The sequence below is a fragment of the Kribbella sp. NBC_00382 genome (assembly GCF_036067295.1).
In the GTDB taxonomy this organism is placed as follows: Bacteria; Actinomycetota; Actinomycetes; order Propionibacteriales; family Kribbellaceae; genus Kribbella.
On record NZ_CP107954.1, the window covers coordinates 4,682,841 to 4,738,646 of the forward strand.

53 protein-coding genes and 1 riboswitch (2 of these 54 running past the window's edge) are annotated in these 55,806 nt (G+C 67.2%); of the genes, 28 read left to right on the forward strand and 25 right to left on the reverse strand.

The window, feature by feature from the left end; translation table 11 throughout:
• Positions 1 to 659: the 5' portion of a carbohydrate ABC transporter permease gene (locus tag OHA70_RS22635; RefSeq protein WP_328320774.1), read on the reverse strand. Its footprint begins 211 nt before the window's first position; the window shows 659 of its 870 coding nt (coding positions 1-659); it begins with the start codon at positions 657 to 659; the stop codon falls past the left edge of the window.
• Positions 656 to 1,864, reverse strand: a complete 1,209-nt coding sequence (locus OHA70_RS22640; protein ID WP_328320776.1) for an ROK family transcriptional regulator — start codon at positions 1,862 to 1,864, stop codon at positions 656 to 658. Before OHA70_RS22640 ends, OHA70_RS22635 begins: the two co-directional genes overlap by 4 nt.
• 252 nt (positions 1,865 to 2,116) lie before the next feature.
• Here OHA70_RS22640 and OHA70_RS22645 point away from each other — a divergent pair, with 252 nt between their 5' ends.
• From OHA70_RS22645 to OHA70_RS22670, 6 genes are all read left to right on the forward strand, one after another.
• Positions 2,117 to 3,328, forward strand: a complete 1,212-nt coding sequence (locus OHA70_RS22645; protein WP_328320778.1) for an ROK family transcriptional regulator — start codon at positions 2,117 to 2,119, stop codon at positions 3,326 to 3,328.
• Between the two features lie 28 nt (positions 3,329 to 3,356).
• Complete coding sequence (locus tag OHA70_RS22650; RefSeq protein WP_328320780.1) at positions 3,357 to 6,668, forward strand: TIM-barrel domain-containing protein; 3,312 nt, start codon at positions 3,357 to 3,359, stop codon at positions 6,666 to 6,668.
• Positions 6,665 to 9,532: a TIM-barrel domain-containing protein gene (locus OHA70_RS22655; RefSeq protein ID WP_328320782.1), complete on the forward strand. Its 2,868-nt coding sequence runs from the start codon at positions 6,665 to 6,667 to the stop codon at positions 9,530 to 9,532. The genes OHA70_RS22650 and OHA70_RS22655 overlap by 4 nt, the downstream gene beginning before the upstream one ends.
• 279 nt (positions 9,533 to 9,811) lie before the next feature.
• On the forward strand, positions 9,812 to 10,108 hold the full coding sequence (locus OHA70_RS22660) for a hypothetical protein (RefSeq protein ID WP_328320784.1): 297 nt from the start codon (positions 9,812 to 9,814) through the stop codon (positions 10,106 to 10,108).
• Between the two features lie 157 nt (positions 10,109 to 10,265).
• Positions 10,266 to 10,481, forward strand: coding sequence for a hypothetical protein (locus tag OHA70_RS22665; RefSeq protein ID WP_328320786.1), 216 nt, complete (start codon positions 10,266 to 10,268; stop codon positions 10,479 to 10,481).
• A gap of 91 nt (positions 10,482 to 10,572) precedes the next feature.
• Positions 10,573 to 11,715: an epoxide hydrolase family protein gene (locus OHA70_RS22670; protein ID WP_328320788.1), complete on the forward strand. Its 1,143-nt coding sequence runs from the start codon at positions 10,573 to 10,575 to the stop codon at positions 11,713 to 11,715.
• Positions 11,716 to 11,777: 62 nt separating this feature from the next.
• Here the strand turns inward: OHA70_RS22670 and OHA70_RS22675 are convergent, their stop codons facing one another.
• Positions 11,778 to 12,728, reverse strand: a complete 951-nt coding sequence (locus OHA70_RS22675; protein ID WP_328320790.1) for a quinone oxidoreductase family protein — start codon at positions 12,726 to 12,728, stop codon at positions 11,778 to 11,780.
• Between the two features lie 134 nt (positions 12,729 to 12,862).
• Between OHA70_RS22675 and OHA70_RS22680 the strand changes: the two genes are divergently transcribed.
• On the forward strand, positions 12,863 to 13,735 hold the full coding sequence (locus tag OHA70_RS22680; RefSeq protein ID WP_328320792.1) for a LysR family transcriptional regulator: 873 nt from the start codon (positions 12,863 to 12,865) through the stop codon (positions 13,733 to 13,735).
• A gap of 147 nt (positions 13,736 to 13,882) precedes the next feature.
• Here the strand turns inward: OHA70_RS22680 and OHA70_RS22685 are convergent, their stop codons facing one another.
• A complete protein-coding gene (locus OHA70_RS22685; protein ID WP_328320794.1) occupies positions 13,883 to 14,869 on the reverse strand; it encodes an NAD-dependent epimerase/dehydratase family protein in 987 nt (328 codons plus the stop codon).
• 52 nt (positions 14,870 to 14,921) lie between these two features.
• Between OHA70_RS22685 and OHA70_RS22690 the strand changes: the two genes are divergently transcribed.
• Positions 14,922 to 15,548 carry a DUF2461 domain-containing protein gene (locus OHA70_RS22690; protein WP_328320796.1) on the forward strand — a complete coding sequence of 209 codons (627 nt, stop codon included), beginning with the start codon at positions 14,922 to 14,924 and terminating at the stop codon, positions 15,546 to 15,548.
• A gap of 404 nt (positions 15,549 to 15,952) precedes the next feature.
• Here the strand turns inward: OHA70_RS22690 and OHA70_RS22695 are convergent, their stop codons facing one another.
• Complete coding sequence (locus tag OHA70_RS22695) at positions 15,953 to 16,822, reverse strand: helix-turn-helix domain-containing protein (RefSeq protein WP_328335188.1); 870 nt, start codon at positions 16,820 to 16,822, stop codon at positions 15,953 to 15,955.
• Between the two features lie 576 nt (positions 16,823 to 17,398).
• On the opposite strand from OHA70_RS22695, the gene OHA70_RS22700 reads away from it, so the two are divergent.
• On the forward strand, positions 17,399 to 17,590 hold the full coding sequence (locus OHA70_RS22700; protein WP_328320798.1) for a hypothetical protein: 192 nt from the start codon (positions 17,399 to 17,401) through the stop codon (positions 17,588 to 17,590).
• A gap of 26 nt (positions 17,591 to 17,616) precedes the next feature.
• Entirely contained in the window at positions 17,617 to 17,802 is a 186-nt protein-coding gene (locus OHA70_RS22705) for a hypothetical protein (protein WP_112249279.1), read from the forward strand.
• A 254-nt stretch (positions 17,803 to 18,056) separates the two neighbouring features.
• Here the strand turns inward: OHA70_RS22705 and OHA70_RS22710 are convergent, their stop codons facing one another.
• The gene (locus OHA70_RS22710) at positions 18,057 to 18,290 is read right to left on the reverse strand and encodes a DUF397 domain-containing protein (protein ID WP_328320804.1); all 234 of its coding nucleotides are present in this window, start codon (positions 18,288 to 18,290) and stop codon (positions 18,057 to 18,059) included.
• A gap of 332 nt (positions 18,291 to 18,622) precedes the next feature.
• Here OHA70_RS22710 and OHA70_RS22715 point away from each other — a divergent pair, with 332 nt between their 5' ends.
• The 3 genes from OHA70_RS22715 to OHA70_RS22725 all read left to right on the forward strand — a co-directional run bounded on the left by OHA70_RS22715 (position 18,623) and on the right by OHA70_RS22725 (position 21,773).
• Entirely contained in the window at positions 18,623 to 19,486 is an 864-nt protein-coding gene (locus OHA70_RS22715; RefSeq protein ID WP_328320806.1) for an SAM-dependent methyltransferase, read from the forward strand.
• Positions 19,487 to 19,675: 189 nt separating this feature from the next.
• Complete coding sequence (locus OHA70_RS22720; RefSeq protein WP_328320808.1) at positions 19,676 to 20,497, forward strand: hypothetical protein; 822 nt, start codon at positions 19,676 to 19,678, stop codon at positions 20,495 to 20,497.
• A 151-nt stretch (positions 20,498 to 20,648) separates the two neighbouring features.
• The gene (locus tag OHA70_RS22725; protein ID WP_328320810.1) at positions 20,649 to 21,773 is read left to right on the forward strand and encodes an NAD(P)/FAD-dependent oxidoreductase; all 1,125 of its coding nucleotides are present in this window, start codon (positions 20,649 to 20,651) and stop codon (positions 21,771 to 21,773) included.
• Between the two features lie 37 nt (positions 21,774 to 21,810).
• On the opposite strand, the gene OHA70_RS22730 is transcribed toward OHA70_RS22725, so the two are convergent.
• Entirely contained in the window at positions 21,811 to 22,752 is a 942-nt protein-coding gene (locus tag OHA70_RS22730) for a GbsR/MarR family transcriptional regulator (protein ID WP_328320812.1), read from the reverse strand.
• A gap of 129 nt (positions 22,753 to 22,881) precedes the next feature.
• Between OHA70_RS22730 and OHA70_RS22735 the strand changes: the two genes are divergently transcribed.
• The gene (locus OHA70_RS22735) at positions 22,882 to 23,760 is read left to right on the forward strand and encodes an ABC transporter ATP-binding protein (protein WP_328320814.1); all 879 of its coding nucleotides are present in this window, start codon (positions 22,882 to 22,884) and stop codon (positions 23,758 to 23,760) included.
• Positions 23,760 to 24,599 (forward strand): ABC transporter permease, encoded by an 840-nt coding sequence (locus OHA70_RS22740; protein ID WP_328320816.1) that lies wholly within the window; start codon positions 23,760 to 23,762, stop codon positions 24,597 to 24,599. The genes OHA70_RS22735 and OHA70_RS22740 overlap by 1 nt, the downstream gene beginning before the upstream one ends.
• 36 nt (positions 24,600 to 24,635) lie before the next feature.
• Here the strand turns inward: OHA70_RS22740 and OHA70_RS22745 are convergent, their stop codons facing one another.
• From OHA70_RS22745 to OHA70_RS22790, 10 genes are all read right to left on the reverse strand, one after another.
• Complete coding sequence (locus tag OHA70_RS22745) at positions 24,636 to 25,637, reverse strand: sigma-70 family RNA polymerase sigma factor (protein ID WP_328320818.1); 1,002 nt, start codon at positions 25,635 to 25,637, stop codon at positions 24,636 to 24,638.
• Complete coding sequence (locus OHA70_RS22750) at positions 25,634 to 26,416, reverse strand: alpha/beta fold hydrolase (RefSeq protein ID WP_328320820.1); 783 nt, start codon at positions 26,414 to 26,416, stop codon at positions 25,634 to 25,636. The genes OHA70_RS22745 and OHA70_RS22750 overlap by 4 nt, the downstream gene beginning before the upstream one ends.
• Entirely contained in the window at positions 26,416 to 27,426 is a 1,011-nt protein-coding gene (locus tag OHA70_RS22755) for a 1-aminocyclopropane-1-carboxylate deaminase (RefSeq protein WP_328320822.1), read from the reverse strand. The genes OHA70_RS22750 and OHA70_RS22755 overlap by 1 nt, the downstream gene beginning before the upstream one ends.
• 19 nt (positions 27,427 to 27,445) lie before the next feature.
• On the reverse strand, positions 27,446 to 28,108 hold the full coding sequence (locus OHA70_RS22760; RefSeq protein ID WP_328320824.1) for a GntR family transcriptional regulator: 663 nt from the start codon (positions 28,106 to 28,108) through the stop codon (positions 27,446 to 27,448).
• Positions 28,109 to 28,130: 22 nt separating this feature from the next.
• Positions 28,131 to 29,039 (reverse strand): DMT family transporter, encoded by a 909-nt coding sequence (locus OHA70_RS22765; RefSeq protein ID WP_328320826.1) that lies wholly within the window; start codon positions 29,037 to 29,039, stop codon positions 28,131 to 28,133.
• Positions 29,040 to 29,124: 85 nt separating this feature from the next.
• The gene (atzF, locus tag OHA70_RS22770; RefSeq protein WP_328320828.1) at positions 29,125 to 30,705 is read right to left on the reverse strand and encodes an allophanate hydrolase; all 1,581 of its coding nucleotides are present in this window, start codon (positions 30,703 to 30,705) and stop codon (positions 29,125 to 29,127) included.
• Complete coding sequence (locus tag OHA70_RS22775; RefSeq protein ID WP_328320829.1) at positions 30,702 to 32,666, reverse strand: 5-oxoprolinase/urea amidolyase family protein; 1,965 nt, start codon at positions 32,664 to 32,666, stop codon at positions 30,702 to 30,704. The genes atzF and OHA70_RS22775 overlap by 4 nt, the downstream gene beginning before the upstream one ends.
• On the reverse strand, positions 32,666 to 33,283 hold the full coding sequence (locus OHA70_RS22780) for an urea amidolyase associated protein UAAP2 (protein WP_328320831.1): 618 nt from the start codon (positions 33,281 to 33,283) through the stop codon (positions 32,666 to 32,668). The genes OHA70_RS22775 and OHA70_RS22780 overlap by 1 nt, the downstream gene beginning before the upstream one ends.
• Positions 33,280 to 33,891, reverse strand: a complete 612-nt coding sequence (locus OHA70_RS22785; protein ID WP_328320833.1) for a DUF1989 domain-containing protein — start codon at positions 33,889 to 33,891, stop codon at positions 33,280 to 33,282. Before OHA70_RS22785 ends, OHA70_RS22780 begins: the two co-directional genes overlap by 4 nt.
• Positions 33,888 to 35,429: an amino acid permease gene (locus OHA70_RS22790; protein ID WP_328320835.1), complete on the reverse strand. Its 1,542-nt coding sequence runs from the start codon at positions 35,427 to 35,429 to the stop codon at positions 33,888 to 33,890. The genes OHA70_RS22785 and OHA70_RS22790 overlap by 4 nt, the downstream gene beginning before the upstream one ends.
• Before the next feature lie 54 nt (positions 35,430 to 35,483).
• A riboswitch (guanidine-I (ykkC/yxkD leader) is annotated at positions 35,484 to 35,593 on the reverse strand.
• Positions 35,594 to 35,783: 190 nt separating this feature from the next.
• On the opposite strand from OHA70_RS22790, the gene OHA70_RS22795 reads away from it, so the two are divergent.
• Together OHA70_RS22795 and OHA70_RS22800 are read left to right on the forward strand one after the other, a co-directional pair.
• A complete protein-coding gene (locus OHA70_RS22795) occupies positions 35,784 to 36,227 on the forward strand; it encodes a VOC family protein (protein WP_328320837.1) in 444 nt (147 codons plus the stop codon).
• 36 nt (positions 36,228 to 36,263) lie between these two features.
• Positions 36,264 to 37,667, forward strand: a complete 1,404-nt coding sequence (locus tag OHA70_RS22800; RefSeq protein WP_328320839.1) for a dihydrolipoyl dehydrogenase family protein — start codon at positions 36,264 to 36,266, stop codon at positions 37,665 to 37,667.
• Here the strand turns inward: OHA70_RS22800 and OHA70_RS22805 are convergent.
• Genes OHA70_RS22805 through OHA70_RS22815 form a run of 3 tightly spaced genes read right to left on the reverse strand, consistent with a single transcriptional unit; the run spans position 37,621 to position 39,676 of the window.
• Positions 37,621 to 38,406, reverse strand: a complete 786-nt coding sequence (locus tag OHA70_RS22805; RefSeq protein ID WP_328320841.1) for a phosphatase PAP2 family protein — start codon at positions 38,404 to 38,406, stop codon at positions 37,621 to 37,623. The genes OHA70_RS22800 and OHA70_RS22805 overlap by 47 nt on opposite strands.
• Complete coding sequence (locus OHA70_RS22810; protein ID WP_328320843.1) at positions 38,403 to 39,344, reverse strand: hypothetical protein; 942 nt, start codon at positions 39,342 to 39,344, stop codon at positions 38,403 to 38,405. The genes OHA70_RS22805 and OHA70_RS22810 overlap by 4 nt, the downstream gene beginning before the upstream one ends.
• Positions 39,341 to 39,676, reverse strand: coding sequence for a PadR family transcriptional regulator (locus OHA70_RS22815; protein WP_328320845.1), 336 nt, complete (start codon positions 39,674 to 39,676; stop codon positions 39,341 to 39,343). The genes OHA70_RS22810 and OHA70_RS22815 overlap by 4 nt, the downstream gene beginning before the upstream one ends.
• Positions 39,677 to 39,841: 165 nt before the next feature.
• Here OHA70_RS22815 and OHA70_RS22820 point away from each other — a divergent pair, with 165 nt between their 5' ends.
• From OHA70_RS22820 to OHA70_RS22855, 8 genes are all read left to right on the forward strand, one after another.
• Entirely contained in the window at positions 39,842 to 41,398 is a 1,557-nt protein-coding gene (locus OHA70_RS22820; RefSeq protein WP_328320847.1) for a discoidin domain-containing protein, read from the forward strand.
• A 63-nt stretch (positions 41,399 to 41,461) separates the two neighbouring features.
• A complete protein-coding gene (locus OHA70_RS22825; RefSeq protein ID WP_328320849.1) occupies positions 41,462 to 42,649 on the forward strand; it encodes an MFS transporter in 1,188 nt (395 codons plus the stop codon).
• The gene (locus OHA70_RS22830) at positions 42,646 to 43,623 is read left to right on the forward strand and encodes a TolB family protein (RefSeq protein WP_328320851.1); all 978 of its coding nucleotides are present in this window, start codon (positions 42,646 to 42,648) and stop codon (positions 43,621 to 43,623) included. Before OHA70_RS22825 ends, OHA70_RS22830 begins: the two co-directional genes overlap by 4 nt.
• A 1,075-nt stretch (positions 43,624 to 44,698) precedes the next feature.
• Positions 44,699 to 45,241 (forward strand): GNAT family N-acetyltransferase, encoded by a 543-nt coding sequence (locus tag OHA70_RS22835; protein ID WP_328320853.1) that lies wholly within the window; start codon positions 44,699 to 44,701, stop codon positions 45,239 to 45,241.
• A gap of 6 nt (positions 45,242 to 45,247) precedes the next feature.
• Positions 45,248 to 45,481, forward strand: coding sequence for a hypothetical protein (locus OHA70_RS22840; protein ID WP_328320856.1), 234 nt, complete (start codon positions 45,248 to 45,250; stop codon positions 45,479 to 45,481).
• A gap of 15 nt (positions 45,482 to 45,496) precedes the next feature.
• Positions 45,497 to 45,994: a SigE family RNA polymerase sigma factor gene (locus OHA70_RS22845; protein WP_328320858.1), complete on the forward strand. Its 498-nt coding sequence runs from the start codon at positions 45,497 to 45,499 to the stop codon at positions 45,992 to 45,994.
• Positions 45,994 to 46,908, forward strand: a complete 915-nt coding sequence (locus tag OHA70_RS22850) for a PASTA domain-containing protein (RefSeq protein WP_328320860.1) — start codon at positions 45,994 to 45,996, stop codon at positions 46,906 to 46,908. Before OHA70_RS22845 ends, OHA70_RS22850 begins: the two co-directional genes overlap by 1 nt.
• 20 nt (positions 46,909 to 46,928) lie before the next feature.
• Positions 46,929 to 47,957: a DUF4037 domain-containing protein gene (locus OHA70_RS22855; RefSeq protein ID WP_328320862.1), complete on the forward strand. Its 1,029-nt coding sequence runs from the start codon at positions 46,929 to 46,931 to the stop codon at positions 47,955 to 47,957.
• Between the two features lie 59 nt (positions 47,958 to 48,016).
• On the opposite strand, the gene OHA70_RS22860 is transcribed toward OHA70_RS22855, so the two are convergent.
• The gene (locus OHA70_RS22860; RefSeq protein ID WP_328320863.1) at positions 48,017 to 48,976 is read right to left on the reverse strand and encodes a hypothetical protein; all 960 of its coding nucleotides are present in this window, start codon (positions 48,974 to 48,976) and stop codon (positions 48,017 to 48,019) included.
• A 16-nt stretch (positions 48,977 to 48,992) separates the two neighbouring features.
• On the reverse strand, positions 48,993 to 49,958 hold the full coding sequence (locus OHA70_RS22865; RefSeq protein WP_328320865.1) for a hypothetical protein: 966 nt from the start codon (positions 49,956 to 49,958) through the stop codon (positions 48,993 to 48,995).
• Positions 49,959 to 50,204: 246 nt separating this feature from the next.
• On the opposite strand from OHA70_RS22865, the gene OHA70_RS22870 reads away from it, so the two are divergent.
• Positions 50,205 to 51,197: a WxL protein peptidoglycan domain-containing protein gene (locus tag OHA70_RS22870; RefSeq protein ID WP_328320867.1), complete on the forward strand. Its 993-nt coding sequence runs from the start codon at positions 50,205 to 50,207 to the stop codon at positions 51,195 to 51,197.
• Positions 51,198 to 51,199: 2 nt separating this feature from the next.
• Here the strand turns inward: OHA70_RS22870 and OHA70_RS22875 are convergent, their stop codons facing one another.
• Positions 51,200 to 51,595: an SRPBCC family protein gene (locus OHA70_RS22875; protein ID WP_328320869.1), complete on the reverse strand. Its 396-nt coding sequence runs from the start codon at positions 51,593 to 51,595 to the stop codon at positions 51,200 to 51,202.
• Positions 51,596 to 51,647: 52 nt separating this feature from the next.
• On the opposite strand from OHA70_RS22875, the gene OHA70_RS22880 reads away from it, so the two are divergent.
• Positions 51,648 to 52,055, forward strand: coding sequence for a MarR family winged helix-turn-helix transcriptional regulator (locus tag OHA70_RS22880; RefSeq protein ID WP_328320870.1), 408 nt, complete (start codon positions 51,648 to 51,650; stop codon positions 52,053 to 52,055).
• Here the strand turns inward: OHA70_RS22880 and OHA70_RS22885 are convergent.
• Positions 52,052 to 52,675, reverse strand: coding sequence for a SecDF P1 head subdomain-containing protein (locus tag OHA70_RS22885; RefSeq protein ID WP_328320872.1), 624 nt, complete (start codon positions 52,673 to 52,675; stop codon positions 52,052 to 52,054). The genes OHA70_RS22880 and OHA70_RS22885 overlap by 4 nt on opposite strands.
• Positions 52,676 to 52,717: 42 nt before the next feature.
• On the reverse strand, positions 52,718 to 53,593 hold the full coding sequence (locus OHA70_RS22890; RefSeq protein ID WP_328320874.1) for an endo alpha-1,4 polygalactosaminidase: 876 nt from the start codon (positions 53,591 to 53,593) through the stop codon (positions 52,718 to 52,720).
• A gap of 146 nt (positions 53,594 to 53,739) precedes the next feature.
• Between OHA70_RS22890 and OHA70_RS22895 the strand changes: the two genes are divergently transcribed.
• Positions 53,740 to 55,806, forward strand: the 5' portion of a protein-coding gene (locus tag OHA70_RS22895) for a carbohydrate-binding protein (RefSeq protein WP_328320876.1). Its footprint extends 162 nt past the window's final position; only the first 2,067 of its 2,229 coding nucleotides appear in the window; it begins with the start codon at positions 53,740 to 53,742; its stop codon lies off the right edge, out of view.

The window sequence follows — 55,806 nt, forward strand, 5'->3', positions numbered from 1 at the left end:
TTGATCAGGGAGATCACCACCACGAAGAAGGTCGATGGGGAGAGCAGTGGGAGGGTGACCCGCCAGAAGCGCTGCCAGGCGCTCGAGCCGTCCACCTTCGCGGCCTCGTAGATGTCCGACGGGATCGACTGCAGGCCGGCGAGCAGGATGACCATCACGAAACCGAGGTCCTTCCAGGCCGAGCTCAGGATGACGGCCGGCAGGGCCCAGTGCGGGTCGGTCCACCAGCCGGGTTGGGGGAGACCGATCCCGCCGAGTACCTGGTTGACCAGGCCGTTGGTCGGATTGAGCAGCCATTTCCAGACCAGCGCGACGACGACCCAGCTGGTGACGACGGGGAGGAAGTACGTGGCCCTCAGGAACGAACGGCCCTTGAGTTTCTGGTTGAGCGCGAGTGCGAGGCCGAGCCCGCCGGCGTACACGATCGGCAGGTAGCCGGCGACGTAGATGAGCGTGTGCAGGAAGACCCGGCGGGTGTTCTCGTCGGTCAGCAGGTTCGTGTAGTTGCCGAGACCGACCCACTCCATCGGCGAGATCAGGTTCCACTTGTGCAGGCTCACCCACAGGGACGAGACCATCGGCACCAGCGTGAAGACGAAGAGCGGGATCGCGCTCGGGAGCAGGAAGAACAGGACCCAGCCGAGGTTCTTCCGCTTCATCGCGTTTCCAGCCGGGCGCGAACGAGGCGGCTTTGCTCGCCGCCGTTGCCGGCTGAGTCGAACGGGGAGCTCAGGACCAGCGACGCCGCGCCGCGGGCCCACTGGTCCTCCGTCCACGGCTCCACCGCGATCGGTACCGCGCGCCGGGCCGGTAGCAACGATCGCCGGAACGACGGCTCGAACCCGGTCTGCCAGAACTCCCATCCGTCCACTCCCTCACCCATCAGCACGACGACCTCGGGGTCGACCGTGTGGATCACGCCGGCGAGCGCTCGACCGAGCATGCCGCCGGCTTCCTCGAAGATCTGTTGTGCCGCGGTGTCACCAGTACTTGCCGCCCGCAACAAAGTGGCGAGCGAGCCACGCGGGCCGATCACCTTGCGCGCGCGGGCTGTGCGAGCGATCCCGGCCGCGCCGATGTACGCCTCGAGGCAGCCGGTCGAACCGCAGGTGCAGGGCGGCTGCTCGGTGCCGGGCGACCAGACCGGGATGTGCCCGATCTCGCCGGCGCCACCGTTGGCCCCGCGGTAGATGCCGCCGTCGACGACGATGCCGCAGCCGATGCCACGCCCGATGGTGACGACGAGGTACGACGAATGCGCGCGCCCGATTCCGTACAGTCGCTCGGCCGCTGCGAGGGTGTTGACGTCGTTGTCGACGAGGACGGGGGTGCCGATGGCCGAGCGTAGTACCGGGCCGACGGGAGCGGACTGCCAGCCGAGGGTCGGGGCGTCGACGATGCCGGAGGCCTGCGAATCGACAGCCCCCGGCACGCCGACGCCGACGCCGAGCAGCCGGTCGTCGAGTTCAGCGACCTGCTTGGCGAGGATCTGGCCGAGGCGCTCGATCGCGTCGGCGGCCGTGGGGTCGTACTCGAGCTCGGTCGACGAGCGGACGGTTCCGTCCAGCTCGACGGTCACCACTGCGACGTGGTCAGCCGTTACCTTGGCGCCGAGAGCGACCCCTGCGTCGGTGACCAGCCCGAGGAGTCGCGCCGGACGGCCGCCCTTGGACGGTACCGACTCCAGCTCCTCGATCAGCCCGCGGGCGATCAGGTCCTTGGTCACCTGGGTGACCGTCGCCGGGCTCAACCCGAGCCCCTTGGCGATCTCGGTCCGCGACGTCGGCCCCTGGGTCCCCAGCAACCCGACGATCCCCGACGGCACCAGATCGCCCCGAGGGATCGGACCCTGTCCACTCGCCACAGCTTCTCCCGACTTACTTCGCCACTAAATTTAGTCAAAAACTAAGGCGACGGTGAGGGGCTGTCAAGAGGTGGCGTCCCGCTCGACAGGAGGTACTCGACTGTTCGCCGTGGGTAGTCGGCCGGCTGAGCGTGGCGACCGCCGCCGACGGCGGGTACCTCCTGTCGAGCGGGACGAGCCGTTGACAGCGGTCGGCGACCGGCCTAGCTTTTGGGGACTTCCTTCGGTGACCTTAGTAAGGTGGTGGGGCGGGTGCAGCCGGTTCGGGTGGGGAGCAAGGAGCTGATCCGGGAGATCAACTCGTCGCTGGTGCTGGGGGAGCTGCGCGGCGGGCTGGTGTCGCGGACGGAGCTGGCCAAGCGGACCGGGTTGAGCCTGCCGACCGTCTCCGAGATCGTGGCGGAGCTGATCGGCTCCGGGGTGATCGAGGAGCGCGAGACGGCGTCGTCCGGGGGTGGGCGGCGGCCCGTGCTGCTCGGGCTGAAGCCTGACGCTGGGTATGTGATCGGCATCAAGGTCACCGAGACCCGCGTGATCGCCGTACTCACCGACCTCAACGCCGGGATCGTGGAGCGGGCGACCGCGAGCCTGGGTGACGACGACGTCGCGACTGTCGTGCGGGCGATCGCGGGGGTGGTCAAGAAGCTCCGCGCGGCGGCGTCTCGCCATTCGGGTGGTGGGGCGCGGCCGAGCCCCGTGTACGGCGTTGGTGTCGGGCTCGCTGGTGTGATTGACCGGGCCAGCGGGGTGGTTCGGCATGCGACGTACGCCGATTGGCGCGATGTCGACCTGGCTGGGTTGCTGACCAAGCGCACCGGGTTGCCCGTGGTGGTGGACAACGATGTGAACACGTTGGTCGCCAATGAGCAGTGGTTCGGGGCCGGGCGGGGTGTCTCCGACGTGGCTGTGGTCAGCATCGGGCGTGGTGTCGGGCTCGGTATGGTGCTCGACGGCCGGCTGTACCGCGGTGCCGGGGGCGGCGCGGGCGAGTTCGGACATACGAAGGTCGTTGCCGACGGCCCGCTTTGTGACTGTGGCGGCCGCGGCTGCCTGGAAGCTCTGATCGGTGAGCCCGCCATCCTCACCGCGACCGGCAGCACCACCATTGAGCAGGCTGTCGCCGCCGCCCGAGGTGGCGATCAAACCGCTGTCGATGTCTTCGATCAAGTCGGCCGCACCCTGGGAACGGCCGTCGGCAATCTCGTCAACCTGCTGAATCCCAAGCTGATCGTGCTCGCCGGCGAGGGTACGCGGGCGAGCAATCTGTTCCTTCCCGGCTTCGAGGAAGCCTTGCAACTAGCTGTGTTCGACGGACTCCAGCGCGAGCTGGACGTGGTCGTCGACGACTGGGACGACGAAGCCTGGGCGCAAGGCGCCGCGGGCCTTTTCCTGGGCGAACTCTTCCAGCCCAACCTCCGCCCCGACGAGGCCGACCGCCCGTCCCTCACCAAACGTTCCGCCTGAAATCTTCTCTCTGAAGTGAGGCCTGTCCATGACCCATGCCCTGACGAAGCCGCGAAGGCGGTGGGTCGCTGCGCTCCTGGTGCTCGCAGCGGTCATCTTCCAGCTGTCCCCGACGCCCGCCTTCGCCGGCACGCTGACCGGCGTCTTCCACGCCCCGTACGGCGCCGACGAGCTCTACAACACCGCCCTGACCGAGCGCGCCCCGCGCGACCCGATGGCCGGCGAGGCTGTCCAGATCAAGGCAACCACCTGGCCGATCTCCTCGGGTCAGACCGTCTGGATCACCTGGACCAAGAACGGCGTCAACCAGACGCCCATCGGCGGCGCTTTCGACTACAACAGCGGCAACAACACGTACTGGAAGGTCGCGCTCGGCACCTTCGCGCGCGGTGACCAGATCACCTACACAGTCAATGCCGACGTCGACGGCGCGAACCAGAAGACCACCGGCCCGTTCTCCTTCGCCGTGACCTCGTACTCCGGTACGGGCAACGTCTCCGGCTTCGTCAACAACGGCACCAGCGTCGACGTCACGACCGGCGACACCGCTGGCAGCTTCACCCCGAAGGTCCGCTTCGCCTTCCCCGCGATCGATCGCTTCCACGTCCAGGTCGCCCCGACGGGCAGCGGACTCAACATCACCGGCTCCTCGGCGTACACGGTGACCGACAGCGCGGGCACTCTCCAGATCGCCACCACCAAGGTCGTCCTCAAGATCCAGAAGTCGCCGTACCGGGTGGCCGTCTACAAGGGCGACGGCACGACGCTCATCGCGAGGCAGTACGACCCGGCGACCTTCCGCAACACGGGCTGGGCAAGCGACGGCAGTACGACGGTGACGAAGGTCGAGGACCACTGGCTCTCACCGGCCGGCGAACGCTTCGAAGGACTCGGGGAGCGGTACGACGCACTCGACCAGCGCGGCAAGGACGTCCACAACTACGTCTACAACCAGTACCAGGACCAGGGCCCGACCGCCCGTACGTACCTCAGCGTCCCGTTCGTCACGAACACCGCCGGCTACGGCATCTACGTGCCCAGCACCCGGTACTCCGTGTTCAACCTCGGCACCCACCTCAGCGACATGGCCGGGTTCACCGTCGACACCGGCGGCGCCCTCAACTCGACGGTCGACTACTACTTCTTCACCGGTACGCGGGCAGAGATGCTCGACCAGTACACGGCGACCACCGCACGACCCAAGCTGCCGCCGAAATGGTCGTTCGGGCTCTGGGGCTCCGCGAACGAGTGGAACACCCAGGCCGAGGTCAACGCCGAGCTCGCCAACATGACGTCGAACCAGATCCCGCACAGCGCGATGGTGCTCGAGCAGTGGAGCGACGAGGCGACCTTCTACCTGTGGCACGGCGCGACGTACACGCCGAAGCCGGGCAACCAGGCGCTCACCTATGCCGACCTGACCTTCCCGGCCGGCGGTGAGTGGACCGATCCGAAGGCGATGGTGACGGCCGCCCACAACCAGGGCGTCAAGATGGTGCTCTGGCAGATCCCGGTGCTGAAGCAGGACTTCGACACCAATCCTCCGACGGCTCCGCAGCAACACGTCAACGACCGTGACTATGCCGTTGCCCAGGGCTACGTTCTCGGCGATGGTGCCGGCGGCCCCTACCGGATCCCGGCCGGGCAGTGGTTCGGCAACAGCACGGTGCCCGACTTCACCAAGACGGCCGCGACCAACTGGTGGATGAGCAAGCGCTCCTACCTGTTCGACGACGTCGGCATCGACGGCCTCAAGACCGATGGCAGCGAGGCGGTCTTCGGTCGCAACGTGACGAGTGGTTCCGGTCGCAAGGGCGACGAGCTGCACAACGCCTATCCGAACGAGTACACCCGGGCGTACAACGACTTCGTCACCACTAAGAAAGGTGCCCAGGGCACCTTGTTCAGCCGCGGCGGTACTTCGGGAGCCCAGGCGAACTCGATCTTCTGGGCCGGTGACCAGGCGTCCACCTTCGATGCGTTCCAGCAGGCAGTACGGGCCGGCCAGAGCGCGGGCGCGTCGGGCATCCCGTTCTGGTCGTGGGACATGGCCGGATTCACCGGGACATTCCCGAGCAGCGAGCTCTATCTCCGGGCCGCGGCGCAGTCGACCTTCTCGCCGATCATGCAGTACCACTCGGAGAAGTCGAACCCGGGCGTCTCCGAGGCCCGTACGCCGTGGAACGTCCAGGCACGGTCCGGCGACACGACCGTCATCCCGAAGTTCCGCAAGTTCGCCAACACCCGGATGAACCTGATCCCGTACCTCTACACCGAGGCCAAGAACGCCTCCACCACAGGCCTGCCGATGATGCAGTCGATGAGCATGGCCTTCCCTGGCGACACGACGGCGGCGGCGCAGGACCAGCAGTACATGTTCGGCCGGCAGTTGCTGGTGGCACCGATCACGACCCAGGGCGCAACCAGCAAGAACGTCTACCTGCCTGCCGGTGAGTGGTACGACTTCTGGAACGGCGGTCGTGCGCAAGGCGCCGGTACGAAGGTCTACAACGCCGACACCGGCACGATCCCCGTCTACGCCAAGGCCGGCGCGATCGTCCCGCTCAACCTGAACGCGAACTACGAGCTCGGCGGCAACATCGGCAACAGCGTCGACACCTACACGAACCTTGCCTTCCGCATCTATCCGTCGGGCACGACGAGCTACGGGTACTTCGAGGACTCGGCGAACCAGACCCGAACGGTCACCTCGACGGAGAACTTCGCCGGTCATCAGGTGACGGTGAGCGTTCCGCCGCTCGCCACCAAGAGCACGCTGCAGGTGGCGTCGAGCAAGCCGTCGTCGGTGACGAAGGATGGCGTGGCGATGACTGCGCACGCGACGCTCGCCGCGTTGCAAGGCGCGACGGAGGGTTGGTACTGGGATCCGGTCCAGCAGCTCACGCTGGTGAAGACGGCGTCGAGTGCGGCGGCGCGGAGCGTAGTACTGAACGGTGTCGACAAGGCTGCTTATGAAGCTGAGTTCGGCAGCAACACCGGTACTACGGTGAACACCGATCACGCCGGATTCACCGGCACCGGATTCGTCGACGGGTTCGAAACCGCGGGCGATGCCGTACAGGTCGACACCAATGCGGCGGTCACCGGCAGCCACGTGATCAAGCTGCGCTACTCCAACGGCGCGGCGACCACGGCGACCCGCACGATCCAGGTGGATGGCGTGAGTGTCGGCTCGATCAACCTGCCGAGCACCGGCAACTGGGACACCTGGGGGACAGCCACGCTGACCACCAGCCTCACCGCAGGCAAACGCGTGGTGAAGGTGGTCTACGGCTCTGGTGGAGTCAACCTCGACAACATTTCGGTGGCGCGGCCATGAGGGGCCGGACGAGCATGCTCGCGCGGCTGCTGGGCTTGGTGCTGCTGGTGCCGATGCTGGTTGTCCTGCCGGTGCAGGCGGCTCAGGCCGCGGTGCAGCGGGTTCAGTTCACTGCCGGGGGCAACTACTTGGTGGTGGAGTTTCTCGATGACGATCTGGTGCACTTCGAGATGGGAGCGGGGGCCGGACCTGGTACCGGGTCGCCGATCTTCACCACCGATCAGATCGCCAAGACCAACTATCCCGGGCCGACCAGCCTCAACCAGGTCGGCGGAGTACTGACGACACCGGGCATCAAGGTCGACGTCAACACGACGACCCTGTGCGCGACCGTCTACGACACCGCCCGTACGCCGCAACTCCTGCTCAACACGACCTGCCCGCGCAATCTCAGTCAGGCGTGGAAGGGGTTGAGCTTCACCAAGTCGTCGATGCAGAACGCGTACGGGCTCGGCGAGCAGTTCTTCATGGGTGGCAGCGCCGACGGCGACTGGGTCGGGCGGCAACGTACGAGCGGTACCTACGGCAACGCGATGCTCTACGACACGGACAACGGGCCGGTCGCCAACGCGCAGATCCCGGTGCTGTTCGCGGTCGGCGCCAACACCACCAACTACGGGATGTTCGTCGACCAGGTCTACAAGCAGGACTGGAACCTGACCGGCGACCCGTGGACGATGGACACCTTCGGCGATCAGCTCCGGTGGTACGTGATGAGCGGACCCGATCTGCCCGACCTCCGCAAGGACTATCTCGAACTGACCGGCCGTCCGCCGGTACCGCCGAAGAAGGCGTTCGGCCTCTGGATGTCGGAGTACGGCTACGACAACTGGAACGAGATCGACACCACGCTGTCCGGATTGCGCGCGAACAAGTTCCCGACCGACGGCGTGATGCTCGACGTCAACTGGTTCGGCGGCGTGACGGCCGGCTCGGACAGCACCCGGATGGGCACGCTCGAGTGGGACCCGGTCAACTTCCCCAATGCGGCGACCAAGCTGGCGGCGTACAAGAACACCAACGGCGTCGGCGTGATGACGATCGAGGAGTCGTACGTCGGCAAGAACTTGCCCGAGCACACGTCGATGGCGTCGTCGGGCTACCTGATCCGGGCGGGCTGCTCGAGTTGCAGCCCGGCGTACCTGACCGGGAACGACTGGTGGGGGCGCGGCGGCATGATCGACTGGACCCAGCCGGCCGCGAGCGCGCAGTGGCACAACACCCAGCGGCAGCCGCTGATCAACGACGGCGTGATGGGTCATTGGCTCGATCTGGGTGAGCCCGAGATGTACGACGCCGGCGACTGGACGTCCGGGTTGCTCGCGGGCAAGCATGCGCACTCCGACTACCACAACCTCTACAACCTCGAATGGGCGAAGGGGATCGCGAAGGGCTACACAGACAACGCCGTACAGCAGAGGCCGTTCATGCTGGCCCGATCCGCGGCCGGCGGTATCCAGCGGACCGGTACGGCGATGTGGTCCGGCGACATCGGCTCCAAGCTCACGGCGCTCGCGTCGCAGCAGAACGTGCAGATGCAGATGTCCATGTCGGGCATCGACTACTTCGGCTCCGACATCGGCGGCTTCCGGCGCGAGATGCTGGACAGCGATCTGAACGAGCTCTACACCCAGTGGTTCGCGAACTCGTCCTGGTTCGACGTCCCGATCCGGCCGCACACCGAGAACCTCTGCAACTGCGCCGAGACCTCGCCCGACTCGATCGGCGACGTACCGAGCAACCTGGCCAACCTGCGTCAGCGGTACGAGCTCACGCCGTACTACTACTCGCTCGCGCATCGCGCCAACACGACCGGCGAACCGCTCATTCCGCCGCTGGTCTACCAGTACCAGAACGACCCGAACGTGCGGGAGGTCGGCCACGAGAAGCTGATCGGCAAGGACCTGCTCGTCGGCGTCGCGGCCGGGGCGAACCAGCGCAAGCGGGACGTCTACCTGCCGGCCGGTACCTGGTTCGACTACTACACCAACACCAAGACGGTCAGTACCGGGCAGAACCTGACCGACGTACCGCTGTGGCGCAACGGCAAGTTCCAACTGCCCGCGTACGCCCGGGCCGGCGCGATCATCCCGAAGATGTACGTCGACGACCAGACGATGAACGTGGTCGGCAAGCGGGCCGACGGGACGACTCGCAACGAGCTGGTCGCCCGGGTCTACTCGGACTCGACCGCCTCGTCGTTCACGCTGGCCGAGGACGACGGCTCGACGATCGGGTACCAGACCGGGGCGAAGCGGACGACCGATCTGACCCAGTCGCGGGCCGGCAACACGGCGACGGTGGGCGTCGCGGCGTCCTCCGGTACGTACACCGGGGCGCCGTCGTCTCGTCAGAACGTGGTCGAGTTGGTGGCTGACACGCAGGCCTCGGGAGTCACGCTCAACGGGAGCGCGCTGACGCAATACGCGAACAAAGCGGCGTTCGATGCGGCTGGTAGCGGCTGGTACAACGCCGGCGGCAACCTGGTCGTCGCCAAGTCGGCGTCGCTGGCGGTCAGTACGGCGAAGTCGTTCGTCTTCACGCTCGGTCAAACGGTCGTTTCGAAGACCTTCAGCTGCTCCAACGGGACGACGACGGCCGGGCAGTCGGTCTATGTCGTCGGCAGTGCGCCGCAGCTCGGGGCCTGGTCGGTGGCGAGCGCGGTGAAGCTGGCGCCGTCCGCCTACCCGACCTGGACGGGGACCATCAGTAACCTGCCGCCCAGCACGACCGTTGAATGGAAGTGCATCAAACGCCAGGAAGCGAACTATCCGGCGACGGCCGACCAGTGGGGCCCGGACCCGAACCTCTCGTTCACGACCCCCGCGACGGGCAGCGGCGGGACCGCCTCGGGCGGGTTCTGAACCCCTCCCGGCAACGCGCTCTCCGGTATCCGGAGAGCGCGTTCCGGGTTCTGGACAGTCGTCCAGTTACTGGCACAGTGATGCCAGTGTCACCGGCTGTCAGACCCTCTGAGACCATCGTCACGTGCACGTATGTCCTGAGTAAGGACTGTGTGAAGAATCGCTGCTGACGGCTTTCCAGGCGTGGTTCGCACGCCGCGGGACCGTAAGTTCAGAGAGGTGTCGGTCGAAGTCAGGAGTGAACGAAGTGCAACGGGGCAGTCGGGTCGTGCCGTCGGCATGCCCGTCAGAACTGGCGTCGGCAGCGGTGCCGGGATGACGCTGATCAACAAGATCCTGATCGCCGCCGGCATGATCCTGCTACTGGCCGGCGTAGCCCTGGGCTTCCGCGCGGTCTCCGCCACCGGAACCAACTGCGGCTCCGTCTTCCAGCCGGCCGCCGGCATCACTCCCATGGCCTGCGACGGCCGCCTGAACAACGCAGCCACCCTGGTAACCCTGATCCTGGTAGCCGGCGGCCTCTGCCTAGCCGCCGCCCTAACCGTCAAGGTAGTCCGAGACCGCGTCACCGCCTGAGATACCCATCGGGGTAGGTGTAGCCGGCCGATCTTCCTGTGCCATTCGCTTGAGGAATCTCCGGGCCCGGGTCTGCCACAGCCGACGTTAGTACCGTGTAAGCCTGCTCAGGCTGGATCGCGCGTAGCGTCGTGGGCAACCTGAAGGAGCTGAGTTCATGTTCGATCAGATGAGCATGCCGGTCCTGTTCGCGGTCCTGATCTCGACCCTCGCGGTCGTCAGCATCGGAGTCTTCATCGCCGTCCGGGTGATGGGCGAGCGCGTCGCCACACCCCGGCCGAAAGCCGCCGTTCCAGCCTCGTCCCACCCGCAGGAACTGCCTGCGGCCAGCCCGGCGATCACTGACTCAACGCCACCGTCCGAGCTCACCTAGGCCGTCGCCGAGTCGCGCGTGGGAAGGAAACCCGCATGTGTGGGTAGGAAATCCGCGTGCGTGGGGGTGGGTGGTGGGGGAGGGTGTTGCTATGAGCATCGAATCGTTTCGGGTGGAGATTCCGCAGGGTGAGGTTGATGAGCTGCGGGCGCGGCTTGGGGTGACTCGGTGGCCGGAGGAGTTGCCGGGGGTGGGGTGGGATTACGGGGTACCGGTCGGGTACTTGCGGGAGCTTGCGGAGTACTGGCGGGATGAGTACGACTGGCGGGCGGCTGAGGCTCGGATCAATGAGTGGGAGCAGTTCACGACCACGATCGATGGGGCTCGGGTGCATTTTGCTCATCTGCGGTCGCCGGAGCCGGATGCGGTGCCATTGCTGATTACGCATGGGTGGCCTGGGTCGATCGTTGAGTTCCAGGAGATCGCGGGGCCGTTGACTGATCCTCGGCGGTACGGCGGGGAGGCGCGGCCGGCGTTTCATTTGGTGATGCCGAGTATTCCTGGGTTCACGTTGTCGGGGCCTACTCGGGAGACGGGGTGGGAGCAGGTTCGGGTGGCGCGGGCGTTTGCGGAGTTGATGGCGCGGCTGGGGTATGAGCGGTACGGAGTACAGGGTGGGGATTGGGGTGCGGCGATCTCGCGGGAGATCGGACGGCTCTATCCGGAGCGCGTGATCGGCGTACATCTGAACCTGATTCCGGGGGCGGGGGCGACCTCTGAGCCGACGGACGATGAGTTGGCTCCGTTGTCGCCTGAGGAGCGGGAGCGGACGGTGGCGTCGTGGCGACGGTTCGAGGGGTGGTTGGAGGAGTCGCAGGGGTATGCGGATCTGCAGACGACCCGGCCGCAGACACTTGCTTATGCGTTGACCGACTCGCCGGTCGGGCAGTTGGCGTGGATCGCGGAGAAGTTCGAGGAGTGGTCGGGGGACGGCGGGATCGACCGGGATCACTTGCTCACCAACGTGTCGCTCTACTGGTTCACCCGGACAGCAGGGTCGGCTGGGCGGATCTACTACGAACGCAAGCACTGGGGGCAGCCGCTTGAGCCGTCCACCGCGCCGACCGCGCTCGCGGACTTCCCGCAGGACAACTTCATCCCGCTGCGGCATATCGCCGAGCGGACCAACAACATCGTCCGCTGGACCGAATACCCGCGTGGCGGTCATTTCCCCGCGCTGGAAGAACCTGATCTGCTGGTCACCGACATCCGCGCGTTCTTCGCCAGCCTCTGAGGATCATCGGCGGCGGGCTGCTGCTCACGATGTCGCAGGAGCCGACCGACTGGGGGTCGAAGCTACGGCCGTAGCACGAGCTTGCCTGTGGTGCGGCGGGAGAGGAGGTCCTCGTGGGCTCTGCGGGCCTCCAGCAACGGGTACTCCGTGACGACCGGCTGGAGCTTGCCGGTGGCAACTAGGTTGAAGAGTTCGGTGAGGGGCTCGCGGTACGTGCCGGGGAGTTCGAGGGCGGGGCGGAGCCAGAAGCCGGCGACGGTGAGGTTGTGGTTGGCGAGCAACCCCGGGTCGAGCAGGGGGCGGCGACCTTCGCGGGCGGCGTTGCCGTAGGTGACGAGCCGCCCGAATCCGGCGAGCGCGCCGAGGGCGGCGTTGAAGGTCGCGCCACCGGTTGCCTCCAGCACCACGTCCACCGGCCGATTGTTGTTCGCAGCAACGACCCTGGCGGCGTACCCGTCCGGTTCGCTGCCGATCGCGACGTCCGCGCCGAGGGAGAGCGCGAGCTTGCGTTTGTCCTCCGTCGACGCCACCGCGACTACCCGGCCGGCGCCGAACAGCCTGGCGAGCTGGATGGCCAACGTACCGACTCCGCCAGCGGCAGCGTTTACCACAACAGATTCACCGCGTGCGAGGCGAGCGCTGTTGCGCAGCAGATGCCAGGCGGTGAGTCCTTGGACGAGCAGCGCGAGTGCCTCGGCGTCGCCGACCGGGCCGGGGACGTCCACTGCGTCGGCCGCCGGTACCACCGCGAGTTCGGCGTACCCGCCGCCGTCGAAGGTCGGGGCGAGGACCCGGCGACCGTCGTCGGTGCGGCCGACGACCTCGGAGCCGGGGATGAAAGGGAGTGGGGTGACGGTGGTGTACGAGCCGTCGGTGCGGTGGGTGTCGGCGTAGTTCACTCCGGCGGCGTCGACCTCGACCAGAAGCCCGCCCTCGCCCGGGACCGGTGCGGGGACGTCGACGGGTTCGAGGACCTCGGGCCCGCCGTACCGGCTGACCTGGATGGCGCGCATGGAATGGTATCCGTTCTCTCGGCTCGATGGAGGTTCCACCGTAGGGCCGGAATCCGGGCGCCTTGCAGAGTTGCACGTTGTTGCAATGACCCGCTTCCATGAGAGCTGCTCATGGAAGCGGCTACGCTGGTTTCGTGGACCTCACCGCCGCCGAACTGCGCATTCTCGACGCTGTCGAACGGGGTGGCAGCTTCTCGGCCGCGGCGTCGACATTGGGGCTGACTCAGTCGGCTGTCTCGCATTCGGTGCGGATGACCGAACGCAAGATCGGTACCGTCCTCTTCGACCGCGGCCGGCACGGCGCTCGCCCGACACCGGCCGGCGAACGCGCGATCCTGCATGGCCGTGGCGTGCTCCGCTTGATGGACGTACTCCGCGCTGACGCGCTCGCGGCCTCTGGTGGTTCGCTCGACACCCGCTTGCGGATCGCCGCCTTCCGCAGCGCGGCCGCGCAACTGCTCCCACCGGCGCTGACCCGGTTGACGGCTCGGCATCCGCAACTCTCGTACGACGTATCGATCGTGCGGGATGTCGGCGGTGGTACGGCGACCGAGGTGGTCGAGGGCCGCGCCGACCTAGCGATCGTGAACCTCCCGCACCGGCTCCCCGCATCGGCCGGCCTGGTCGGCGGCGAACTACTCGACGAGCCGTATGTACTGATCCACCCGGCTCGTTGCTCGGACCCCCGATCTCTCCCACTGATCGACTGGACCGAGAACTGCTCGACCGAGACGCGGCAGTGGTTCCGCACCCAGGATTGGTTGCCTCCAGCCACCATCAACGTTGCCGACGATACCGTCCTGCTCTCGATGGTCGCCCACGGCCTCGGCATGGCCGTCGTCCCTCGGACCACTGCCGCCGACCGTGCCGCCGACGTCGCACTCGAGGACCTAGGCCCAACCACCCCTCGCCGGACGATCGGCTACCTCACCACCCCAGCCCTATCCCGCAGCACAGCCCTCCGCGAACTGGTCGCCGAGCTTCGAGCCACCCGCCCAACCAACTGACTGACTGACTGACTGACTGACTGACTGCAGCGTCGGCGGCGAAGCTGGCCAACTGCGCCGGGGGAGCTGTACCGCTCGACAGGAGGTAGTGGTCATCCCGCGGCCGACCGCGGCCGCCGTGAGCGTGGTGGTCGGCGGATCGGTCGACTACCTCCTGTCGAGCGGGACGGTGTCGACCGTGAGCTTGCCGTTGTCGATGAGCCAGGTGAGGGCGTCGAGGGTTGCGGCGAGAGCGGAGTACGAGGGGCGGAAGCCGAGGAGTCTGTTGGCCTTCTCCATCGAGCAATGCGGGCTGTGGGTGATGTGGTCGAGGGTGATGGCGGCATCGCGGTCCGAGACCGTCTTGCGCCACTCTTCCCATGGCAGGAAGGACAGCCGTGGCTCCTGGCCGAACCAGCGAGCCACCCCCTCGGCGTACCCGCGCAGCGTCATCGCGCCGGCGGCGACGGCATGGAAGCTCTCGCCGATCGCGACCGACCGATTGGCCAGCGCGGCGAGGAAGACGCCGGCGACGTCGGCCGCGTGCACGTGCTGCACCGTCTCCAGGCCGAGGTTCGGAAGTACCAGTTCGTTGCCGTTAGCAAGAGTCTCGAAGACGCCGAGGTCGAGGTGCCCGGCCGGATTGATCGGCGCCCACCCCGGCCCGGTGATGTGCCCAGGCCGGATCACGGTCGCGGGCAACCCGTCGGTGCCGAGCAGTCCGTCGCCGCCGAGCAGGTAACGCTCGATCGCGGCCTTGGCGATCCCGTACTCGCCGAACGGGACCGTCACCGCCTCTTCCGGCGTCGGTACGAGCGCACTCGGGCCGTGCACCCAGATGGTCCCGCAGTGCAACAGATGCCGCACCTGACCCCGCAGCGCCTCACCCAACTGCCGGGCACTCTCCTCGGTGAAGCAGATCAGATCGATCACCACGTCAGCACCGAGCGCGCGAACCCGCTCCCCGAAGGTCCCGGCGGCGTCCTCCGCATCCCGATCGACCTGAACGCGCTCGACCCGATTCCAGGCCGAGCTTGCCCGGTACGGCGTACGCTCGCCGCGGCTGAGCACGACGACCTGATGCCCCAGTTGCACCAACTCCGGGACCAGGTAGCTGCCGATGTGCCCGGTACCTCCGATGACCGCGATTCGCATACCGTCCACCCTAGGCGGCGGCGCCGGGTGGGGCGCGAACTATGGTGGCGGGATGAGTTTCACCGGTTTCCCGGCGGCGGCGCTGGACTTCTACGACGATCTCGAGATGGACAACAGCAAGACGTTCTGGACGGCGAACAAGCACGTCTACGAGGAGTCCGTCCGGGCGCCGATGGTCGCGCTGCTGGCTGCGCTGGAGGAGGAGTTCGGAGCGGCCAAGATCTTCCGGCCGTACCGTGACGTTCGCTTCGCCAAGGACAAGACGCCGTACAAGACCGCCCAGGGCGCTTTCGTCGCGCTCGGTCCGTCCACCGGGTACTACGTTCAGGTGGCGGCACCTGGTGTCCGGGTCGGTGCCGGGTTCTACGAGGCGTCGGCCGATCGGCTCGCGCGGGTGCGTACGGCGATCGACGAGGACCGTCGTGGCAAGGAGCTCGAGAAGCTGCTCGCCAAGCTGCAAGCATCCGGCTGGACCCTCGGCGGCGACAAACTCAAGACGACTCCTCGCGGCTACACCGCCGACCACCCTCGCATCGAGCTACTCCGCCACAAGTCGATGACGCTGGGCAAGTCCTACGGCTTCGAGCCCATCATCCACACCCCAGCCCTAGCCGACCAGATCCGCACCGACTGGCGCACCACAGCCCCGTTCCTCGACTGGATCAACACCAACGCCTAACCGGTGAATTCCAGCACAGGCCGGCCACGAGCATGACCACCACCGGCCAGGCGGCCAGCACCCCTGCCAGATACTGAGTCGAGCACCGGCAAGAGATCTGCAAGTCACTGGCCCCTGGCTCTGGCCCAGGAGTGGGCCACGCACCTGCCGGCTAACGGGCAGTCGGCCCTGGACGTCAGCTAGCACGGGCGGGGCTGGTGGTCAGTAGAAGGAGCGCCTGACGGGCGAGATCACTTGTCGGGTGCCACCCTTCGGGGTGACGTCCATCCAGTACGACGTGTTCTTCGGCTGCCCATCTATTACCTGGTGGGCGGATGGAAGCACCGCTGGTTGATGCGCCGACTCCGGCGGTGGCTAGGCGACCGCGGGTGTACCTCCTGGAGAACCGGTTCTGGTGGAGCGGTTCAGGTGTAGTCGTGGAGGATTTGGGCTAGTTTGTCGCGGGTTTTGCTGGGTGGGGGTGCGGCTACGCAGAGGGCTTCCATGGTGGCCGTGTACTGGTCGAGGTCTTCGAGCTTGTCCAGGTAGAGGGCGCTGGTGAGGTGCTCGATGTAGACGATGTCCGGTAGGTCCTGCTCGGGAAAACGCAGGATGCTGTACGCGCCGCCGGTGGCTGCGTGGCCGCCGGAGTCGAAGGGCATGACCTGCAGAGTCACGTTGGGCATGTGGGATGCCTCGATCAGGGACTCCAGTTGGATGCGCATCGCCTTCAGGCCGCCGATCGGGCGGCGTAGTACCGACTCGTCGACCACGGCCCAGAGGCGGACCGGGTTTGCCCGCTGCAGGACCTCCTGGCGGTTGACCCGCAGGGAGACGCGGCGCTCGACCTCCTCGGCCGGGATCAGCCCGCGGCCGAGCTGGACGACTGCGCGGACGTACTCCGGGGTCTGCAGCAGACCCGGGACGAACTGCAGCTCATAGGTACGGATCAGCTGCGCGGCGGACTCGAGCCCGAGATAAGAGTGGAACCAGCTGGGCAGTACGTCGCCGAAGCGGTGCCACCAGCCGGGGTTGTTCGCGTCGCGGGCAAGAGCAAGCAGCCGCTCGCGCTCTTCGGGGTCGTCGATGCCGTACAGAGACAGCAGGTCGCGGACGTCGCGCTCCTTGAAGCCGACCCGGCCCAGCTCCATCCAGCTGACCTTGGACTCCGACGAGCGGATCTCCCAGCCGGCATCGGACCGGGTGATCCCAGCCGCCTCACGCATTCTCCGCAGGTGTGCGCCGAGGATGATCCGCAGCGCGGTCGGCCCGCCTGGCGCGCCCGACTCCGTCACACTCACCTCCGACGCCCCAACTTGATCCCAAACGGCGGCCTGCCCACCCCGACGAATCATCTCACGGCCGGACCGTGATCTGTCGAAGTTCTTACATAGAGTCGTGGGTGCTGTCCACCAGCTCGTCCACAGCTCGGCCACCAGCTCGCCGATCAGACCGCCGATCGGACCTGCGATCACCGGTGACTGGACCGGCGAGCAGGTCGCTCCGGCCGGTTCGAAGCGGCATCGATTCCACAGCCCCTCACAGTGCGTGATGGTCGATCAGCAAGCGACCAGCTGCACGCCGACGGTCCGAAGTACCGGTAATCGCTTCCCGGTCAGCTTGTTCGGACCTTTCGAGGCTCAAATCGGCCCCTCGGAGGCCTCGGCTGAGCCTTCAGTTGGTCACAAGTCGAAAACGTGCGGATGCACGTGCATCGGGCGCTTGCATTCGTTTCGTGCGACCGCCATGATTGCTTCATGCACAGAAGGTGAGCTGTATCTCGCAAAAAGTGACATCGCGTGATCCAGCACTCCGGTTCTACAGATCCGTCGGGCGGTACGCCGGCATGACTGGTTGGGGACCCCGAGTCGATGAATGACGACGACACCGAAGCCATCGGTTTCGCTGCCCGCCCTGCCGGCGAGCGAGCGCCCGGCGAGCTGACCGAGCGGGAGATCCAGGAACTGGTGGCGCGCTGCCCCGAGCAGCAGCGCTGGGCCTTCGAAGGCTGGCTCCGAGGTGAGCGCCTGCTGGACGGCGATCCGATCGTGAGCCTGGGATGACCACCGAACGAGCGGGAGGACGGAAAATGGTGCGGATCTGGTTGGGCGACCACCTGATCGCCGAATACGTCGCGGAGCCCGACCGGGCCTCGCGTTACCAGCGAGTGATGACGCCGAAGTTCACCGGTCTGCGGATCACCGTGGACGGCGCGGCGACGGCTGGTGCCTCCGAGCTCCCCAGCGAGCAGCTCTGGCCGCTCACTGTGCAGTAAAAGCAAGTAGTACAAGGCGGTAGCAGTACTACGCAGTAAAGCAAAAGGCCGGCCTCCTAGCGGAGGGCCGGCCTTTGCTGTTCTCTTACGAAGAGCCTCGGCGGGCACCGATCATCCGGTACGCCGTGATGCCACGCCTCGGCATGTCGCAACCGAATCGTGCGACCGCCGCAACCGGCTATGCAGGTGCCCGTAACAGAAAGGGGCCCCCGCACCACTCGCCTGGTGAAGGGGCCCCTTGCTCTGTGGATTGATCAGGCGAGATCGTCGAACTCGCCATCGTGAACGCCGCCGAGAAAGGCTTCGATCTCGGCCTTGGTGAAGACCAGCGCCGGTCCGTCCGTGTGACGCGAGTTCCGCATCGCCACACCGCCGCCAGGAAGCTTCGCCACCTCTACGCAGTTGCCGTTCGGGCCACTCCGCTGACTCTTTCGCCAGATCAGCTCGTCGATCGCGTCGGCGGGCATGCCGTTGTAGAGAGCAGTCATCAGCTGCACCTTCCGTACGTCTTTGGCATATGCACGTGCATTTGGGCTTGCATTTGCATCGTACACGTTGGAGGGCCGTGTGTCCGGTCCACTACACGCCGTGTTCGAGAGCCTGTCGGCGGGGCCTGTGATATCGCTATCCGTGACCGATTTGAGGGTCGTCGCAGGCCCTTGTCGGGTGTTCGCACGACGATCTGCCGGGCGTTCGGCGTAACCCCGCGGGGACTCGTCCCGTTGAGAAATCAGGCGGGTGTGCAGGCTTCGTTAAATCGGCTCCTGAACACTCCAGGAAGGGCCGAACCAGGCTGCCGCTGGTATGCAAATGCACTACGATGGCGGCAACGATTCCCTACGACACGAAGGCTGCGCCGATGGCTCCCGACAGCCCGGATCCCGCTCCGGAGTTCGACACTTCCCAACCGACCATCGCGCGCGTCTACGACGCGTTGCTCGGTGGCAAGGACAACTTCGCAGCCGACCGCGAGGGTGCGGCGACCTACCTGAAGTACGTTCCGGATGCCGGCCGTTGCGCGATCGACAACCGGGACGCGCTGGTCAAGGGTGTGCAGTACCTGGTGCGCCAGGCGGGGATCGACCAGTTCCTGGACATCGGCTCCGGCCTGCCGACGCAGAAGAACACGCACCAGGCGGCGCAGGAGATCAACTCCGAGGCCAAGGTCGCGTACGTCGACAAGGACCCGATCGTGCTCGCCCACGGGCGCGCGCTGCTGGCGACCAACGACAGCACCATCGTCGTCACCGCCGACCTGCGGCAGCCGAAGGAGATCCTCGACAACGAGGAGATCAAGGCGCACCTGGACTGGGACCGCCCGATCGCGCTGATGATCGTCGGCATCCACATGCACTTCCACGACGACGAGCTGCCGGACGAGTGGGTCCGCACGATCATGGACACGCTGGCCCCGGGCAGCTACCTGTTCATCACCGACTTCGTCGACACCGGTGAGCCGCTGCAGAAGGCGATCGAGCAGGCCGGTCTGGAGAGCCTGGGCAACGGCTGGATCCGGACCCCGGAGCGGATCACCGAGCACTTCCTCGGTCTGCCGCTGATCCCGCCGGGCCTGGACTTCCTGGCCCGCTGGTTCCCGGAGGACCCGGACGGCGACGTGCCGGACGTCGAGGACCTGCAGCCGTACCAGCGGATCCTGATGGCCGGAATCGCCAAGAAGGGCTGACCCCAGCCCATCGGCCTCGGAGGCGCGCATCCCACAGGGGGTGCGCGCCTTCTGCTTTCCCTGGGGTACTTCGTTGCCAACTCGCCCTTGTCGATTGTGACTGTGGGCGTCGGGTACCGGCACAATGAGCAGTGAGACAGCCTCGAGCAACGGAGTACTGACGTTTCTGCGTTCCGGATGATCAGGACGGTGCCCGCCGACGCGGTGGCCATCGTGCGGTTCTACCCGCCGATGGTGATCTGCTTCGCGGCCGCGCTGGCTGGTACGGCGCTCGTCTTCGACGTCTTCTACCTGGCCGCGAACCCTGGGCTCGGGCTGGCCATGGTCTACACCGTTCCGGTACTGGCCGGGCTGATCGCCGGACTGGTCGCTGCCGCTGACGACGTCGAGCTGGAACGTCGCGTGCTGGTCTGGACGATCGCGGCGACCGTTGCCGTCGGCATCACCAACGCCGTCGTGCTGGCGCTGATCGCGGCGATGCGGCGGACCAACCCGTCGGATTGGAAGTCGGGCGGACAGTCGGTGCTGTTCGCCGCTTGTACGGTGTTCGCCGTCGCGGTGATGGTGGTGGTGGTCGGTGGACTGATCGGTGTGCTGGGCATCGACCTCAAGACGAGGCTGCCGAAGAAGAAGTCCGTGGCGCCAGCGCCCGCGGCGATTCTGCGGTCGAAGCCGATGGTGAGTAAAGAGGCGGCTGCTCGCGCGAAGCCGGTACGGGCCGAGTCGGACGACCAGGGCGATCTGCTGCTGGACGGATCAGGCGATGGGGAAGGCGAGCTGCTGGAGGAGGCCGGTGAATCCGGCCGTCGCGTCGAGCCGGTCTCCGCGCTCACGCCGCCGTCGTTCCTGCCACCGCTCCCGAAGGTCATCGACCTCGACGAGGCCCGCCCGGTCACCCCGTGGACCGAAGGCACCGGCCACGCCGACCGCCGCGGCTCGCGCTCCCGCCGCATCCCCGCAGTACCCCCCACCCGCCGCCCCCAACGCCCCGGCCGCCGCGGCGACCGCTGAGCCAGCGCCGGTCGCCCCAGCGTCTCGGCCTCCGTAGCATGCGCTGACCGAGCTAACCGTCGCGCCCGCCGCCCGGTCATGGCGGGCGCTGAGGGTGCCGTCGTTGGCCGGGCCGTACGGCGGGCGGGTGGAGTAGACGTAGCCTGCGAGGGTGACCTGGGATCTGGTGATAGTCGGGGCTGGGCCGGCGGGGGCTGCGGCTGCGTTGGGGGCGTTGGCGGTTGAGCCTGGGTTGTCGGTGTTGTTGCTTGATCGGCAGGAGTTTCCGCGGGACAAGGCGTGTGGGGATGGGATTGCTCCGCAGGTTTTTGATCTGTTGGCGGAGGTTGGGGTTACGGGGGTGGTCGACGACCGGACGCCGATTCGCCGGCTCTCGCTGCGGCGTGGATCGCTTGGGGTTGATCGGATGATGGCGCGGCCGGCATACGTGGTTCCGCGGGCTGTGTTCGACGCGCGGCTGGTTTTGGCGGCGGTGGACGCGGGGGCGGTACTGCGGAAGCAGCGCGTGACTCGGGTTGAGGTGCAGCGGTCGTCGGTGCGCGTTGATGACGTCGACGCACGGATGGTGGTGGGTGCGGATGGGGCGTACTCGCTCGTCCGAGGGGCGTTGGGGATCGCGGGCGGGCCGGTGGCGTTGGCGTTGCGGGGATATGCGCCGACGCCTTCGGGGAGGGCTGAGCAGCAGGTGATCGTGTTCGGGACGGCGCGGCAGCCGTCGTATGCGTGGTCGTTCGATCGTGGGGACGGCTGGTCGAATGTTGGGTACGGCGAGCAGCTCAGGGCTGGGCGGGAGCGGCCCACTCGCGCCGGGCTGCTCCGTGAGCTCGAAGTGTTGTTGCCTGGAGCAACTGATGGGGCTGTGGACTGGCGCGGGCATCATCTGCCGCTGGCCTCGTGGAGGTGGCGGCCGGAGACAGGGCGGGTGATGCTGGTGGGTGACGCGGCTGGGCTGATCAACCCGATGACGGGTGAGGGGATCTACTACGCGATCGCCACCGGGATGCTGGCGGGGCGGGCTGCGGTCGGTGCGCTGCGGCGGGGCTCGGGCGATGCAGGCACGGAGTACCGGCGGTCGGTGGGAGCGTTGCTGGGGAGACACCTGCGGGATACGGCATTCGCTGCCCGGCTGACTCGGTCGGGGCGGGTGCTCGACGCGGGAATCAGAGCGTCGGCGGCGGATCAGGTTGTGTTCGACAACCTCGTCGAGATCGGCCTCGCCGATGGCGTACTACGATCCGCCGCGCTCCGCCGGATCGTCGGACACCTGGCGCGATGAGTCGCCGCGGCGCTGGGCGCGGCTGAGCCGACGTTGGTCAGGGCGCGGCTGAGCCGGCGCTGGTCAGGGCGTGGCGTTGGGTGTCGGTTAGGCGGGTGACGGTCACGGTGTAGGTGTCGGGGGCGACTGTGGTCAGGGCCAGGGGGTCGGTGTCGTAGGTCTGGGCGGTGGTGAGGGCGGTCGTGACTCGGGCGAGTGGCCAGGTGAGGGCGGCGGCTAGTTGGGGGGCGGTTAGGGGGCGGGCGGCGTGGATCAGGGCGGCCAGGATGGTGGCGGTGTCTTCGGCGGCCTCGGGGTCGGGGCCGAGGCCTGACATGTCGTCGCTGAGGTGCTGGAAGAACTGGCTCATTCGTTCGAGGCGTTCGCCTGCGGGAGTTGACGGGTCTAGGAGTTCGGCGCCTTTGCGGGCGGTGCCGGCCCAGTTGGCGTTGGCGCGGGCGCTGGTCCGCCAGGCCTGGATCCAGATGTCCTCGGCGATCAGATAGCGCTCGTGGCGGCCGGCCGGATCTGGTTCGCGGCGCGCCAGTTCGAGGCCCTCCAGGTAGGTGATCGCCTTGGAGATGGAGGCGGGGCTGACCTTGAGCTCGCGGACCAGGTCGGCGGCGGTGAGGCTGGGGGCGTCAGCGGTGTAGAGGTGGGCGAGGACGCGCGACGCCATCCGGGGCAGGCCGGTCTCGACCATGGTCTCGGCGAATAGTTCGGCGTACTCGCGGACGGCGGCGCGGTCGCGACCGTAGGCGTCCTTGGTGGGAGCTTCCGTCTCAGGTGCAGGGTGCTTGCGGCGGCGGGCTCGGGAGCTTGTGGCGAGGTGGGCGTGTTCGGCGCGGTAGCCGGTGCGGCCGCCGTTGCGGGTGACCTCGCGGCTGATCGTCGAGGTGGGGCGGTCGAGCTCGCGCGCGATCTCGGCGTACCCATGGCCCTCAATTAACCGGGTGGCGATCAGCCGGCGGTCCTGCTGGGTCAGCCGTCCTCCCGGCATCGGCGGTCTCCCTGGGTTTGCGTTCGCGGTCAAAGTCATTGCAACAATAGCCCAGGGTTCCCAAATAAAAGAGAGTTCGCAGCCAGAGGATCGTTGCCGACAGTAGAAACGCAACGTAGCTTCCGGGGTATGACTGAGGTTGTTCTCGAGGTGGACGGGCTGCGGATGCGGTACGGCGCCACCGACGTGCTGCATGACGTGACGCTGCGGGCGCGGCGGGGTGAAGTACTGGCGTTGCTCGGTCCGAACGGGGCGGGCAAGACGACGACGATCGAGATCCTGGAGGGTTTCCGGCTGCGGTCGGCCGGGCGGGTCTCGGTCCTCGGAGTGGATCCGGCCGAGGGCGACGAGCGGTGGCGGGCGCGGCTGGGCGTAGTACTGCAATCGTGGCGGGACCACGGCAAGTGGCGGGTGCGGGAGTTGCTCAAGCATCTTGGCGAGTACTACGCGCCGTACTCGACCGCCGCGGTGCAACGGCCGTGGGACGCCGATGAGCTGATCGAAGCGGTCGGGCTCACCGAGCATGCGGGGCAAAAGATCAAGACGTTGTCGGGTGGGCAGCGGCGCCGGCTCGATGTTGCGATCGGGATCGTCGGGCGGCCGGAGGTGCTGTTCCTCGACGAGCCGACGGCTGGGTTCGATCCGGTGGCGCGGCATGAGTTCCATGAGTTGGTGGCTCGGCTGGCGGCGGAGGAGGGGACGACGGTGCTGCTGACGACCCACGATCTCGACGAGGCCGGCAAGCTGGCCGATCGCATCCTGATACTGGCCGGCGGGCGGATCGTTGCCGCTGGCACCGAAGCCGAGTTGACCCGGCTGATCGCGGGGCAGGACGAGGTTCGGTGGACTGTCGACGGGCAGCGCTTCACCGAGTCGGTTGGTGAGTCGACGGCGTTCGTACGCGGGCTGTTCAGCCAGTACGGCGAGGCGCTGACGGAGCTGGAGGTCCGGCGGGCGACGCTCGAGGACACGTACCTGACCCTGGTACGACAGAACGAGGTGGCGTGATGAGCCCGCGGACGATGGCGATCCGGACCGGCTGGCGGCGGGGCGTGATCGAGCTGCGGCAGTCCTTCACGAACCCGGGCGAGCTGGTCAGCCACTTCCTCTGGCCGGTGCTCCTGCTGATCGCCCTGTACTTCCTGCGCGACAAGTCTTTTGGAACGACCGGTTTCGGGCTGGGCGCGTTGGCGTTGCCGAGCATGCTTGGGATGAACGCGGCGATGGGCATGATCAGCATGAGCCAGCAGCTCACCGCCGATCGCGAGGACGGCACGCTGCTGCGGGCGAAGGCGACGCCCAACGGCATGCTCGGGTACTTGGTGAGCAAGGTCGTCTCGGTGGCGGGTGGGCTGATCGTCGACCTGGCGATCCTGCTGATCCCGGGGCTGTTGATCATCGATGGACTTGCGGTGAATCGGCCGTGGACCCTGCTGTGGGTGCTGCTGCTCGGGTTGCTGGCGACCTTGCCGATCGGGGCCGTACTGGGGTCGGTGTTCACGAGTGCGCGGTCGCAGGGGTTGATCCAGTTGCCGGTGCTGGCGCTGATCGGGATCTCGGGGATCTTTTACCCGGTGACGGCGTTGCCGGGGTGGTTGGAGTTCGTGGCGCAGTTGACGCCGATCTACTGGCTCGGGCTGGGGATGCGGTCGGCGTTGCTGCCGGGGGATGCGGTCGCGGTGGAGGTCGGCGAGTCTTGGCGGCATTTGGAGACGGTGGGGGTGCTCGGCGTGTGGGCGGTTGTTGGGTTGCTGGTGGCTCCCGTCGTACTGCGTCGGATGGCGCGGCGGGAGTCGGGGTCGAGCGTGGCCGGTCGTCGGGAGAAGGCGTTGCAGCGGATCGGATGAGCTCGGTTGCCCGGCGCCAAGGCGCTTGCGGAGTACTCAGTGGGTTAGCGGCAGTCCGAGGAGTTCGAAGTGTTCGGGGCCGATGAACGAGGTCACGGCGGCGATCTTGTCGTCGCGCAAGGTCAGGACGGTGATCGACCAGGCGGTGTGCTCGCTGTCGGGCGTCATGCCGAGGTAGCCGGCGATCGCGGGCTGGCCGTTGGCGGTGGTCGCGAGGTTGTGCCAGCTCGGGCAGCGCGTCAGTGGGACCTCGGTGGCGAAATCCATCACGGCGGCTCGCCCCGAGTACCAGTGGCCGAGCGGCGGCATCGACCAGGTGACGTCTTCGGTGAGCAGCGCGACGAGGGCGTCGGCATCGCCTTGCTCGAGGGCTGTCGAGTAGCTCGCGACCAGTTGCTGGACGCGTTCGTTGCCGAGGGCATGGATCGTCTGTTGCTGGCTTTGCTCGGGGACCTTGTCGGCGACGAGACGGCGGGCGCGTTGGAGGGCGCTGTTCACCGAGGCGGTCGAGGTGTCCATCATGGTGGCGATCTCGGCGGCGCTGAACCCTAGTACCTCGAAGAGCAGCAGTGCGGCGCGCTGGTTGCCGGGGAGGTGCTGGAGAGCGGCGACGAAGGCGAGCTCGACTGCTTCGCGCTGTTCGTAGCTCGCTGCGGGGGTGTCGCTGGGGTACGGACCGAGCCAGGCGATCTCGGTTCGCGGTGGGTCTTCGAGTACTGCGCGGTCGCTCGACGGGCTGAGGTCCATCGGGAGCGCACGGCGGCCGCGGCTCTCGACCAGGTCGAGACAGGTGCGGGTGGCAACGGTGTACAGCCAAGATCGGAGCGTACTGCGGCCTTCGAAGCGGGCGATCGCCTTCCACGCCCGGAGCAACGCGTCCTGCAGAGCGTCGTCGGCATCGTGGGACGAACCGAGCATCCGGTAGCAATGCGCATGCAGCTCCCGCCGCAACGGCCCGACCAGCCGCGTGAACGCCGCGTCGTCGCCCTGCTGCGCCTTGGCGAGATCGGCTGTCGGGTCGAGGGAGGTTTCGCTCACACCGATGAGTCTGCCAGGAAGTCGAGGACCAGTTGGCTCGCGACGGATTGGAACTCGTGGAAGTAGGCATGGCGGGCATGGGGGATGACGTGGGCGCGGGCGTCGGGGATGCGGCTGGCGAGGAGGTCGGCGTTCGCGGCTGGGCTGAAGAGGTCGTCGGCGCCGTGGAGGATCAGGGTGGGGGACTTGATCGCGGGGAGTTCGTCCCAGGCGTCGTGGTTGTTGCTGGCGACGAGGTGACGACCTCGGGCGTACGTCGGCATGGTGGAGTCGCCCAATACGTAGTACGGGCCGGGGTGGTTGGCCAGCCAGGTTGGGGTGTACATCAGGTCGAGCAGGATGCGGTCGCGTCCGGCCTGGTCTGCTCGGGCGAGGGCTTGGCGGATGTCCTGGCTGCGCTCGTAGCCGTGCTTCTTGCCGGGGGACGTGCAGCCGAGGACGAGTGATCGCACTCGCTCCGGATAGCGGATCGCGAGCCATTGGGCGACCCGCCCGCCCATCGAGGTGCCGTAGACGTCGATCGACTCGATCCCTGCATCGTCCAGTACTGCGATCACGTCGTCGGCGAAACCCTCGGTGCTGTAGACGACGTCCGGGCGGTCGCTGTCGCCGGTACCGCGCCAATCGAGGGTGATCGTTTGGCGCTCGAAATCTGCTCTGACCGGATCCCACCAGTGATGGCTGTTCGCCTGGCCGGCCAAGAGGAGCAATTGCGGGCCGTCGCCTTGGAGTTGGTAGGCGATCCGGGTTCCGTCGGCGGCAGTGGCCAGGTGGCCCATCAGTTCTTGAAGAGGGCGGAGTAGGCGTTCAGGGCTGATTGGCCGCCTAGGTGGGCGTAGAGGACGGTGGAGGTACGGGGGATTTCGGCGGTACGGACCAGGTCGATCAGGGCGGCCATGGATTTGCCTTCGTAGACGGGGTCGAGGATGACGCCTTCGAGCGAGCCGGTGAGGCGGATGGCGTCGAGGGTGGATTGGACGGGGATTCCGTAGTACTCGCCGGCCCAGCCTTCGAGGACGGTGATCTCGTCGTCGCGGAGCTCGCGGGCGAGGCCGATCTTGGCCGCGGTGTGACGGGCGATCTTCTCCACCTGGGCGCGGGTCTCGTCGATCTTGGCGGAGGCGTCGATGCCGAGCACCCGGCGCGGGCGGTCCTGGCCGGCGAAGCCCGCGATCATGCCGGCGTGGGTCGAGCCGGTGACCGAGCAGACGACGATGGTGTCGAAGAAGACGCCCAGCGCTTCTTCTTGAGCCCGTACTTCGTCCGCCCAGTTCGCGAAGCCGAGGCCGCCGAGCGGGTGATCCGAGGCGCCGGCGGGGATCGCGTACGGGACACCGCCGCCGGAACGGATCTGCTCGAGTGCGTTCTCCCAGCTCTCCTTGAAGCCGATGCCGAAGCCTGCCTCGACGAGTTCGATGTCGGCGCCCATCACGCGGGAGAGCAGGATGTTGCCGACCCGGTCGTTGACCGCGTCGGGCCAGTCGACCCAGCTCTCCTGGACCAGTCGCGCTTTGAGCCCGAGTGAAGCGGCGACGGCTGCGACCTGGCGGGTGTGGTTGGACTGGATGCCGCCGATGGTGACGAGGTGGGTCGCGCCTTGGGCGAGCGCGTCGGGCACGAGGTACTCGAGTTTGCGGGTCTTGTTGCCGCCGAATGCCAGGCCGGAGTTGCAGTCTTCGCGCTTGGCCCAGATCTGCGCTCCACCGAGGTGTTCCGTGAGGCGCTTGAGCGGATGCACCGGGCTGGGTCCGAAGGTGAGGGAGTGGCGGGGGAAGTCGCTCAGGCTCATAGATTGCTCCTGTTCGGCGTCAGTTGACGTCGTCGGCGAGGACGGGCTCTAGGGTCAGCCAGTTCTCGCGGGCGGTGTGGGCGGCGGCGTCGGCGTTGCCCTCGATGGCATTGGTGAGGATCTTGTCGTGCAGGGCGGCCGAGGCGCGGCCGCTGAGGGAGGCGAACCGGATTCGCTCGATCCGGCGGAGCATCGGGGTCACCTGTTCGAGGACCGAGCGGATCATCGGGTTCGCGCACGCCTCCACGGCGACCTCGTGGAAGTCGTCGTCGGCGGCGAGGGCAGCGTCGACGTCGTTGGCGCGGAGGGCGTTGCGGAAGCGCCGGTTCGCGCCGCGCATCGCCCGGAACTCCTGCTCGGTCATCAGCGGTACCGCCTCCCGGACCGCGAGCTCGTGCATCGCGGCGGCGACCAGCTGGGCCGATCGCGCCTCGCGGACGTTGAGCGGGCTGACGATCGTGAAACGGCCGGGCTTGGTCTGCACCAGGCCGGATTGCTCCAACCGGGCGAGCGCCTCGCGAATCGGAGTACGGCTGATGCCTAGCCAGGCGACGAGATCGGGGTCGTTCAGCCGCTCGCCGGGCGCGAGGGTGCCGTCGACGATCGCGTCGCGGATCGCGCGATAGGCGTCGTCGCGGAGCAACGACCTGGCGACAACACCCTGAGATTCCGGAACCGGCATGCAATATATTGCACGCGGAACATCACAGGATGTCAACCTGAGCTCGTACGACGGCTGCCGGTGCGGGGGTCCGCGGGCGGTAGAGGCCGACTAGTAGGCCGGTGATGACCAGGGCTACTCCGGCTAGTTCGGCGGGGGCTGGTAGGCCGAAGCCGAGGGCCAGGGAAGTGAGGATCGTGCCGACGGGGATGATGCCGGCGAAGAGGCCGGCGCGGTCGGCGCCGAGCATGGGGAGGGCTCGGTACCAGAGGAGGAAGGCGATGCCGCTGACGAGGATCGCTAGGTAGGCGAGGCCGGTCAGTTCGCCGAGGGTTGGGGTGCGGAGGAAAGGGCCGTCGGTGATCAGGCCGAGGGTGATCAGCATCGGTACCGAGGTAGCGGCGGTGTAGGCGGAGACGCGGACTGGGCCTAGGCGGACCAGGAGCGGGAGGGCGAGTAGGGAGAAGCAGGCTTCGCAGGCCAGGGCGCCTACGGAGTACAGGATTCCTTGGGTGTCTGAGGTGCCTAGGCCGGAGGCTAGGACGGTGCCGGCGACCACGATCGACGCGGCGATGATGATTCGGCTGGAGGGTCGGGTCCGGTGCATGACCGGGCCGGCGAGGGCTAGGACGATGGGGACGGTGCCGACGATCGTTCCGACGATGGCTGGGTTCGCGTGCTTGGTGCCTTCGATGACGAAGAGGTTGAAGAGCACCAGTCCGGTCGCGGCGAGCGCGATCAGCAGGAGGGCTTCGCGGCGGGTCGGGCGGATCAGCGGGATCCGCCGGGCGTACGCGACGGCGAAGAGCAGGAGTGCCGACACCAGGTAGCGCGCAGCTTGGCCGCCGTAGAACGGGTAGTCGTTCACAACCCCGGAGACCGCAGCGAGGCTGCCGACCAGGAACATCGCACCGCCCGCGCGGCTATAGGTGGACCAGGAATGGTTGCTCATGGCTTCCACGCTAGAGCCGTTCTGGCCTTTCATGGTGGTCCAAAGAAGGGCTGCTTTAGTGGTCCATAACTTGGCTCTTGCCGAGCTACACGATGCTGCCGGCCGCGAGGTAGTTCCGCCAGCTGCCGTAGGCGGTGATCTCCTCTCCGACCGCGTCGGCGGTGCAGACGAAACCCAGTACTTCGGTGCCGTCGGCAAGTTCCAGCGGGCCGATCGCGAGGGGTGGTGCGATCGTGGACAGGAAGCCGCCGAGCTCTTCGGTTGGCAGACGCCAGACCTCGACCTCGATGCCCAATCCGTCGACCGGCGGAGTGGTGCGGGTCAGGCCGGGGCGTGGCAACGGTCCTGGTACTACGAACATGCGGTAGCCGCGGGCGGTTCTCGCCTCGAAGGCGAGGGTGGCGCCCCGGAGTACGAGGTCGTTGTTGAGGGGTTGGCCGGAGAGGTGGGCGCCGGCGACGGCTAGGAGGATGCCGGGTGTGGGTGGGGCGGTTGGTTGCTCACCGCACCAAACGGCGGCGAGGTCGATGATCTGGTGATCGTGGTCGGCCGGGGCGAGGAGCTGTACGCCGAAAGGCAGTCCGTCGGTGCGTGCCGGGCCGGGGAAGGCGATTGCGCAGAGGTCGAGGAGGTTGACCATGTTGGTGAAGCGGCCGAGCCGGCTGTTGACGCCGATAGGGTCCGCGGCCACCTCGGCGAGGGTCGGATGGGTCTCCGTCACGGGGAGCAGCAAGGCGTCGATCTCGGTCCACAGCGGCTCGGTTCGGCGTCGCAGTTCGGCTAGTCGGTCGAAGCCGGCGAAGGTTTCGGAGGCGGTCAACGCGGCGCCTTTGCGCACGATCGCGCGGACGGTCGGATCGACGGCTGGGTCGTCGTCGAGCTTGTCGCCGAAGGCTAGCCAGCGCTCGGCGAGCCACGGTCCGGAGTACAGGAGGTCCGCCGTTTCCAGCAGGGCGGTGATGTCGACCGGTACTACGTCGCCGAGTTTCGCTGCTTGGTCGAGGGCTTCGGCCCAGGCCTGCTCGTGCAGGGGATCGAGGCCGAGTGGCTTGTCCGGTACGCCGATGCGCTGGGTGCCGGTCGGTTGGGTGGCTGGTGTCAGCTGGCGGGAGTACGGGTCGGCGGGGTCGTAGGCGGACATCACCTCGAAGGCTCGGCGGGCCGTGTCGACCGTGCGGGCGAAGACGGTCACGCAGTCGAGCGAGCGGCAGGCCGGCACGACGCCGCTGGTGGAGACGAGGCCCTTGCTCGGTTTGATACCGACGATTCCGTTGAAGGCGGCGGGGACGCGTCCGCTGCCCGCTGTGTCCGTGCCGAGGGCGAAGTCGACCTCGCCGGCCGACACCGCTACGGCGCTTCCCGCGCTGGAGCCGCCTGAGATGTGGTGCTCGGAGAAGACGGAGTGCGGGGCGCCGTACGGCGAACGGGTGCCGACCAGGCCGGTCGCGTACTGGTCGAGGTTGGTCTTGCCGAGGGGGACGGCGCCGGCCTCGATCAGGCGGTCGACGACGAAGGCGTTTGTTGCTGCGGGCATCGTGTTGCGGGGGTCGCCGGCGGTGGTCGGTACGGCGTACAGGTCGATGTTGTCCTTGATGGCGAAGGTCATTCCGTGCAGGGGACCTGGGCGGGGTTCGGTCGGGTCGACGCGGGTGATCCAGACGGTCATGCGCCCCACCTCGCGCGCTCGGCGTCGAACGCGGCGCGGCGTTTCGCGCGCAGACTGACGATGTCCATCGGTGCCTCCTGTTCGATCGCGCGGACGTCGGCGATCGAGAACGTTGCGGGTTGTACTTCGAGATCCGCGCGGCCGGCCTTGATGTCGGCGCGTTGCCGGGCGAGTTCCTCGGTGCTGACGGGGGTGAACCTGATCTTGTCGAACTGCCTGAGCAGCCAGGGTTGTTCGTCGCGCTCCGAGAGCCGCCAGACGGGGACGGTGCGGCCGACGAGTTGGTAGCCGCCGGGGCCTTCCATGCCGTAGATGCAGAGGTAGATACCGCCGATCCCGACGGCGTTCTGCGGGGTCCAGGTGCGGGCCGGGTTGTACTTCGTAGTCACCAGCCGGTGCCGCGGATCGATCGGTACTGCGACGGGTGCGCCGAGGTAGACGTCGCCGAGCCCGACGACGAGGTAGGTCGCCTCGGCAACGATATCGAAGACCTCGTCGCGCTCGTCGAGATCGTTGACCCGGCGGATGAACTCCACGTTGTCCGGACACCATGGCGCATCGGGTCGCACCGACGCCGCATACCTCCGCATCGCCTCATGCGCCAACGGATGATCAAACGCGATCGGCAGGCTGACCTCCCGAGCCGGCAACACCACAGTCTCCGGATCGGCCAGCCCTTCAGCCAGTACGCCGAGCCGCTCGGCCAACTCTTTAGGCGCCAACCGCCCGGAGTCGACCGCGATCAATACCGACCTGACCCCCTCGACAATCTCAGTCACCCCGTCGAGAGCCTCCGCCCGCAATGCCTCCGCAAGCAGGTGAATCCACACCCGCACAGTCAGATCGAGCTCGAGAGACCCCGCTTCAACCAGCAGGTGCCGCTCACCGGCGAGCCTGATGGTGTACGCCGATGAGCCGCCGGGCTGGCCGGGGTGGAGGGGGTGGTGGTGGAGGGCGAGTGGGCGGGTTGGGGTTGGGGTGGTGGGAGGTTGGGGGTGCTGGTCTTGGCGGAGGTCGGATAGCCAGGTGCGGCGGGTGTGGATTGCTTCGGTGGCTTCCTCCGGGGTGACCGGGTGTAGGTGGACGGTGTCGCCGGGGCGGAGTTGGCCCAGTTGCCACCGGTCTGCCTCGATTACCACTGCGGGGACCACGAAGCCGCCCAGGGAGGGGCCGTCTTTTCCTACTATTACTGGGGTGTCGCCGGAGAGCATGATGCCGCCCACCGGGTAGGCGGAGTCGTGGACGTTGGAGGGGTGGAGGCCTGCCTCACCACCATCGGTCCGGGACCACTGGGGGATGGGGCCGACCAGGCGGATGCCGGTGCGGTCGGAGCGGTGGTCGATTGTCCACACCGTGGAGAAGAACGACTCCACACCTGAAGGGGTTAGATGTTCGGGGGCACCGTGGGGGCCCGGGATGACTCGCAACGTCCACTCAGTAGTCAACGCAGGCAGGGTGATCGTTGCTGGGGGCACCAGGTTTTCGCGGCGGCCCAGGGGGAGGGAGTCTCCGGCGAGGAGAGCACGTCCGTCCAGGCCGCCGAATTCGCCGAGGATGAAGGTTGAGCGACTGCCAAGTACTCGGGGTACGTCGAGACCGCCTTCAATTGCGACATAGCCGCGCATTCCAGGGCCGTCTAGCGGGCCGACATCGAGTAGAGAGCCTGCGGTCAGGCGGGCGACCGTACCGGGGCGAAGGTGGTAGCCGTTGATGGTCGCCCGAGTGGCGGCCCCTCCCACGCAGACCAATCGGTCCTCGTCCAACTGCAGTACGGGACCGGCAACGACGCATTCCAGGCCGGCAACCTGAGAAGGGTTCCCGACGGCCGCGTTCAGTAGCGCGAAGGTCAGTTCGTCCACAGCTCCGGACGGTGGTACGCCGACGTCCCACAACCCCTGTCGCCCGTCCAGATCCTGCACCGTCGTCTGCATGCCTGGGGCAACGACCAGAGCGCGGGCCATCAACCCCACCAACCGAGCAGCTGCACAGGGGTCGGATCCCAGCCGTTGCAGGGGTTGTTGATCTGCGGGCAGTTGCTGATCAGCACGAGCACATCCCGCGACGCCGTCAGCTCAACATACTTGCCCGGCGCCGACAGTCCGTCATCAAACTTCAGCCCACCCGAAGGAGTGACCGGTACGTTCATGAAGAAGTTGATGTTGTGCCCGAGCTCCCGCTGCCCGATCCCCGCCGCGGCGCCGTACCGGAGGAAGGTCTGCCGACACGCGTGCTGATGCCGCGTGTGCTCCCCATAGCGGATGACATTGCTCTCCTGCGAACACGCGCCACCCACCGTGTCATGCCGGCCGCACGTGTCGTCCGTGATCACCGCAAGCTCATCCAGCCGCGTCGACAACAGCCGCGAGCCGGTCGTCAGAAACACAGCACCTTGCGCCCGCATCGTGTCGAAGGCGGAGTAGCGGTTGGCAACATCAGCCGCGTCGTAGAGCAACGTGTCCACAGCCTGGTTCCCGTGCAGATCAACGATCCGCAGCCGCCCGCCAGCCGGCACGGGGACCAAGGCCCCGTCCCCAGCCGCGACCGTCACATCCAAAGCCGTCAAGTCCAAGGTCGTCACAGCGCAGCCCTCCGAGTCATCTCGAGCGCTCGGCCGGCCTCATCACGCAAAGGCTCCGGCCACGGCCCATCAGCGACAGACACCTCGACCGAAACCCCTGCGGCAGGCAGCCCGGACAGCAGATGCGCAGCCGTCGACACGAAGATCAGCAGGTCGGCAGCGGTTCGCAATACGACGGAATCGCCCGCCACCGCGTGCCCCGGCACATACTCCATCGAGGCGCGCGAGTCATCGGCGATCCCCACCTTGGAGAAGAAGTTGATGCTCCCGTGCAGATCAACCTCACCCAACCCGTACTTCGTAAGCTCGACCACCAACCCATCTCGGGAGCCAATGCCGGCCAGGCAGTCGTGCCACTCCAAGCTCGACTCCACGACGGAGGCGAGCGCGAACCCACGATCCGACATCAACACCAACCCCGACCGGATGCACGCCGACATCTGCGCCTTCAACGTGTCCGGCACATTGAGCCGATCGACCCGGTCCGCCGCGACGATCAGCACCGAGGCATTCGCTGAAGGACCGAGCGCCGTCAACCGCACCAACCGATCCGCGCGTACAGGAAACGACCACACCGCGTCAGCAGGAATCTCATGTTGGTAGCTCATGCGTTCTCCAGCACCGGCTGAGCGATCGCAGCGTGGTACCGCCCGCGCTGCACCCGGTACGTCACCAAGCCCGCCAAGCCAGTGACGACGAGCGTGACCAGAGGCAGGTAATGCAGATACCACCCCTCACCGGCCGGGTCGTAAACCTCCGACCGCGGCCAAGCCAGGTTGACCGCCATCGCAAGCCCGTAGAGCACGGCGACACCGTTCACCAGCAGCCCGAACCGCCCCAGCGAGAAGAGCTTCTTCCCATCCTCATCGACCCCGGCCGGCACTGGATCACCCGTCAACCGGCGTACGAACAGAGGCAGCGTGACCATCAGATACGCCAGGTAGAGCAACATGATGCAGACACTCGTCAGCCCGAGGAACAGCCCCGCGTTGCCGACGTTGACGAGCAGACACACGGCCGCGCCGACCCCCGGTACGACGGTCGCGAGCAACGGCGTACCGGTACGCGGCGACACCTGCCGCAGCTGCGCCGAGAACGGCAGCACGTTGTCACGCGCCATCGAGAAGATCATCCGAGCTGCAGCGGTCTGAATCGCGAGCGTGCACACACAAACCGCGAAGGCGACATCAAGCAGCAACAGCTTGCCGGTCGTCGACCCAAGACTGCTGGTGAGCACGTACGGCAGCCCCTGCACTCCCAGCGTCCCGTCGGTCACCGAGGGCGCGGCCATCAGCGCGGCCACGATCAGGAACGCGCCACCGATGCCCGAGGCAACGACCGCGCGGATGATCGTCCGCGGCGTCGTCGCCCGCGGCTTGTGCGTCTCCTCGGACAACTCACCCGCACTGTCGAAACCGACCAGCACATACGCCGCCATCAACGCGGAGATCAGCAGCGGTACGACGTACCCGGTGCTGTCGTCCAGCCCGGTCGTGTGCAGTACAACGGATGGGCCGCGCTTGGCGTGGCCGGTCAGCAGGATGACCATCAGCACGACACCGATGAGCTCGCAGGTGACGCCGACCGAGTTCACGATCGCGGTGACCCGGACGCTGACCGCGTTGAGCGTTGTCGTGACGACCAGCAGAAGGCAGCCGAGCAGTACTGCGTTCGAGGCTCCATCGCGGGAGGCGAGCGAGGGATCCGTGCCGATCAGCTGGAACCCACTCCACACTGCCGGCAACACCACCTGCAACGCGATCGCGGCCGCCGCGACTGTGATGATCTGCGCGACGATCATCGTCCAGCCGGCGAACCAGCCGACGACGGCGCCACCGAGCCGACGCGACCACTGATAGATCGCGCCCGACAGTGGATAGCGAGCGGCCAGCTCGGCGAAGCACAGCGCGACCATGAGCTGCCCGGCCAGGATAGCGGGCCAGGTCCAGAAGAACGCAGTACCGCCGAAGCCGAACCCGAGACCGAACAACTGGAAGACGGTGGTCAGGATCGAGACGAAGGAGAAGCCCGCGGCGAAGGACGCGAACGTCCCCACCCGCCGGGACAACTGCTGGTCGTAGCCGAAGTTGCCGAGATCTTTGGCGCTGGTGCTGTCGACCGCGGCGGGGTCGAGAGTAGCTGACATTCCGGTCTCCGAATGCTCAGCCCGGAACGCGCACGGCAGCCCGGGGCCATCAAGGCCTCCCGGGCTTTTGTCCCGCCGTGGAACGGCTCCGGCGGACCGGTGCCGTCTCCCCTCTCGGACCAGTCCTCCGGTACTTCCGGAGCGGAACCCTAGGGGCGCCCCGCCCTCGTCGGCGGGTCGTCAACCAGTCCACGGCAGCCGTGTTTCACCCCAAGCCACCGCTCGTAACGTCCTGATGAACACAACCTCACGCCCACCGGCTGGCTCCACGCACAGCTGTGAGGACGACTGACGTACACCGATAGCGTCATCTGACGGGCGCGAGGGACACGGCCCGGCTCCTAACTTCCAGGTATGGACATGAAGCTAGAGGTAGTGGTCATCCCCGTCAGTGACGTCGACAAGTCGAAGGCCTTCTATGTGGAGCTCGGTTGGCGGCTCGACGCCGACTTCGCCACCGAGAAGGGCTTCCGGGTCGTACAGGTCACGCCCCCGGGCTCGGACGCCTCGGTCATCTTCGGCGACGGCGTTTCCAACGGCGAGCCGGGCTCGCTCCAGGGGCTGCAGTTGGTCGTCAAGGACATCGAGGCGGCGCGGGAGGAGCTCGTCGCGAAGGGTGCCGACGTCAGCGAGATCTGGCACGACGCCGACGGTGTCTTCCACCACGCGGGCGACGCGAACCGGGCAGCCGGTCCGGACCCCGAGCGTCGGAGCTACGGGTCGTGGCTCTCGTTCAGCGACCCTGATGGCAACGGCTGGGTCGTCCAGGAAGTCGTCACCCGGCTGCCGGGTCGCTGACCGGCCCGGTCGGCGAGGGCTGGGATCATGGGTGGCATGTCAATTACGGAGTACGACGTCATCGTGCTGGGCGCGGGCGCAGTCGGGGAGAACGTCGCCGACCGGGCGGTCCAGGGCGGTCTGACCGCGGTGATCGTAGAGAGCGAACTGGTCGGCGGCGAGTGCTCCTACTGGGCGTGCATGCCCTCGAAGGCGCTGCTGCGTTCAGCGCAGGTACTCCGCGCTGCGCGACGCGTGCCCGGCGCCGCGCAGGCAATCACCGGTGAGCTCGACGTCCAGGCCGTGCTCGACCGCCGCGACGACTTCACCAGCCACTGGAAGGACGACGGCCAGGTGAAGTGGCTGGACGGGGCCGGCATCTCGCTGGTCCGCGGCCACGGCCGGATCACCGGCGAGAAGCAGGTGACCGTCGGGGACCAGGTGCTCGCTGCACGGCACGCCGTCGTCATCTCGACCGGCTCCGACTCGCTCATCCCGGACATCCCGGGCCTGCGGGACGCCGACCCGTGGGTGAGCCGCGACGCAACCAGCGCGAAGACGGTCCCGACCAGTCTCGCGATCATCGGTGGCGGCGTCGTGGCGGTCGAGATGGCCTCGGCGTACGCGGGCTTCGGTACTGACGTCACCGTGATCGCCCGCAGCGGGCTGCTCGAAGCGATGGAGCCGTTCGCCGGCGAGCAGGTCGCCGAGGGACTGCGTGAGCTGGGCGCCACCGTGCTGCTCAACACGGGGACGAAGAACGTGAAGCGGCTCGACGCCGAGGTCGTGCTGGAGCTGAGCGACGGGTCGACCGTGTCCGCTCAGGAGGTACTGGTCGCGACCGGCCGCACTCCGCGTACCGGGGACATCGGGCTGGAGAACATCGGGCTCGAGCCGGGCAGCTGGCTCGATGTCGACGACACGCTGCTGGTGCGCGGGTTCGATTGGCTGTACGCCGGGGGCGACGTCAACCATCGTGCGCTGCTGACCCACCAGGGCAAGTACCAGGCGCGTGCCGTCGGCGACGTGATCGCCGCCCGCGCTCATGGCAAGCCGGTGTCGGATGCGCCGTGGGGGACCCATGTGGCAACGGCGGATCACCAAGCCGTACCGCAAGTGACCTTCACCGACCCGGAGGTCGCGTCGATCGGCCTGACCGCGGCTGCCGCGGAGAAGGCGGGGTACCAGACTCGTGTCGTCGACTACGAGATCGGCAACGTGGCGGGTGCGAGCGTGCACGCGGACGGCTACAAGGGCACTGCCCGGATGGTGGTGGACGAGCAACGCAAGGTGATCCTCGGGGTCACCTTCGTCGGGCCGGATGTCGCCGATCTGTTGCAGGCGGCAACTGTTGCGGTGGTCGGCGAGGTTCCGCTCGACCGGTTGTGGCACGCGGTACCGGCGTACCCGACGATCAATGAGATCTGGCTGCGTCTGCTGGAGACGTACGGGCGGCCGTGACTTCTGCCGGCGCCCGGCGGGCGACCGTGAACCAGACGATGGCCGCGCACAGGATGCCGGTGGCAACGAAGACGAACGAGCGAGGGTAGGAGTCGGTCCGCGCGCCGCCGCAGATCGCACCGATGGCGGCGAGCGCGAGGACGATCAGCGTCCGCGGCGTCGCCATCGGCTGGGCTTTCGGCAGCAGTCGGGTGGCGATGCCGTACCAGAAGCAGGCGACCAGAGTTGCGCCGATGGCGTCGCTCGGGCGGTGCCAGAGGAGAGCCACTACAGCCGCCCCGATGAGCGCCAGCCAGACAGTTCCTATGGTGGCGACGTACGGGCGGGCGCGTGGGGTTGCGACCAGGATCGCGCCGAGCACCAGGCCGGCGACGATGGCGACGTGGCCGCTGGGGAAGCTCGGCTCGATCTCCGAGATCGGTGCGCCGACGATGTCGGGCCGGGGCAGGATCGTGGTGTGCAGGAGCTCCGTACAGGCGATTGTCGCGACCGGTACGCCGACGCCCGCGACGGCGAGAATCCATTGCCGGCGGAGGAGGGTGACGAGCATGATCAGCGTCAGGCCGGCGACGATGGTGAGCTCTTCGAGCTTGAGCGGCGGCGGGCCGACGGAGTACACGATGCGGTAGATCCAGGCGGGATCGGCGTACCCGACGAGCAGGGAGTTCTCGGCGCGCTGGCCCCAGGGCGTGCAGATGGCGACGACGTAGAGCGCCACCAAGGCGATGATGGACTTCATGTGAGCTTGTTGTTCCTTCTGGTGGCCAGGATCAGCGCAGGCAAGGTGACGGCCAGTGCCAGCAGGACGGTCGTGCTCGGTTGCGGACGGAAGCTCAGCATGGTCGGGTCGGTCAGGATCGCCCAGGTCCGGACGACCGCGAAGAAGGCCACCGGGATGGTCCAGCGATAGTCGCGGGTGACGATCGTCGCCCAGCCGGCGCCGACCACGAGCGCGACCTCGAGCAGGAACTGACCGCGCTGGAACCACGGGTTGTAGGAGGCGACCTGAAGACCGCCGGCGACGAACATCGCGAAGACCACCGGGATCAGCCAGCCGTACGACCGGCGCGGCACAGCCCTGCTCACCGCGAGCGCCATGGTTGCCAGTAGCAACACCAGCGGCAGGAAGACGTCGTTGTTCAGGATCGGAGCGCCGAGGCCGTAGTAGCTTCCGCCGACCACTCCTTGAACGCCGAAGATGGTGGATCCGCTGGGCGTGACGCTGGAGTAGATCATCGCGGCGACGGCCGGTACTGCGATCCAGGCCCGGCCGCGCAGCAACGCGACGAAGGCGATCAACGGGAGCAGGCCGTAGGGGAGCAGCCGGTCGTAGGCGGCTCCGCCGACCGACCAGGGGAGCCAGCCGTTGAAGTGGAAGTTGATCGCGTGCGGCGACGGGTCGATGTGCAGCGTCCAGTTCCAGACGTCTTGCAGATAAGGGGTCAGCGCGAGGAGAGCGAGCCAGAGGGCGGCCAGTTGGAGGCCGCTCCGCCACCAGGAGCCGGACTCTGCCTCTTCGGTGATCCGGGCCTGGAGGCCGCCTCGCGCGAGAGTGATTGCCTCGTGCAACGGTGGCCACTCGCGACCGGGGTGGACCTCCTCCAGCGTGGCCAGCAGTTCGTTGCCGTGGGCATCGTGGTAGGACTTGGGATAGACGCGGAGCATCAGAGGATTCACGCTTGGGCCGTCCGTGGGGTGCGGTCGATGACGACGTGGGCCGCCTGCTGCATGCGCTGGGCTTCGCGTTGCAGGCTGGCGTTGCCTTCGTCGGTCAGGCGGTAGTACCGGCGGGCGCGGCCGTCGACGATTTCCTCGTGGTCGGCGGTCACCAGGCCGGCTCGCTCGAGCCGTTCGAGGGCGCCGTACAGGGTGCCGACGGCCAGTCGGAGCCGTCCGTCGGTGGCTTGTTCGGTGGCCTTGATGATGCCGTAGCCGTGCAGTGGACCGTCCAGAAGGGCGGCCAGCAAGAAGTACTGCGACTCGGTCAGCGTCGGGTGTTGGTTCCTCACATCGCCGAGTATATATCGGCCTGCGAAGTATCGAGGCGGTGGGGTGGCTGGGCATTGACGATGGGTTATCTGTTAGGTAACTTTCCTAACAATTCTCCCGACCCGCCCCCAGGAGTTGGTCACGTGTCCAGACGGATCCGAAATTCCGCAGTCTTGTTATCGCTAATGCTCGTAGTCGGCGTCAGCGTTGGCAACGCGACCGCGGGGACCACAGCGGATGTGCTGTTGTCCCGGCAGAAACCAGTCCTCACCTCCAGCAACGAAAGCTCCTCACTGACCGGTGACAAGGCCGTCGACGGTGTCGCGACGACCCGCTGGGCCAGTGCCGAAGGAGTGGATCCGCAGTGGATCCGCGTCGATCTCGGGCAGCCGGCCTCGGTGACCCGGGTCAAGCTGACCTGGGAAGCCGCCTACGGCAAGGGATACCGGATCGAGGTCTCCGACGACGGCACCAACTTCACCACGATCAAGACGGTGACCAACGGCAACGGGGCGACCGACGACCTGACCGGCCTCACCGGCCACGGCCGGTTCGTCCGCCTGGTCGGTACTGCGCGGGGCACCGCCTACGGCTATTCGCTGTTCGAGCTGGAGGCCTACGGCACCAACGACTCCAGCGGCGACACCCAGGCCCCGACCGTACCGACGGGCTTGACGGCAACGGCTGTGACCGCGACGACCGCCAACCTGTCCTGGACGGCGTCGACGGACAACGTCAGCGTCAGCGGGTACGACGTACTGCGGAACGGTGTCGTGGTCACGACGGTCAGCGGCACGCAGTACAACGATTCTGGGTTGACGGCCAACACGTCGTACCAGTACTCCGTCCGCGCGCGGGACCTGGCCGGCAACGTGTCGGCGGCGAGCGCCGCGATCACGGTCAAGACGGGCGCCGGTGGTACCGGGGCGTTCGTCCTCGCCGCGGCGGGTGACATCGCCGACCAGTGCACCGCGTCCTCGTCCGACTGCATCCACCCGAAGACCGCGAACCTGGTCGATCTGATCAAGCCGGCCAACGTGATCACGATGGGCGACAACCAGTACGACGACGCGCATCTGTCCGATTTCCAGAACTACTACGACAAGTCGTGGGGCCGGTTCAAGTCGATCACCAAGCCGATCCCCGGCAACCACGAGACGTATGACGACCCGGCGTACAACGGGTACGACAAGTACTTCGGGTCAGCGATCGCGAAGCCGCAGGGCAAGCGGTACTACAGCTGGGAGAAGGGTAACTGGCACTTCATCGCCCTCGACTCGAACGACTTCGTCAAGGAGTCCAAGACAGCCGCCGAGCCGGCCCAGCTCACCTGGCTGAAGGCGGACCTGGCCGCCAATACCAAGGGGTGCATCGCGGCCTATTACCACCACCCGCGCTTCAGCTCCGGCGACCACGGTGACAACCCGGACGCCGCTCAGCTCTGGGATGTCCTGTACGGCGCGAAGGTCGACCTGGTGCTGAACGGCCATGACCACCACTACGAGCGTTTCCTGCCGCAGAACAAGTCCGGTCAGCCCGATCCGAACGGGCCGGTGGAGATCCTCGCCGGCACCGGCGGCAAGGAGCTGTACCCGCTGAAGACGTCGCACCCGGCGACGGCCAAGCTGCTCGAGACCTTCGGTGTGCTGAAGCTCTCGATGACCGACACCACCTTCCAGGGCCAGCTGATCGATCTCAACCAGCAGGTAGTGGACAGCAGCCCGACCTACACCTGCCACTGACAGGCCGGGCTCATGTATCTCGCCGAGACTCGCAGTAGCAGTCCTTCTGGCCGGACTGGCCGCGTGTGGCACAGGGTGCCGGCGAACGTGCTGGCGCTCGGCGTGGTCAGCCTGGTCACCGACATCTCCTCGGAGATGGTGACGGCGATCCTGCCGCTCTACCTGGTGATCGGGCTCGGCCTGAACCCCTTGCAGTTCGGTCTGCTGGACGGGCTCTATGCCGGGGCGACCGCAGTACTGCGACTCGTCGGCGGGCACGTGGCCGATCGCTGGCGGCAGCTCAAAGCCGTCGCCGGCATCGGCTACGGACTGTCAGCGATCTGCAAGCTCGGGCTGCTGGCGGCCGGATCCTCGGTCGCGGCGATCGGGGGAGTGCTTGCGGTCGACCGGGCCGGGAAAGGCATCCGTACTGCGCCTCGCGACGCGCTGATCTCGTTGAGCACCGAGCCAGCGAAGTTGGGTCGTGCGTTTGGTGTTCATCGGGCGCTGGATACCTTTGGCGCGTTTCTCGGGCCGCTGGTGGCGGCTGGGGTGTTGTGGGCGAGTCTGGGTGACTTCAACGCAGTCTTCGTCGGCAGCTTCTGCATTGCTTGTTGTGGGGTGCTCCTGTTGGTGTTGCTGGTCAAGGATCATCCACGGCCGGGGCCGGCGATGGCTGTGCCTTTGCGGGGGATGCTGGGGTTGCTGAGCATCAAGGCCTTCCGGCGGTGTTGCGGGTGGGCGGCGATGCTCGGGCTGGTGACTATCACCGACTCCTTTGTCTACCTTGCGTTGCAGCGGCGGTGGGAGGTCAGTACTGCGCTCTTCCCGCTGCTGCCGATCGGTACGGCTGGGACCTTTCTACTGTTGGCTATTCCGCTTGGGCGGCTGGCTGATCGGGTTGGGCGGTGGAAGCTCTTCCTGGCTGGGCATGGGGCTCTGGTGCTCGCATTGCTGTTGCTGTGTGGGCCGGTGAAGAGTCCGTGGTTGGCAGTGGCGGCGTTGGGGTTGCATGGCGCCTTCTACGCGGCTACTGACGGAGTACTGCCTGCTGCGGCTGGGCCGTTGCTACCTGAGCACTTGCGGGCTAGTGGGTTGGCGCTGCTGCAGACGGGGCAGGCGCTGGCCCGGATGGTGTCGGCGGTGTTGGTAGGTCTGGTGTGGACGCTGTGGGATCTCCGGCCGGCCCTGCTGCTGACTACTGCGGCGCTGCTGGTGGTCACGATCGCTGCTGCCTTTGTCCGGCCTTGGTCTTGGAAGGAAGCGCGATGAAGAAGATCCTCGCTGGTGTGTTCGGGATGCTGTTGCTGCTCGGGGCGGGGACGCTGTACGTGGTACAGGCGCGGGGTGGCGGTCCGGCGGTCAATGCGCGGCCGGTGGTGTCGGGGCAGGTTTTGATTGCTCCGGGCAACTTGTACTTCCGGAACCTTGCGTCGGGGCCCGATGAGGGGAAGCTGGCGGTGGTACCGGTTGGGGATCCGGCTGGTGCTCGGCGGGTTGGGGACTTGCATTGCGATCGGTTCGCAACGGCTCGGTCGACGAGCATCTGCTTGCGGTTGAAGCCCGGTTCGTTGCCGCCGCTCACCGAGATGCTCGTGCTCGGTCCGGATCTGGCGGTCAAGCATCAGGAGACATTGCCTGGTACGCCGAGCCGCGCCCGTGTCTCGCCCGACGGGAACATCGTCAACTGGACCGTGTTCGTCACCGGCGACTCGTACTCCGCGACCGGCTTCTCCACTCGTACCGGCCTGTACGACCTGAAGGCCGGCCAGTTGGTGAAGAGCATCGAGGAGCTCCCGGTCTTCGTCGACGGCAAACGCTACTTCGCCTCCGACGTCAACTTCTGGGGTATCACCTTCGCTGCCGACGGCAACAAGTTCTACGTGACGCTCGGCAGCAAGGGAAAGACCTACCTCATCCAAGCCGACTACCGCGAATACCGAGGCGACGCCATCGCCCAGAACGTCGAATGCCCTTCCCTGTCTCCCGACGGCCGCCGAATCGCCTACAAACAGAAGAACCCCGACGGCACTTGGCGCCTGGCGGTCCTGGACCTCACCACCCACCAGGTCACCCACCCCGCCGAGTCCCGCCCCCTTGACGACCAGCCCCTCTGGCGAGACGACAAGACTCTCCTCTACGCCCTCCATCACGACAACACCTCCGCCATCTGGTCCGTCCCTGCAACCGGGGCCGGCACTCCCACCCTCCTAATCCCCGACGCCGCCTCACCTGCGACCCGCTAGATCGTCGCTACCTGAGGTAGGGCTGGTGTGGATGCGGGGCTGGTGTGGTGAGGATGACTGTGGTTCGCGGGCTCCCGCTGCGGGAGTGTCCTAGTCGAGTCAGCGCGCGTCAAGAGCGCTGCGCGTCCCTTCGGGATCGAACGAGTTCGACTCTTGACCCGCACTGTCTCGACCAGGGAAGGACGCAGCTATCGGGATCCCGCGGAGGGGTCTGAGCCCCAGGGTCCACTTGGCCAAGGCGGGCCGTGTTGCGGGGTGACGATGGCGAGGCGGCTCGTGCGGCGGGGTAGCGATGGCGAGGCGGGTCGTGTAGCGGGTGGCGATGGCGAGGCGGGTCGTGTTGCGGGGTTGCGGTGGCAAGGTTGGTCGGGTGGGGTGGTGGGCCGGTTTGGGCGACTTTGTGCTTGACGTGAGCAGATCTGCGGCTGGGAAATGCTCGGGTGGTGCACAGGGTGCCTTAGGCAACTGGTTTGGGGTCGGGTTCGCTGCCGGGTCGGACGCCAGGGCATGCCTAACTCGGTGGGCAATCGCTTACCTCGGCGTGTCGGGGCCGTTTGCGGGGGTTGTGTATGCGGGGCGGTCCGCCGGTGCCCTTCGGTTGTGGTGCGACAGGTGTGTTGGTGGGGATGGTGCTGTCGTGGGGCGTCGGATCGGCGTGATTGGGCTGATCGGGGGTGGCTGGCGGGTTTTGGTGCCGCTGGCGTGATGCTTGACGCCAGCGACCCGAAAACCTGCCAGTGGCCGGCAAGCAAGGCCGCAACGACGGTGGTGCCCCACCCATCGGGGCTGGCTGTGCTCGTCGCGGGCCGCGACACGGGTCGGCCGGGCGTTGGTGGTGAATGTGTCATTTGTTGCCGGTCTTGTCAGCGGCTCCGGGATAGCTGCGTCTTTCCCTGGTCGTGGTGGTGGGTGTCAAGGGTCGAACTTGTTCGATCCCGAAGGGACGCGAAGCGCCCTTGATACCCACCGGCTCGACTAGGACACTCAAGCAGCCCGGCGACGCGATCCAGAGTCCCTCACCGCACCAACCCCGAATCCACAGCACCCCAAGGCGTCCGCGCCTTAGGGTTTGTGGATGGACGAGTTGCGGCTCCGCCCGCTCCGACCGGCCGACGGACCGGGGTTTGCTGCCTGGGGTTTGGATCGGCGGTTCTGTGAAGTGGCGGGGTGGCGGCTGGATCGGTCGCTGGCTGGGCATGAGGCGCATTGGCGGTGGGTGATTGCGGAGCCGAAGGCGGATCACCTGCGGCTGGCGGCCGTGCTCGGCGAGGAAGTGGTGGGGTACGTCGACTTCGCGGGGAGTGAGGTCGGGTGGCGGGAGCTCGGGTACGTCGTGGGGCCGTCGGCTCGGTGGGGGCGGGGGGTCGGAGGGGCCGTGGCGCGGGCCGGGGTCGAGTACGGGTTCGGCGTACTGGCTCTGCGGGAGATTCGGGCCGAGGCGTTGGATGCGAATGTTGCGTCGGTGCGGATTCTGCAGTCCCTCGGGATGACCGAGACCGGACGGGGTGAGGACGACTCGTTCCTTGGGGAGCCGAGCTTCTACCGCAGGTTCCGGCTCAGCAAGGCCTCCGCTGACGGCACCTATGCTCGTGTCCACAAGCTCGCAGGAGGAGTCTGAGGACCGATGAGCAGAAGCAAACCGGTCGACAACGTGGCCGCCCTGCCGATGACGCTGCGGCCGGGGTGGTGGTCGCAGTACGAGGAAGAACTCCGGATCCAGGCCACCGTCAGCGACCTGTACTTCGATCTCGCCGCCTGCCCGGACCGCGAAGAGTTCGCCGTGCTCCCGGCAACATTCTGGAGATTGAGAAGGAACCTCGGGGGGCTCCTGGCCTGTCTAGTAGGTGAAGGTGGTTGAGAGAGCGGGGGTGTTGTGGGCGGGGACGAGGACTTCAGCGACTACGTGGCGGCGCGTTGGGTGAGTCTGGTGCGGTCGGCTGTGTTGCTGGGGTGTTCGCCGGTCGAGGCTGAGGATCTGGTTCAGAGCACGCTCGAGCGGTGTCTGCTCAAGTGGGACAAGGTGCGGGTTGCCGAGGACCGCAACGCCTATGTGCATCGGGTGCTGATCAATCAGTTCGTCTCGTCGCGGCGGCGCCGCTGGACCGGGGAACGGCCGGCGGCGGTACTCCCGGACGTGCCCGGTTCGGATCAGACCGAAGGAGTCGATGACACCGACGCGGTGATGCGGGCGCTCGACCGGCTGGGCAGAGAACAACGCACCGCGGTCGTACTGCGGTACTACGCCCACCTGAGTGAGCAGCAGATGGCCTCGGTGCTCGGGGTCGCGGCCGGAACCGTGAAGAGCCGGCTGGCCCGCGCTCTGAAGACGCTGGCCGAAGACCCGAACCTGGCAGAACTGCGAGGAATCTGATGAACGAATCCCAGCTCACCGAGCTGCTCGAACGAGCCGGGCAACGCACCGCCGTCGGCCCGGCCCCGATCGACGCGATGCGTGCGGGCGCCACCCGTCGCAGGCGCCGTCGGACCGCCGTCGTCTCCCTGGCCGCCGCGGTGAGTGTGATCGCGGCGGTCGGCGGAACCGCGATGCTGGTGACGCCCGGGGACAGCTCGCAGAAGGTGCCGGCAGCAACGAACGGAACGAACCAGCCACCCAAGGCGACCAACCCGGTGCCGACGGCAACCAATGAGGTGCCGCTCACGACGCGGCTGGTGGGGCTCGGGCATGTCGCCATCGAGATACCGGATGAGTGGGGGACCAATCAGGCCAGCTGTGGCACTCCGCAGCGCGACACCGTCCTGATCAACGGGTGGATGACGCAGCTGTGCGCTGTGCCCCGACCCGCCGGCGTGGAGAGCGTCGAGGTGGGCGATGGTGAGCCGGGGCCGGCGTACCGGTACGGCTTCGTACCGGACGAGGAGTTCCAGATCGACGGTGTCCGGGCCCAGCGGCAGCGGACGACCTGTAGGCCGAACCCCGGCGGGCCTCAGGTCTGCCGGGGGATCGTGTACTTGCCGTCGACCGGGGTCTGGTTCGCTGTGGAGTCGTCGACCAGCGCCGCCACGGTCGACAGCATTCTCCGGCGAATCGTGTTGATACCGAGTCGGGTCGGCGTACCGGAGCAGCACGGCGTGACGTCGAAGGACGACGGGAGTTCGGGGCGCAAGTACGCGGATCTCCTGCGTGGGCTCGGGTTGCGGGTGAGGACCGAGACCGTGAACTCGCCGAACTACACGCCGGGCGAGCTGCTCAAGGTCGAGCCCTTCCCCGGGACGATGCTGCCTCTTGGGGCAGCGGTCACCATCACGGTCGTCGCCAAGCGCTGATTGCTGGGAAACTGGAAGGCATGGCCGACTTCGTTCCAGGACTTGAGCTGAGCCGACTGTTCTACACCGAGGCGGTGCAGCCGATCCTCGGCTCGAAGTTTCCGGTACTTCCGTACAGCGCGGCGTTGATCGGGCGGGGCTCGGAGGTGCTCGGGTTCGACGACGAGGTGTCGACGGATCACGACTGGAAGCCGCGGGTACTGCTCTTCCTGCGCGAGGAGGACCCGGCCGTCGGCGAGACGTTGCGGCGCGAGTTGCCCACGGAGTTTCGGGGCCGGTCGATCGACGTGGCCGCGCGCGGCGTGCTCGCGTCGGTCGAGGTGCACACAATCGGCGGGTACTTCCGGGACGCGCTGAATATCGATGTGGATGGCGAGATCACGGCCGACGACTGGCTGACCTTTCCGGAGCAGACGCTTCGGACGCTGACCGCGGGTGCGGTTCATCACGACGGGGCCGGGCTGCAGGACGTCCGGGATCGGCTCGCCTTCTACCCGCGCGACGTCTGGCTCTATCTGCTCGTCGCCGGCTGGTGGCGGGTTCATCCGGAGATCAACCTGGTCGGCCGCACCGGCTCGATCGGGGATGAGCTGGGGTCGGCGCTGATCGGCGCACGGTTGGTCAGCGACCTGATGCGGCTCTGCTTCCTGATGGAGCGGCAGTACGCGCCGTACTCGAAGTGGTTCGGCACGGCGTTCGCCCGGCTCGAGTGCGGTCCCGAACTCCAGCCGATCCTGGCCGAGGTGCTTCATGCCAGCACTTGGCAGGAACGGGAGAGCGCCCTCAACACGGCGTACGAGAAGCTCGGCGCGATGCACAACGCGCTGCAGTTGACCGAGCCGATCACCGTCGGCGTCGAACAGATGTGGGACCGCCCGTTCAAAGTCGCCTGGGCCGACTACCCAGACTTGCTAGCGGCCCAGATCCAGGACCCAGCCGTACTGAGCATCCTCAAGAGATGGCCGGTCGGCCCGGTCGACCAGTTCCGCGAGCTGCTCTGGCGGCCGCACAACCGCACCCGCCTGCTCCGCGTCTTTGAGGCCGAATGACAGGAGCCCCGGGCCGACCGGCCCGGGGCTCCTGGTTCTACTGCTTACTCAGGCGAAAGTCACTCGCCGACGAGCAGTGGACCGCCGCTGCCCGTGTAGAGGAAGTGCACCAGCGCATCGTTGGTCGCCGGGGCGGTACCGATGGTGTTCATGACCGTCTTCGAGCCGACCGCCTTGCCCATGGCGTACACGGTGACCGTGTTGGCGGTGTTGTCGAAGGCGCTCAGCATCGTGGCGTTGCCACAGCGCTGGGCGACCAGTTGGTCGTACTTCTGGAAGCCGCTCGCCCGGACCGCCTTCAGGGTGCCCTTGAAGGTACCCGTCACCGGGAGGTGGATCGTCCAGAGAGCGCCGGCCTTGGTGGTGGCCAGCAGGGTGTCGTACGTCGGCGCCGTGGCGATCACCGTGATCGCCTTGAACCCCTTGTACCCCGGTGCGTGTCCAGCACCGACGACCGGACCGGTCGGTCCGTTGACGCGGTAGCGGTAGAGCGAACCGTTGGTGTTCAGGCCGTACAGGAACGTGTGCTCCTGGGTCGTGCCCGGCACCCAGTAGTTGGCGCTCGTCAGGGTGGTGAATCCGCCGTAACCGCCGCCGAGGATCTTCGAGCTGACCTTCGGGGTGGTCGAGTTGTTGTAGTACGTCTCGGCCCCCGCGAGCAGGTTGCCCGCTTGCAGCACGAAGCCCGACCAGTAATACACGCTGGCCGACGGCTCCCAGTAGTACCAGCTGGAGCTGGCGCGCCCGGAGAACAGCTTGAACGAGTTGTACTTGTGCACATCCAGCGGCCTGGTGGCAGTGATCCCGTACGGGCTGTTCCTGGCGTCGGGGGTGATGGTGCCGACATCGGTCTCGCAAGCCGCCGACACGGCCTTCGCTTGCGCGGACCCCTGCGCCAGCGCCCGACCGTGCACCGGCTCAGGCTTGCCCTGCACCTCCGCGGTCGCCTGCCCGGCAACCGCAGCCCCAGCAACCAGACTGAGCCCGGCCACCACGACGGCGAAACGACGAATTCTCATCTGCGGTCTCCCTTGACTACTCGCCGATCAGCGACAGGCTGCCGCTGCCCGTGTACAGGAAGTGCGTCAGCCCGTTGTGGGTGGCAGGCGCGCTGCCGATCGTGCTGATAACCGTCTTCGAGCCGTTGGCCTTGCTCATGGCGTAGACGGTGAGCGTCTTCGCCGTGTTGTCGAAGCCGGTGAGCAGCGTGCTGCTGCTGCAGCGCGAGGCGACGATCTTGTCGTACTGCTTGAAGCCGGTCGTACGAACTGCCTTGAGCGTGCCCTTCAGCGGAGCGGTCACCGGGAGGTGGATCGTCCACAGGGCGCCGGCCTTGGTGGTGGCCAGGATGGTGTCGTAGCCGACCGTCTCGGAGATCACGGTGATCGACTTGAACGAGCCGTAGCCCGCCGCGCTGCCGTAGCTGGTGACCGGACCGGTCGGGCCGTTCACGCTGTAGCGGTAGAGCGAGCCGTTGGTGTGCAGGCCGTAGAGGAACAGGTGCGGCCGCGTCGTGCCCGCCACGTAGTAGTTGGAGCTGGTCAGGGCGGTGAAGCCGCCCCAGCCGGCGCCGAGCTTCTTCGAGCTCGTGGTCGGCGGGTTGGTGGTGCCGTTCTTGTACGTCTCGGCGCCGGCGTACAGGTTGCTGCCCTGCAGCACGAAGCCCGCGTAGTAGTAGATGTTGGCCGGCGTGCGCCAGCCGTACCAGGTCGAGCTGGTACGGGCGCCGAACAGCTTGAACGGCGCGAAGTTGCTGACCGTCAGCGGCTTGGTCGCGGTGATCCCGTAGCCGGAGTTGATGCCCGCGGCGGTGATCGCGCCGACCTCGACACCGCAGGCGGCCGCGGCGGCCTTGGTCTGCGGGGTTTGCGCCGCGGAGTGTCCGAGCGTGGTGCTCGGACGGGGCTCGCTCTGTACGCCCGCGCTGGCCTGACCGGCCGCTGCGGCCCCCGTGACCAGGCTCAGCCCGGCCACCGCAAGAGCAAAACGACGAATTCTCATCTGCAAAGATCTCCCTTGGTACTCGATGCCCCCCGAGGGCCTCTCGCATCGACGAATGTCCGCTCACCCTAGCGAGTCAGAGGTCTAAACCAGTCCGCGGTTGCAGCTACCTGCAGTCGGGTGCCGACTGTTGCTGCTCGGTCGGCCGCTCCGCCAGCCGCCGTTCACCTGCGCTCCATCCGAGCGCAAGACGCTGCAAGCCGCCCCATCGGCACGTCTCCCGTCCGATCGTCCGAGGGACCACTGATGCACCCGCCGGTACTCCGCGGGTCCACGGTCGTGCATGCCGTGACCCGTGCCTTCGCCGTCCTACTGCTCGTTCTGCCCTGCCTCGTCCTGCCCTGCCTCAGCCAGGCGCAGAGCGCGATCGCGGCCGACAACCCGCCCTGGGAGATCAAGCCGGCGGCCAACATCTTCGGGGCGAAGCGCCCGAGCTTCAGCTATGCCCTGCCGCGCGGCGGCCAGTCGCGGGACGCGCTGCTCATCGTCAACAGCAGCCGGATCCCGCTGACGGTGACGCTGTACGGCGCCGACGCTTTCACCACCGACGACGGCAGCATCGACCTGCTGAACGCGGCGGCCAAGTCGAAGGGCGTCGGGGCCTGGGTCCAGCTCGATGAGACCACTGTCCGGGTCCCGCCCGGCCGCACCGTCGACGTACCGTTCCGTCTCGCGCTCCCCGACAGCGCGGCATCCGGCGACCATCTGGGCGGAATCGTCGCGCTGGTGAAGCAGGCCGGCTATCCGGACCGGCTGGCCGCCGTCAAGATCCGGCTGCAGGTGAGCGGAGAGCTCAAGCCGGCCCTGTCTGTCGAGGACCTGAAGGTGCACTACGCCGGTACTCCGAACCCCTTCGGCCAAGGCAGTGTCGCCGTCACCTACACCGTCCGCAATACCGGCAACACCATCGTCGCGGCCCGCCAGGCAGCCGCTGTCACCGGTCCTTTCGGCGTCTTCACCGCCGGCCCCGGCCAACTCGCCGACTCACCCCTGCTGCTCCCCGGCGGGTCCTGGAAGGTCGCCGCCGACATCCCCGGAGTACCACCGGCCCTCCGCCTGACCGGAACGGTCAGCGTCGTACCGGTAGCGAAGACTGCCCCTCAACCCACCACAGCCGCCACTGCTCACGTCCTCACCATCCCGTGGACGCTTCTCCTCCTAGTACTAGCCTGCGCAGCCGTCCTAACCCTCGCCATCCTCAGCCGCCGCAAGCGAAAGAGGCCGGCCCACGCCAGATGAGCTCACTCGCAGAGGGCGCGGACTGCTTCCAGTTCGGCGTCCACGACGGCCATTTGCGCGGTGATGGCGTCCTCCGGCGCATCCGCGGGGAACTGCAGCGTGAACTGGTACTCGCTACCGGTGCCGTTCGGTAGTACCCGGCTGTAGGCGCCCTGGCCGGGATCGTCGGCCGAGAGGATGTCGACGGTGCCGTGTTCGCGCGAGGAGCGGACCACGATCCTCGCCTCGCCCTGCTCGTTCTCGATGATCCAGTGGTCACCGGCCGGACGCGCGGAGCGGGCGAAGCCGGGTGCCCAGCGGGGGAAGGCGGTCGGGTCGGAGACGAGGTCGAAGACGGTCTCCGGCGAGGCCGCGATGGCGATGGACCGGGTGTGACTGCTCTTCAGATTAGTAGGCATATGTAGATCATATGCACCTGCTTATGATTGTTCAACGCCTATCATCCGAACCATGCAGCGCGAAGATCTGGGATCGCTGTTCGGACGGATCACCCGGCGGCTGTACCTCGCCGAGGAGCCGTTGCTGCGCGCGCACGGGCTCTCGATGTGGGGGTACGGCGTCCTGACGCACCTGGCCAAGGAGCCGGCGATCAACCAGCTCGGGCTCGCGACCGCGATCGGCTACGACAAGTCGCGGCTGATCCCGTTGCTCGACGGGCTGGTCGAGGACGGCTTGGTGGTCCGCGAGCAGGACCCGGCGGACCGGCGCAACCGGCTGGCGCAGTTGACGCCGGCGGGTGAGGCGCGGCTGGCCGCGGTACGGGCTGAGATCCGGGCGATGGAGGAGGAGTTGCTCGGCGAGTTCAGTGCTGCCGAGCGGCGGTCGCTGATCGGGATCCTGACTCGGCTCGCGGACTAGCCGGTGATATCGGCGGCGGTCTTCTCGGCGTCGGCGCGGGTGAAGTTGGAGCTGATCTGAACCTTGCCACCGGGGATCGCGGACATCACGGCCGGGGCGGTGACGACCTTGCCACGGACGACGATCGCGAGCTGGTTCTGCGGCGGGGTCTTGGTGGCGAGCCCGGCGGTGAGTTGCTCGAACGACTTCGAGCCTTCGTCGTCCAGGGTCAGGTTGACCACCCAGGTGCTGTTGTTGCTCGGCAGGGCGGCCTCCACCTTCGAGACGTGGGTGCCGTCGAGGGCGACCGTGCCGAGCGTGTAGCGGGTCCCGTCCGAGCCGCAGGCGGTTCCATCAGGGGAGGCCGTCGTCGAGGCGCTGCAGCCGTTGGGTTCGGTCTTCAGGACCGGTCGGAACTGCACGGCCTCGGGTGTCGAGGGGCGGGTCGCGACCTTATCCACGGCCGGCTTGTCGTCGTTGTTACGCAGTAGGACCACCGCGCCGATCGCCAGTACGACGATCAGTACCAGGCCCAGCACGCCGATCAGGATCAGTGGTCCTCTGCTCCGCTTCGGCTGTCCGGCGTACGGAGGTCCGTACTGGGGCGGCCCGTACTGCGGGGGTGGCGTCTGCTGGGACATGTCTGCAGATGCTACGCGTCGGCGGGTGCAATCCGCCGATCGTCAGCAGGTTCGGCGGACGTACTTGGGGTCGCCGGAGGTGGTGACGTCGAGGTCGCGGCGGACGATCGAGAGTTTGTTGCCGAAGGCATCGCATGCTTTGCGGAGGCCGGCGTCGGTGTACTCGATCACCAGGACATTGTTGCCGAAGGCATCGGCGTAGGCCGCGCATTCGCCGTACTCGCCGCACTCCTCGGCGACGGCGAAGTCGAGGCCGACGGCTTTGCGGTCGACGGCTAGGTCGGCGGCGTTCTTCTGGCCGATGGCGAGGTTGCGCGAGTGCGCGTGGGTGGCCAGCAGGGTGAGCAGATCCTTGGCCTGGTTGGCGCTCAGCAGGTTCTGCGACCGGGTGTAGCTGTCGTAGTTGTCCGGCTCGACGGCTTGGTAACCGTTGGCCGCGCAGTCGTCGATCCAGCCGTTGACCTTGGCGGCGATCCGCTCGCGCTTGGCGGCGGTTCTCAGGTCGAGCAGCGGTTCGTTCCAGTCCTCGTCGATGATCGTCTTGCCGCTGCCGTCCTTGAGGAGGAGGTCCGGATCCCAGTCGTCCTCCTCGCCGGGTTGGGTCTGGAAGGCGTTGATGTAACAGACGTTGTAGAGGCCCTTGATCGCCGGGGCAGTGCGGTCGCGCGTCACGATCCGCACGCCGGCGGGTGGGGGATAGGGCCCGCCCAGTTGGTAGTCGAACCCGACGTGCAGGGGCGGCGCCTTGATCACGGCGGCCGGCGGACCAGCTGTCGGAGTACCGGCTGGCGTGCTGACTGCGGCCGGTTCGTCCTGATCCGATGGCCGGTTGAGGAGATAGACGAGTCCGGCAAGGACCAGGACACCGCCGAGCAGGCTGATCAGGAGAAGGCGGACGCGCGGGGGAACAGCAGGCAAGGTGATTCCAACCGCTAGGGGTCCGGGTACGACGCATTGTCGCCGCTGGGAAGTTCCGGAACCGGGAGAGGGGTGTGCAAAGCGTTCCTGGACAGTAGAGTCGCCGCTCGAAGCAAGCGCTTTCCCCGCCCAATCGAGGAGACATCGTGAGGCGATCCATCAGTGCGGCGGTCCTTGTCGCCGCGGCCGCCGGGAGCATGCTCGCAGCCGTCGGCCTGCCCGCGACCGCAGGCCTGCCGGCGACGGCGAGCCGGCCCGACCGCGGCGCCGCCGTCACCGGCACCTACTCCAGCGGGCCCGCGCAAGCGTGGCAGCCGCTGCCCACCAGCTACGTCCGCAGCGATGAGACCGGTACGACGGACGCCACGGTCGTCATCGACCCGAGCACGCTGCGGCAGAAGTACTCCGGGATCGGATTCTCCCTGGACGAGACCAGCGTCTCCAACCTCTGGAAGCTGACGCCCGCCGAGCGCACCCGCGCGATCCGGCTGCTGGTGGACCCGAAGACCGGCGCCGGGCTGGACCGTTTCCGGTTGACCATCGGCAGCCCGGACCTGATCGAGCACCTGCCGTTCTGGTCGTACGACGAACTGCCCGCCGGCGTCGCCGAGGACTTCGCGCTGAAGCACTTCTCGATCAAGCGCGACGTCGACCTGCACATCGTCGAGACGGCCAAGCAGATCTTGCGGTACAACCCGCGCGCGACGTTCTTCGCCTCGGCGTGGAGCGCGCCGGCCTGGATGAAGACCAACAACCGGTTCACCGGCGAGGTCGCGCTCAAGCCCGGTACCACCTCGTACTACCAGGTCGGCAAGCTGCGCGACGACTGCATCGACGTCTTCGCCCGGTACTACGTCAAGTACATCCAGGCGTACGCGAAACAAGGGATCAAGGTCGACGCGCTGACCCTGCTCAACGAGCCGGGCATCGACGTGGTCTATCCCGCGATGGACATCAGCGTCGAGCAGCAGCAGAAGCTGGCGGTCGCGATCAAGCGTGAGGTGAAGCGCGCCGGGCTCGGCACCGACCTCTATGTCCACGACTTCAACTTCTGGGACTGGCGCGACCCGAACAGCACCGAGACGAAGAACTACTACCGGATCCTGAACGACCCGAAGGCCGCCAAGGCCGCCGATGCGATCGCGTTCCACCCGTACTGGGGTGACCCGACCGTCATGCGGGACGCGTACGAGCAGACCGGCAAGCCGGTGCACATGACCGAGACGAGCGATCTCAACCCGGCCACGATCCTCGACTACTTCCGCCTCGACGCCTCGTCGTACGTGATGTGGGCGCAGACAACCGACCAGGACGGCGGCACCCTGCACTGGACGCCGTTGCGCGACAACAACGTCGACTGGGAAGAGGTCGGCCGCACCACCAAGTGGCCGAACCGGCTGGTCAAGGTCGATACCACCACGCAGACCTTCACAGTTCGCGACGAGCTCTACGCGATGGGCCAGTTCGCGAAGTACCTCGGCCCGGAGCACACCCGGGTCGAGTCCAGCGCGACCTCGAACGGGATCGCCAACGTGGTCTACAAGGACCGCTCAGACAACTTTGTAGCGATCGTTGGCAACAGCGATCCCACGCCGTCGACCGTACGCGTCGTGCTCGCCGGCAAGTCCTTCACGGCGACGGTCCCGGCCAACTCCTACGCGACGTACCGGTGGAAGGGTGATGTCCCGTCCCAGCACCACAACCACGCTCCGGTACTACGCCCCGTCGCGGACGTCGTCGCGGATCAGTACGGCACGACTCAGGTGCAGCTGGCGGCGACCGACCGGGATCGCGACCGACTCGCCTACTACGCGGTCGATCTGCCCGCCGGGGTCACCGTTGACGGACGCAGCGGCCTGGTGACGTTGCACCCGACCACTGCCGGGGCGCAGGAGCTGAAGTTCCGCGTCACTGATGGCGCGGCGAGTGATGAGGTGACCGTGCATGTGACGGTGACGCCGCACGGTACGCCGGTCGGCGAGAAGGTCGAGGCTGAGGCGTACGTGGCTCAGCACGGCTGGGTTGATGGCGGCGCCAACTTCATCGAGAACAACGCTGCCGCTAGTGGTGGGAAGAATGTGGGTTGGACGGCGGCGGGTAACTGGCTGCAGTACCGGGTGGATGTCGCTAGCGCCGGGACGTACGACGTGGAGTTCCGTGTTGCGAACGGCACGGGCGCGACGGCTCCGGATGCGATCTCGCTGCGGGACGCG

What these genes read in the sequence shown, in the direction of transcription:
- OHA70_RS22650 (WP_328320780.1), top strand. Translation starts at nt 3,357, where the DNA reads ATGACCCATGCCCTGACGAAGCCGCGAAGGCGGTGGGTCGCTGCGCTC.
- OHA70_RS22655 (WP_328320782.1), top strand. Translation starts at nt 6,665, where the DNA reads ATGAGGGGCCGGACGAGCATGCTCGCGCGGCTGCTGGGCTTGGTGCTG.
- OHA70_RS22660 (WP_328320784.1), top strand. Translation starts at nt 9,812, where the DNA reads ATGCCCGTCAGAACTGGCGTCGGCAGCGGTGCCGGGATGACGCTGATC.
- OHA70_RS22665 (WP_328320786.1), top strand. Translation starts at nt 10,266, where the DNA reads ATGTTCGATCAGATGAGCATGCCGGTCCTGTTCGCGGTCCTGATCTCG.
- OHA70_RS22670 (WP_328320788.1), top strand. Translation starts at nt 10,573, where the DNA reads ATGAGCATCGAATCGTTTCGGGTGGAGATTCCGCAGGGTGAGGTTGAT.
- OHA70_RS22675 (WP_328320790.1), bottom strand. Translation starts at nt 12,728, where the DNA reads ATGCGCGCCATCCAGGTCAGCCGGTACGGCGGGCCCGAGGTCCTCGAA.
- OHA70_RS22685 (WP_328320794.1), bottom strand. Translation starts at nt 14,869, where the DNA reads ATGCGAATCGCGGTCATCGGAGGTACCGGGCACATCGGCAGCTACCTG.
- OHA70_RS22690 (WP_328320796.1), top strand. Translation starts at nt 14,922, where the DNA reads ATGAGTTTCACCGGTTTCCCGGCGGCGGCGCTGGACTTCTACGACGAT.
- OHA70_RS22700 (WP_328320798.1), top strand. Translation starts at nt 17,399, where the DNA reads ATGAATGACGACGACACCGAAGCCATCGGTTTCGCTGCCCGCCCTGCC.
- OHA70_RS22705 (WP_112249279.1), top strand. Translation starts at nt 17,617, where the DNA reads ATGGTGCGGATCTGGTTGGGCGACCACCTGATCGCCGAATACGTCGCG.
- OHA70_RS22710 (WP_328320804.1), bottom strand. Translation starts at nt 18,290, where the DNA reads ATGACTGCTCTCTACAACGGCATGCCCGCCGACGCGATCGACGAGCTG.
- OHA70_RS22715 (WP_328320806.1), top strand. Translation starts at nt 18,623, where the DNA reads ATGGCGGCAACGATTCCCTACGACACGAAGGCTGCGCCGATGGCTCCC.
- OHA70_RS22730 (WP_328320812.1), bottom strand. Translation starts at nt 22,752, where the DNA reads ATGCCGGGAGGACGGCTGACCCAGCAGGACCGCCGGCTGATCGCCACC.
- OHA70_RS22735 (WP_328320814.1), top strand. Translation starts at nt 22,882, where the DNA reads ATGACTGAGGTTGTTCTCGAGGTGGACGGGCTGCGGATGCGGTACGGC.
- OHA70_RS22740 (WP_328320816.1), top strand. Translation starts at nt 23,760, where the DNA reads ATGAGCCCGCGGACGATGGCGATCCGGACCGGCTGGCGGCGGGGCGTG.
- OHA70_RS22750 (WP_328320820.1), bottom strand. Translation starts at nt 26,416, where the DNA reads ATGGGCCACCTGGCCACTGCCGCCGACGGAACCCGGATCGCCTACCAA.
- OHA70_RS22755 (WP_328320822.1), bottom strand. Translation starts at nt 27,426, where the DNA reads ATGAGCCTGAGCGACTTCCCCCGCCACTCCCTCACCTTCGGACCCAGC.
- OHA70_RS22760 (WP_328320824.1), bottom strand. Translation starts at nt 28,108, where the DNA reads ATGCCGGTTCCGGAATCTCAGGGTGTTGTCGCCAGGTCGTTGCTCCGC.
- OHA70_RS22765 (WP_328320826.1), bottom strand. Translation starts at nt 29,039, where the DNA reads ATGAGCAACCATTCCTGGTCCACCTATAGCCGCGCGGGCGGTGCGATG.
- atzF (WP_328320828.1), bottom strand. Translation starts at nt 30,705, where the DNA reads ATGACCGTCTGGATCACCCGCGTCGACCCGACCGAACCCCGCCCAGGT.
- OHA70_RS22775 (WP_328320829.1), bottom strand. Translation starts at nt 32,666, where the DNA reads ATGGCCCGCGCTCTGGTCGTTGCCCCAGGCATGCAGACGACGGTGCAG.
- OHA70_RS22785 (WP_328320833.1), bottom strand. Translation starts at nt 33,891, where the DNA reads ATGAGCTACCAACATGAGATTCCTGCTGACGCGGTGTGGTCGTTTCCT.
- OHA70_RS22790 (WP_328320835.1), bottom strand. Translation starts at nt 35,429, where the DNA reads ATGTCAGCTACTCTCGACCCCGCCGCGGTCGACAGCACCAGCGCCAAA.
- OHA70_RS22795 (WP_328320837.1), top strand. Translation starts at nt 35,784, where the DNA reads ATGGACATGAAGCTAGAGGTAGTGGTCATCCCCGTCAGTGACGTCGAC.
- OHA70_RS22800 (WP_328320839.1), top strand. Translation starts at nt 36,264, where the DNA reads ATGTCAATTACGGAGTACGACGTCATCGTGCTGGGCGCGGGCGCAGTC.
- OHA70_RS22805 (WP_328320841.1), bottom strand. Translation starts at nt 38,406, where the DNA reads ATGAAGTCCATCATCGCCTTGGTGGCGCTCTACGTCGTCGCCATCTGC.
- OHA70_RS22820 (WP_328320847.1), top strand. Translation starts at nt 39,842, where the DNA reads ATGCTCGTAGTCGGCGTCAGCGTTGGCAACGCGACCGCGGGGACCACA.
- OHA70_RS22830 (WP_328320851.1), top strand. Translation starts at nt 42,646, where the DNA reads ATGAAGAAGATCCTCGCTGGTGTGTTCGGGATGCTGTTGCTGCTCGGG.
- OHA70_RS22835 (WP_328320853.1), top strand. Translation starts at nt 44,699, where the DNA reads ATGGACGAGTTGCGGCTCCGCCCGCTCCGACCGGCCGACGGACCGGGG.
- OHA70_RS22840 (WP_328320856.1), top strand. Translation starts at nt 45,248, where the DNA reads ATGAGCAGAAGCAAACCGGTCGACAACGTGGCCGCCCTGCCGATGACG.
- OHA70_RS22850 (WP_328320860.1), top strand. Translation starts at nt 45,994, where the DNA reads ATGAACGAATCCCAGCTCACCGAGCTGCTCGAACGAGCCGGGCAACGC.
- OHA70_RS22855 (WP_328320862.1), top strand. Translation starts at nt 46,929, where the DNA reads ATGGCCGACTTCGTTCCAGGACTTGAGCTGAGCCGACTGTTCTACACC.
- OHA70_RS22860 (WP_328320863.1), bottom strand. Translation starts at nt 48,976, where the DNA reads ATGAGAATTCGTCGTTTCGCCGTCGTGGTGGCCGGGCTCAGTCTGGTT.
- OHA70_RS22865 (WP_328320865.1), bottom strand. Translation starts at nt 49,958, where the DNA reads ATGAGAATTCGTCGTTTTGCTCTTGCGGTGGCCGGGCTGAGCCTGGTC.
- OHA70_RS22870 (WP_328320867.1), top strand. Translation starts at nt 50,205, where the DNA reads ATGCACCCGCCGGTACTCCGCGGGTCCACGGTCGTGCATGCCGTGACC.
- OHA70_RS22875 (WP_328320869.1), bottom strand. Translation starts at nt 51,595, where the DNA reads ATGCCTACTAATCTGAAGAGCAGTCACACCCGGTCCATCGCCATCGCG.
- OHA70_RS22880 (WP_328320870.1), top strand. Translation starts at nt 51,648, where the DNA reads ATGCAGCGCGAAGATCTGGGATCGCTGTTCGGACGGATCACCCGGCGG.
- OHA70_RS22885 (WP_328320872.1), bottom strand. Translation starts at nt 52,675, where the DNA reads ATGTCCCAGCAGACGCCACCCCCGCAGTACGGGCCGCCCCAGTACGGA.